The sequence below is a fragment of the Haloarcula sp. K1 genome (assembly GCF_001647155.1).
GTDB classification, from domain to species: domain Archaea; phylum Halobacteriota; class Halobacteria; order Halobacteriales; family Haloarculaceae; genus Haloarcula; species Haloarcula hispanica.
Genome location: NZ_LRHL01000021.1, coordinates 1 through 51,347 on the forward strand (window position 1 = coordinate 1; position 51,347 = coordinate 51,347).

Genomic DNA, 51,347 nt, shown 5'->3' on the forward strand with positions numbered 1-51,347 from the left:
TGCTACTGTCTTCGGAGAAGGGTACGGCATATCAGTCACGCACTAGTGTTCTTTGTACCTATGGGGGGTACCTATAGTAACAATTGAAACGATGTTCACACTGATCGCACTGCCGTCGTGCGATCAGGTGTGCATTGATTTTCAATGGCTACTATAACCGGTAGTAACTCTCACACACAGAACCGCTTGTGTTCGACTTTTGACCAATACACAAAACACTTAATGACCAGAAATCATAACTGATTGTGAATTTATCCAGACGGTCAGTGCTTCAGCTAGCTGGTGTTGCACTCGGTGGCCTCGTCACAGGATGCTCGTCAATGGATACAGCGACACCCACAACGCAGTCACCGAAAACTGCGGCTCAGCCAGCATTGGAACTCACGGGAGAGGTTCTGCGCCAATCAGCAGCCGCGGCCCCCGCGCGAGTGGCAGCGACGCTGACAAACGTCGGGAGCGAAACTGTCCGTCTCGGGTACGGCCCGACGCTGCTGTTCACCGATACAGGTCCAAGTGAGGGCGTGACCCGGACCGACACCCTCGTGTTTGATCCGAAGAGTCGGGGCGTACTGCGGGCCGACCCCGTACAGACATCAGCAGGGTGCTGGCGGTACCAAGCGGACGGGAGAGAAGGGATCCAGAGTTCGATACAATACCGGGAGCTGACGCCAAACGGCGAAGTCACCGGGGAGTACGATATTTACACGGCTGCCGAGGCCGAGGCGTGTCTCCCTGCGGGGACGTATCGACATCAAGACATCGTCGAAACGCCCGAGCCAGTTCGGTCGGCGACGCTGATGCTCCAGCTGGACATCGACGAGCAACAGCGGATCGCCGTCTCCGGCGAGGTGTCGGCATTCAGGAGCGCGGCGTCCACCCAATAGGCACGCAGCTACTGCGGGATCGATGTCGCTCGAAAAACACACTCCGGGAAACGCTTTTGGTGATACGTCCCCCCGTCAGTTCCGGGGTGGGGCTATCGGAGTGGTTTGTCGGCTCAATGTGTCTGGCAGCTGTCCGGGTCGCTACAGAACGAAGGTAGCAGGGTTGTTATACGTCAGAACAGCACCCGCTACGTTTCGTCGCCCTGGTCGTCGTCTTCCAGTCGGACGCCCGGTTCGATGACGGCGTCGCTCTGGCGCTCGCGGTTGCGCTCCGCGACCCGCTCCCACTCTGCCAGGCCCTTTCGGAGGGTATCAGCGTCGAAGCCGATGGTCTCCCCGACCGCGATGAGATCCCGCGGTGCGCGAATCTGGAGATGGTTACTCGGCGATGCCGAGACGACGAACGGTGCGCCGGCGTCCTCGACCAGTTCCCTGAGCTTCCGGAGTTCCTTGATAGCCCGGACGCGAGTGCCGCCGGAGGCCCGGAGCACCGGGCCGAAGTCGAACTCGACGCGGACGCCGTTGTCGGCCGCCGCGTTCGCCAAAACGTGGTTGAAATCGCCGTCCTCGCGCATCGGGTGGGCGAGCACGTCGACGGTCGGTTGCTCGACCGCGAACCGGTTGATGCGGCGGTCGCCGCCGTGGACGACGACGACCGTCCGGTCGCTCCGGTAGTTCCCGACGAAACCGCTCGCTCGCGAGGGGTCGTCCGCCCGGACCTCGACGCCGGCGGCGACGTCGATGTCGTACGCATCGCTGATAGCGTCGGCGTCGTAGTCCGCCTGCGCGTCGCCGTGGTTCCTGACGACGATGCCGTCGTAGCCCGAGTCAGCGGCCGTCAGCGCGTGCCGGGCGACGGTGCTGTCGCCGTCGGGATGGGCGTAGACGGCCTCGTACATCACAACTCCTCTAGGAGTTCGCGGGCGTTAGCGACGGCCTTCTCCCGCTTTGCGGGGTAGGCCTCGACTTTCGCCCGGAGCGTGATACCGTCGCCGCGTTCGACATCGCCACCGAACGCAGCCTGTTTGTCGAAGGTGAGAAAGAACGAACAGTTGTCGTCGACCCGGTCGTCCAGTTCCGCACGCACTGCCGCGATATCCGGCGCTGACGCGACCTGCGTGAGTACGTGCCGGATGTCGTCGGCGTTCTCGACGCGAGCCGAGAGGACGACGATCCGGTCGCCGTAGTGCCCCTCGCTTTGTGCGCGCTCGATAGGGTAGTCCTCAGGCAGGAACGTTCGGAGCGCTCCCTCGACACGCTTGTCGTCCTCTGTCGCATAACAGAATGTCCGGAGGTCGACGTAGTGGAACGGAACCGACGACATTGAAGCCCTACTCGTCCTCGGCGGCTTCGAGGTTGTCTTCGGGGACGCCCTGCTCCTGTCCGTCCTCGAAGGAGACCGTGTAGTTGGCGTCGCCGAACATCGTCTCGACGACCTGCGTGATGGTGCCTTCCTCGCCGTCGTAGTCGCTGTGCTCGTCGTGGAGAATAACGCTGTCGTCCTCTTCGAATGCCATACTGGGCGGTACTCGGTGGCTCGTCAAAAAGGGACTGATTCAGGTTTGCTCGGCCCAGTCGCGGACGTGGTGGGAAAATGTCCCTGTGACACGGCCCAGATCTGACAATCAGGACCGCGACAAACCTCGATCAGCCCAAAGCCAGGGGTACGCTGATCAGGGCTGACCGATCTTGGTGTTCCCTGTCGCTTCCGTTGCGAAAGGCATGGCCATGATTAGACTTGTCTAAATATTTTCTTAGATAGATAGAATTAAGTGTCAGATCATTCTACAGTCACATGCGTTCCATCAACCACGGAACGCAAAGGCGTACAGATCGAGTGGGTAGAACAATCCGTCAGGTCGTCGAAACAGCCAATGAGTTCCTGCTACACGGGAGCGTGGCTATCCTTGTTCGGGCCTCTTCCCGTGTTTCGCTTCGAATGAGCCGGACCAGACATGTATCCGCGTTTGCAAGCTCTCCACCAGTGTCAGTGGCACAACGGATTCGGTTTCGAAACCCCCCTGAGATACGCCACGGCAGCCGATACGTCACAACAACTGTTATGGGACTCTCTCGACTAACCATCGACATGATCAGTCCACCGCTCTCCCCCGTCAAGACGGTTGTTTCGTCGAGGTGTCAGACACAGATAGGACACAGATGACGAGCGTCGACGACCTGTGGTACCTCTCCGACGGGGCGTGTCAGACCGCCGAGCAGACGTATCACCAGCTCCGGGAGCAGTACAGCGGCTACATCGAGTTCACGCGCCACCGTAACGTCCCGCGGAATCGGTTCCGGGACGTGGCCGCTGTCGCTCGGGACCACGGCGCACCGTACGGGGCGCACACGCTCGCCTACCGGCCCACCGGTGAACTCCTGCTCGTCCGCCACGAGGGCGTCGACATGTGGGTACTGCCCGGCGGCGAACTCGATGCCGGTGAATCCCTGCAGGAGGCCGCACTGCGGGAGTTAGGCGAGGAAAGCGGCATCGAAGCGGCCATCGAGGGACTGGGGCTGCTCGGACGGGTCGAGTTCTACTGTGACGGGAACATGGCCTGGGGCGTGCTGCCGGTGTACGAGGCGCGAGCGGAGACGACCGACATCGCAGTCAATGACCCAGATCATGAAATCAGTGAAGCCCGGTGGTTCGACGAACTGCCGGCCGATACGCGCGACCGCGAAGAGATTCTGCAGTGGCGCGGGCGGCGGTTCGGCGGCGGGGCGTAATCCGCTGAAACTGCACGGGTTACTCCGGGCCGAACGACTGGCCTTCGCGAGCGTCGGCGTTCATCCGCCGGATGGTCGCGCGAGCGTTGCTGGCGTCGTAGCCGAACAGCACGGTTTCGGCGTACTCTTCGGCCACTTCGACGGCCTTCGAGAGGTCGTCGACGTCCACGTCGACGGCGTACAGTTCGATGCTGAACGGGGTCGAGAGACGGTCCTGCCAGCCCTTTGCGAGAATCTCCAGCCAGTAGGTCGTCGAGTACGCCATGTCGTAGATGGGGACGACGAACTCGTCGACGAACTCGGCGATGTCGTCGACGGCGACGCCGGAGCGGGCTTCGAGGTGGCCGGGATAAGGGTCGGGATACAGCGTGAGGTACATCTCGCCGGGCACGCGCTCGCGAGCCTCGGCGACGAACTCCGTGATGACGTTACTGCGCCAGGCCGACCAGTCCTCGAACTCGCTGTCGGCAAAGCGTTGCTCACAGCGATCACAGTGGCAGTACTCGTCCCGTGGAAAGCCCACGTCATCGAGGCGGACGTCCTCGTTGACGGCGGCGGCCTCCTCGATGATGTCGAGCAGGCCCTCGCGGTAGCGGTCGTGGGTCGGGCAGACGTACGTCCAGTCGAAGTACGGCTGGTTCCGGGTCGCCGGTGTCCCCTCGTCGTCGAACGCGAGCAGGTCCTCCTCGCTCTCGACTGCGTTGTCGCCGAAACAAGACACCATGTTCACCGCGCCGGCAATCGGTTCGACAGCGCGGCCGGTCACGTCCTTGACCTCGTAGAACGCCCGGTCGAACTCGGACCACTCCGTCTCCTCCTCGTTACGGGTGACGACGCCGTACATACACGCTGGTACGGCGGTTCGCCGGGTAAGAGTTCGGAAAGCGACGGCGCTGTCGCTGACAGCGCAGAGACCGAGAGAATACTGCCGGCCATCGGGATACCCCACCCCATACGACGCCGTTGAGGACCAGTAGGCAGGGCGGCCGACAGTAGATTCAGAGGGCGATACAGTCGATTCGCGCAGCCTTACCGCTTGACGTAGTACGCGAGGGCAAGTGCCATGACCGCGACGAGGGCGATGACTTTCTTTGACATCGTTTCAATAAACGAACACCGATTATAAAGAACTACCGCCGTGCTAATCGTCAGCACTCCCCTCTGTATCAGCGGGCATATCGGCGTCAGAGCCGGGGATATCGGCCCCGTCGTGGGTACCGACCGGCGGTCGGTTTACCGCTGCCGCTGACGAGTCTTCGAGGGGAGTCCGGTCGTCAGCGTCGGCCTCGATCGATTCCATGTCGCCGTCTTCTCGCGCGTCCTGGTCGATCCGCATCGAACAGAACTCAACGCCGCACATCGAGCAAAAGCGCGCCTCTTTGTAGTTGTCACCGGGGAGCGTCTGGTCGTGGTACTCGCGGGCGCGGTCGGGGTCTAACGCCAGGTCGAACTGTTCGCGCCAGTCGAAGGCGTACCGGGCTTCAGAGAGCGCGTCGTCCCAGTCTCGCGCCCCCTCGCGCCCGTTTGCCACGTCGGCGGCGTGGGCGGCGATGCGATAGGCCGCAAGCCCGTCCCGCACGTCGGACTGCTCCGGGAGGCCGAGATGCTCTTTGGGCGTGACGTAGCAGAGCATCGCCGCACCAGCACGGCCCGCCTCCGTCGCGCCGATGGCGCTCGTGATGTGGTCGTATCCCGGCGCAACGTCGGTCACGAGCGGGCCGAGGACGTAGAAGGGCGCGCCGTCACAGACCTCCTGCTGACGTTCGACTTGCTCGGCGACCTGATCCATCGGGACGTGGCCCGGCCCTTCGACCATCACCTGCACGTCGTGCTCCCAGGCGGTCCGCGTGAGTTCCCCGAGCGTGTCCAGTTCGGCGAACTGCGCGTCGTCGCCGGCGTCGGCGAGACAGCCCGGCCGGAGGCCATCGCCGAGGCTGAAGGTCACGTCGTGCTCGCGGAATATCTCGCAGATGGCCTCGAATTTCGTGTACAGCGGGTTCTCCATGCCGTTCTCCTCGATCCACTGGGCGAGGATAGAGCCACCCCGGGAGACGATGCCCGTCTTCCGGCCGTCGGTCAGCGGCAGGTGTTCCATCCGGACGCCGGCGTGGATGGTCATGTAGTCGACGCCCTGCTTCGCCTGCTTCTCGATGACGTCGAGCAGCAGTTCGTGGGTAATCTCGCTCGGGTCGCTGGCGCGCTTGACCGCCTCGTAGATGGGAACTGTTCCGATGGGGACCGGCGAATGTCGGACGTTGGCCGACCGTATCTCGTCAAGGTTATTCCCTGTCGAGAGGTCCATCACCGTGTCCGCGCCATAGTGGACAGCGGTGTGGAGCTTCTCCAGTTCGCCCTCGATGTCGCTCGTCTCCTCGCTGTTGCCGATGTTTGCGTTGACCTTCGTCGCAAACTCCCGGCCGATAATCATCGGGTCCAGTGAGTCGTGACCGACGTTTGCGGGAATCACCGCCTGTCCGTCGGCGACTTGCTGCCGGACGAACTCCGGTTCGACACCTTCGCGCTCTGCGACTCGCGCCATCGCCTCGGTGACGGTTCCGTTCCGGGCCGCTGCTAGCTGCGTCATAATCACTAGGTTATACTACTTGGTTATAAAGCTGCGGTGATCGGTCGCGGTAAAGAGACCCTGTCAATACTGGGACCGACCCCAACACCGATGTACGCGAACAGGAAATAGACGAACAATGGCCCGCCGGACCCGCCGCGCAGTACTCACGGCGCTGGGGAGTGGTATCGCCGCGACGGCAGGCTGTGGGTCGTTCGGTCGGGAGCGGGTGGACGTGCTGGTCGCGGGGAGTTTACAAAAGGCGGCCAGTGAGACGCTACAAACCCAAACAGACGTGGAGGTCGCTGTCGAAGCCCGCGGCTCTGTTCAGGCCGCGCGTCTGGTCGCCGACGGGAAGCGCGACCCGGCTATCGTCGCGCTGGCGGATCCGACCCTGTTCGACCGGGTCATGGACACCGCCTGGCACGCTGTGGTCGCCAGCAACGAGATGGTGTTGGCGTACAACCCTCAGACGGGCGGCGGGACGCGCGTCGCGGAGGCGAACCCGTGGTACGCCCCGCTCCGGGGGGACAGTGTCTCACTGGGCCGCACCGACCCGACGCTCGACCCGCTTGGCTACCGGACCCTGTTCGTGCTGGCCCTCGCAGCCAACTACTACGACGAACCCGGCCTAGCTGAGGCGGTTCTCTCGCCGGACCAGACCTATCCGGAAACGCAACTGCTCGCACAGTTCGAGACGGGAGCCGTCAACGCCGCGTTCGTCTACCGGAGCATGGCAATGGAGCGGGACTACCCGTTTCGGGAGTTCCCCCCGGAGATACACCTCGGCGACCCCGCACACGCGGAGCGGTATCGGACCACCAGCTACGAACTGCCAAACGGCACGGCAGTCGCCGGCAACCCAATCGAGTACGGAGCCGTCCGCCGTGACGAGCAAGAAGCGACGCGTACAGCCTTCGATACAGTCCTGTCCGGCGACTGGCTCGCACCACACGGATTTACCGTCCGTCAGGCGTATCCTCGACTAGTGGGAGATGTCCCGAGTACTGTCACGCGGTGAGACCAGAGCCGGCCACGCGGTCGGCGTGCGCGAACTCGTGCCCGTCCTGGGAGCGGTGCTGCTCCTGTATTTCGTCGTCCCGGTGATGGTGCTCGTGCTCACGTACTCCCCGACAGCGCTACTGACGAGTCTGACCGAGACGTACGTCATCAACGCCGCAATCACGTCGCTCGTCGCCGCGCTCGGCAGTACCACCATCGCCGTCGTGTTCGGCCTGCCGTTGGCCTACTGGCTCTCGAAGAACACTGGCATGCTGGCGACCGCCGCGATGGGGGTCGTCGTCCTGCCGCTCGTCCTCCCACCGATCGTCAGCGGGATGTTGCTGTTGACCGTCGTCGGCCCGAATGGACTCGGCGGCCTTACCGACCTGGCGCTGACCCGGTCGCTGCTGGGCGTCGTCGCCGCCCAGACGTTCGTCGCGTCGCCGTTCTTCGTCGTCACCGCCAAGGCCGCCTTCGACGGCATCGACGACCACCTCGAAGAAGCGTCACGGTCGCTGGGCCGTGACTGGGTCGGGACGATGCGCTCGGTGACGGTGCCGCTCGCAAAGCCCGGCCTGCTCGCCGGCCTCGTACTGACCTTCGCCCGCGCAATGGGCGAGTTCGGCGCGACGATGATGCTGGCGTACTACCCGCGGACGCTGCCGGTCCAGATCTGGGCCTCGTTCATCTCGGACGGACTGGACGCGGCGCTACCCGTGGCAGTGGTCCTGCTGAGCGTCGCGCTCGGGACGCTGCTGATAGTCCATGCGCTGCGGGCGACACCGTGGCGGTAGCAGTCGGTATCGTGAAAACAGCGCCGCTGACTTACCGCTCGTGCGCCCAGAACTCCTCGTCGACGGTGACCTCTTTCTTGAACAGCGGCACCTCCTCCTTGAGACGGTTGATGCCGTCTTCGACAGCACGGAACGCCTCGCCCCGGTGGCCGGCCAGGATGACGACGAAGACGATGTCCTCGCCAGCGTCGACTACCCCGGTCTTGTGGTGCAGGCGAACCGCGTAGACGCCGTCCCGCGCTTCGAGGTCCCGCCGGAGCGCGGCCATCTTCTCTGTGGCGACCTCGTCGTAGCGCTCGAACTCAAGCAGTTCCGTCGGCTGGTCCTCCGGTCCCTCCTGTGCGCGGACGCGCCCGGTGAAGGTCGCAATTGCGCCGGAGTAGACTTCGTCCGGATCCCGCTTTACGTCCGCTACGAGCGTCTCCAGCGTGATGTAGGGGTCCCGTTCCTCCATCGCCGCGACGATGTCGTCGAGATCGGCGTCCGCGCCGTGGGGTGCGCGATGCACGACGGGGTCGGCGACCTCGCGGTCGTCCAGAACGACCTTCGGGATGCTCGCGTCCGAATATCCCTCGACAAGTGCGTAGTCGTAATCGGGCGCGAGCGCGTCCAGCGTCTCATCGAGCGTTCGGGATTCGCCCGTCGCGTACCACTCGCCGTCGTCGGTGAGCGCGACCGTCTCGGCCGCGCCGGCGTCGCGGTGGCGAGCCGTGTCTTTTCCGTCCGTGTCGACGTCCGGGGCGTGCGTGCAGTGTTTGACCGTCGCGACGCGTCCGGACCCGGAGAGCCGCTGGGTCAGCCGCTCGACCAGCGTGGTCTTCCCCGACTCGGAGTGGCCGACGATACCGAGGACTTGCATGCACACCGGTAACGGGGCGACGTAGATAGACCTTTTTCATGGCAGCCCCGAATCCGTCGCCAGTAGCCGTGCTCACCGGTCGACGGTCTTCTCGACCACGCGGATGTCTTCGATGGCCGTCGCGGGGTACTCGCCGTCCTCGTCTTTCTCGTTTGCCTTCACCATGTCCCACACGACGTTGAGGCCGGTCGTCACGCCCTCCAGCGCCTCCATCTCGCAGCCGGTCTTGCCGACCGTCTCGACGGCAACGGTGATTTCGACGGCCGCGTCGCCGACGGTGAACTCGACTTCGACGTTCGTGATGGGAATCTGGTGGCACATCGGCACCGTCTCCCAGGTGTGCTTGACCGCCTGAATCGCACCGATGCGGGCCGTCGTCAGCACGTCGCCTTTCTCCACCTCGTCGGCGTCGATAGCCGCCAGCGTGGACTCGGTGAGCCGAATCTGTCCGCGTGCGACCGCGCGGCGCTGGCTCTCGGCCTTGTCTCCCACATCCACCATCTGTGCGTCCCCGTCCTCGTCGACGTGCGTGAACTCCTCGGGCATGCCTCCCTGTAGCCGACGCCGGCCCAAAACCGTGCGGGTGCGGGTCCGCGTACCGGCGGAACCGTGCGGGGCCGCGTTATCGACGGACGAGGCCGAGCAGGTGACCCACGGCTGGCGCGACGAGTTTCTCCGCGCCCGTTCGGGCAGCGTTCTCGCTCCCGGGCAGGCAAAACACCAGCCGGTCGTCGACGACGCCGGCGGTCGCCCGCGAGGCCATCGCCATCGCCCCGACTTCCTCGTATGAGAGCCAGCGGAACAGTTCGCCGAAACCGGGAACCGGCCGGTCGAACAACGGTTCGATGGTGTCGACGGTCACGTCGTCGGGCGTGAGGCCGGTCCCGCCGGTCGTCAGAACCACGTCGACGCCGTCATCTAGCAGATCGGCGACGGCGTCCTCGATAGCGTCCATCTCGTCCGCGACGAGGCGGCGCTCGGCGATTTCGTGGCCCGCGTCCTCGCAGGCCGCGGCGATGATGTTGCCGGCAGGGTCGTCGTCCAGCGTTCGCGAGGTCGAGACCGTGAGGACCCCTATTTCAACCCCTTCGGCGTCGTGGGCGTGATGGTCGTCGTGGGCGTCGTAGTCGTGCTCTCCATGACTGTGGTCGTGGTCACTGTCATGGCCGTGCTCTCCGTGTTCGTGGCCCGCCTCGCTGTCGCTGGCTGCCTCGTCATGGTCGTGTCCCATACCCGAAACGACAGTCGGCGGAGAAATATACCCTCGGCTGTTTGGCCGGTGACCGGCGGTCGGACGGCGGCCCCGGCACCGCGCCAAGCCAGGTCTGGGGCCGAGAGGTCAGCGGCTTACTCGTAGTACGGCAGGCGTTCGACGACCTCCGCGAAGGCCACGTTCTCGCGGACCTGATCCATCTCGACGCGGAGACGCTCCCCGACATCTGCGTCAGAGACGATGACGACGTACCCGCCGTCGATACGCGCGACCCCGTCGCCTTTGTCGCCGATGTTTTCGATCTCGACCACGCGCGTTTCACCCTCGGCAACTGGCGGGGACGACGGTGCGAACTCCGGTTCCCTGCTCCGCCCGTCGGACCGGGAATCGGACTGGGTCTCAGACTTGGATTGAGAATTGGACTGAGGCTCGGGCTCCGATTGAGAATTAGACCGAGGCTCGGGACTGGAATGAGACTGTGACTGGGGGGTGGGTGCCGAAGCCGCCGACTGGAACAGTGCAATCCGGTACAGCGTCCCGGGGGCCAGCGTTCCCAGTTCGACTTCTTGTTTCGGAATCTCGACCACGTACGAGTCGTTCTGCTCCTCGACGGAAGCCGTAAAGAGACAGTGAAGATCTGAATCGGTCGCCATTAGTATAATTGGTTCAGCTAGCACCGGAACTGCATTGATTCTGGTGTTTTCGATCCGTCGGGCCGAGCACTGCTGGAAGGGGTGACAGACAGGCTGTGCACGCCCGCTATCGAGCGATCCGTCGGGCAGAACTCGGGGTTACTCGAACTCGAACAGCCGACAGAGCTCGCGCTCGATGGCGTCGGTGAACGCCGACAGCACTGTGTCGAACGTCGCTTCGTCGCCCGGGAGAGACTGTGCACGCGCCGCAGTGTCGTCGGGCAGCCGGATGCTGAACGTCCCGTCCCCCTCGTACACCGGCTCGCTCTCGCTGAGAATCTGCCGGTCGATCCCGCGAAGGACCTCGGAATCGTACTGCCCGTGTAGCTCCTGGTACGCGTTCGAATACGCCGTTTCGAGCTCCTCGAAGTAGTGGACGTACTTCTCGTCGAACTTCTCGGCGTCGAACTCGGTCATAGATGCAGTGTCGCCGGGGCGAGGGTAAAGGGTTCCGTGCCTCAGAGATGGAGTTCCCAGCCGAAACCGCTGCAGCGTCAGTCGACATCAATGCGGTCGGATTCGGGCTCCGCCGGTCGAGGGTCTATCGGCCACGACCGGACGCCGCTTACCACTCCCGCGTACCCCCGATTTCACCGTCGAATCGAGTGAAAAACTCGTCCATGAATTCCCGACGAGTCCGACCGAGACGGCGGCCGGGGTGGGTGTACAGCATATCTAGACGTTCTCGGGCCCATTCCCGAAGCAGCGTGATATCCGGATGATCCGACGATTCGAGGTCAGTATCTGACGTGTCATCGATGACAGCGTATTTCTTACCCGTCCGCCCAGATCGCTCGCCGACGATACAGGCCAGTCGGACGAGTCCGCGTGCCCCGGCAGCGTCCAGTTTGTCCGCATCGAAGAGGAGTTTCGCCTCCAGCGTTCTCGGCTCCGGAGAACTCGCGCGGATACTGTGTGCTCGGATACAGTGTTTGACACGGTCGATTCGGTCGGGCTTCACGTCTTCGGCCGCGAGTAGTTGCGCGGCTTCCGCCGTGGCCCATTCGTCGTGGTCATCGATTTCACCGGCCCGCTCCCGGGGCCGACCGATATCGTGGAGCCACGCCGACGCGGCAAGGACATCCCGGTCGACCGAGCCGTCGCAGTGCCCCGCGAGCCGAAGCGCGACGTCTCGGACTCGCTTGGCGTGAAACTGGTCGTGCGCTGGGAGGGCGTCTTCGTAGTACGGGACCGACAGTGTTCGAGCGAGGGGACCAAGTTCCTGTGTCATTGGCGGCGGTGGCACCTCGCGTGCCGGCTGGAATAACTGCTGTGAAATGCCTCTGTATCGCTGACATGAAGCGGAGCGGTCCCACTCAGCGGGAGTCAAGCAGGTCGTCGAGGAGTTTCCGCTGGGCGGCGGCGAGATGTTCGGTGAACGTCGAGGTGGAGATGTCAAGCGCTTCGGCCACGTCGCCGGCAGTCGCATCGCGCGGATGCTCGAAGTACCCCATCTGGTGGGCCTGGCCCAGCACCTCGCGCTGGCGATTGGTCAGTTTCGCGCGGTCGAGCACGACCGGCTGATCCGTCTCCGTGGACGTGTCTTCGAGTAGCCGCCGTAGTTTGACGGTCTCGCCTTCCGACTGGAGGTCGGCAACGATATCCCGCAGAGTCGGCATATCGTCGACGAGAAACGTGACAACGATGGATTCGGTATCCGCCGTGAACTTCTGGACGACACAGCCGGCCGCTTCGATACGTTCACAGACACAACCCTGTTCGGCCGCCCGGGACAACTGGAAGACGTGTCGCTGGTCGTAAGCGAAGACATGGTCCACATTCGGGAGTTCGCTCTGTAGCGCTCCCGGGTGGTCATCACCGCCCTTGAGCGTGAACTCTTCGAGAACGCGGTCGGCATCGCCACTCGTTGCGCTCCGAGAGACCGACGACACTGACCACTCCTCGTCAGCGTGTGGCTGTACTTGACAGGACCGAGGACCGAACACTTCGACCTCGGCGAGCATTCGGCCCGACATACACGGTAGATGGGCCGGCCTCCATAAGAAAGGGCAGGCGAACATGTTCGTATAAAAAACCGCCATATAATGGGCCTAAGATGTCGGGCTGGCAGTTCATCCGGGTTCTGGGACAAACCCCGAACACAGCGACACAGCGCAGCCGTTCGAATCGCTGGCGAACCGAGATAACACAAGATTATGAGACGCAACACGATACTCATCGGTCTGTTGATAACAGCGGTGTTGCTGCCGATGTGGTACGTCGCTTTACACGGCGAGCCACCGTCGGAAGAAATCGCTATCGACGAGAGCGTCAGCGACATCCGGCCGCTCGAAAGCCCAGTAGAGACGCCGAACAAGCTGTCACCGAGCCAGGTCGGTGTCGTCGTCTGGGTCGCCCTGTTCGGTCTCGTGGGCGTGCTGACGGCCGCCCACCAGTTCATGAACAGGGCGGTCCGGCCGCCCGACGACGCCGAGCCGGTCACCGACGGCGGGATGGTCTCGTTACCGTGGCTCAACACGGAGCACCGCTGGGTCGTCGAGTACCACGACGCCTCGGACGCCATAGAGGGACTCGTCGCCATGAGCGGGCTGACGGTCCTGTCTATCGTCTTCGCGGCGCTGTTCACCGGCGAGTACCTCACGCTCGCCCGCACCCAGTACTTCGGGCTGTACGCGACCGGGATGTTCCTCTCGCTCGCGCTCTCGACGGTCGCGTACTACGCCTGGTTCATGCCACACGTCGAAGTCGCCGAGATCAGGGGGCACGAATGATAGACTATCCGAAACCCGATGACGACGACGAGGAACAGGGCGATGACTGCTCGTGTGAGGGGGCCACCGGTACGTCCCCGACGCTGTACGGGGACGCCCGCGCGGAACTCCGTCGCAGGGACTTCGCGAAGTTCCTCGCGACCGTCGGCGGCCTGACTGCCGTCGCCAGCCTCACCGCACCGCTTGCCAGCACCACGCAGGTGTTCGAGCGGGGGTACAAGGGACCGGTGTACTCCGACGGCATCCACCTCGTCGACAGCGAGGGCGAGCGCATCACCGAGGAGCGACTCTCCGAAGGCGAACACATAACGGTCTTCCCGGAGCCCCGGCCCGGCATCGAGGATGCCCCGACGCTACTGGTACGCTACGCCGAGTCCGACTACGGCAGCGACATCGCAGAAGGGTTCACCGTCAGCGGGTACGCTGCCTTCTCGAAAGTGTGTACCCACGCCGGCTGTATGGTGTCGGACCGGGAGGACGACCTGGTCGTCTGCCCCTGTCACTTCGGGAAGTTCAACGTCCTGGAAGGGGCGGCGGTCAGTGGCGGCCCGCCTGGACGACCGCTCCCACAGCTTCCGATTACGGTGACCAGCGACGGGTTCCTCGTCGCCACCGGGGACTTTGAGGGGCCAGTCGGCCCCGGAGGTGGATAATGTCCCGCGCCAAAGCCGTCTACGACTGGTTCGACACGCGCCTCGACCTGGAGAACGGCCAGACGTTCCTCGGCAAGGCGTTCCCGGCCGAGGACTCGTTCCTGCTGGGCGAGGTGGCGCTGTTCTGTTTCCTCCTCCTGATCCTGTCGGGGGTCTTCCTCGGGTTCTTTTTCGAGCCCTCGACCTCCGATGTGGAGTACGACGGCAGCGTCCAGAAGTTCCAGGGCGAGGAGATGCCCGAGGCGTTCGTCTCGGTGCTACATATCACCTACGATGTGCCGTTCGGGATGTTCATCCGCCGACTCCACCACTGGGCGGCCCACCTCTTCGTCGCCTCCATCGGATTGCACATGTTACGGGTGTTTTTCACCGGCGCGTACCGCAACCCCCGGGAGCCGAACTGGATCGTCGGCACCGGCCTGGCAGCGCTCTCGATGGGCGCGGCCTACACCGGCTACGCGCTGCCGTTCGACGAGTTCGCCGCCACAGCGACGAGTATCGGTTACAACCTCACGATATCCATACCCCTGTTAGGTGATTTCCTCGGCCAAGTGGTGTTCGGGGGTGAGTTCCCCAGCAGCGCCACCATCCCGCGGCTGTACTTCCTGCACGTTCTCGTGATACCGGCGGCTATCGCCGTGGGCTTAGCCGTCCACATGGCCATCCTCATCAGGCAGAAACACACCGAGGCCCCGCGGGACGGCGACGTGACCGGCGGCCGTCAGTCCGTCGACGAGGAGGACGACGACATCATCATCGGCCTGCCGGCGTTCCCGAACCAGGCCGCCGTCTCCGCGGTGGTGTTCTTCGTCACCGCGGCGACGCTGTCGGCACTTGCGGGCCTGCTCCCGGTCCACAACGTCGCTGAGTACGGCCCGAACGACCCCGCGGCCACGCCGGAACTCATCATGCCGGACTGGTTCCTGATGTGGGTGTACGGCTTCCTGAAGCTCCTGCCACAGATCAGCTTCAACGTCGGCCCGGCCCACATCAACGGGGAGTTCATCGGCGGCATCGTCCTCCCGGGGCTGGTGTTTGCCGCGGTCGCCCTCTGGCCGTTCATCGACCGGACGGAGCCGACCCACTTCACCGCGGACCCGCTGGACCGGGCCTGGCAGACCGGTGTTGGCGTGGCCGCCGTCGCGTTCATCATGATTGCCTCGATTGCGGGGATGAACAACATCCTCGCGGACCAGGTGCTCGGAACGACGACGAACGTGGTCAACCCCATCCTGACGGCGGCGCTGCTCGTCGTCCCACCCGTCTTCGGCGGCATCACGTACCTGCTGTTGCGGGACGGCGAGCCCACGCCGTCACAGGAGGGCGACGTAGCCGCTGACGGTGGTGCAGTAGACGAGAGAACGGCTAGCACCGAATCGGAGGAGAACGGATGACTGCGAGCATCAAACTGACTGAGCGGCAGTATCGCCTGCTGGATACGACGAGCAAGCTGGTCGGCCTCGTACTGGTCGCCGCCGGCCTCGAAGTCGGCGGCAGCACGCCGACCGGCATCGCGCTGGCTATCGTCGGGGCTGCCTGCGCGACTGCGACAGTGTTCATCACCAATGAGTAGAAACGACCTGACTGACGACGAAACGGACAGTGCGGGAATCAGTCGCCGCGACTTCGTGCGCGGTCTCGGAGCCGCGTCGCTGCTTGGCGCGACGGGGCTGTCCTTCGCCGACGACGGCATGGACGGCCTCGAAGCGGTCGACGACCCCATCGGGTCGTATCCGTATCGGGACTGGGAGGACCTCTACCGCGACGAGTGGGACTGGGACTCCGTCGCCCGCTCGACCCACAGCGTCAACTGCACCGGCTCCTGTTCGTGGAACGTCTACGTCAAGGACGGCCAGGTCTGGCGCGAGGAACAGGCCGGCGACTACCCGACGTTCGACGAAAGCCTCCCCGACCCGAACCCGCGCGGGTGCCAGAAAGGGGCCTGTTACACGGACTACGTCAACGCCGACCAGCGCGTGCTCCACCCCTTGCGCCGCACCGGCGAGCGCGGCGAGGGCCAGTGGGAGCGGATTAGCTGGGACGAGGCGCTGACCGAAATCGCCGACCACGTCATCGACGAGGTGCAGGCGGGCCGGTACGACGCCATCTCCGGGTTCACGCCGATTCCGGCGATGAGCCCGGTGTCGTTCGCCTCCGGCTCCCGCCTCGTCAATCTGCTGGGCGGCGTCTCGCATAGCTTCTACGACTGGTACTCGGACCTCCCCCCGGGACAGCCGATCACCTGGGGCACCCAGACGGACAACGCCGAATCCGCCGACTGGCACAACTCTGACTACATCATCGCCTGGGGGTCGAACATCAACGTCACGCGCATCCCCGACGCGAAGTACTTCCTCGACGCCGGCTACGAGGGCGCAAAGCGGGTCGGTATCTTCACCGACTACTCCCAGACGGCCATCCACACCGACGAGTGGCTCTCGCCCCACGGCGGCAGCGACACCGCGCTCGCGCTGGGCATGGCCCAGACCATCGTCGACGAGGGGCTGCACGACGAGGAACACCTCAAAGAGCAGACCGACATGCCGCTGCTCGTCCGGGAGGACACCGGCAAGTTCCTCCGGGCGAGCGAGGTCGGCCTCGCCGAGGACGCCGACGACCCGGACAAGGTGTTCGTCATGGTCGACGCCGACGGCAACCTCCGTCGTGCACCCGGTTCGCTCGGCGAGCGGGACGGCCAGAAGGACTACTCGTTAAGTATCGAACTCGACTTCGACCCGCAGCTCTCGGTCGAGCGTAGTGTCGACACCGACGAGGGCAGCGTCGCGGTCCGGTCGGTCTGGGAGAACCTCACTGACGAACTCAGTCAGTACACGCCGGACGTTGTCCACGAAGAGACCGGCGTTGGGACGAACACCTACCAGCGGGTCGCCCGCGAGTTCGCCGAGGCCGACGCCGCGAAAATCATCCACGGCAAGGGCGTCAACGATTGGTACCACAACGACCTGGGCAACCGCGCCATCCAGTTGCTCGTGACGCTGACGGGCAATCTCGGCGACCCCGGCACCGGACTGGACCACTACGTGGGCCAGGAGAAGATCTGGTCGTTCCACGGCTGGAAGGTGCTCTCGTTCCCGACCGGAAACGTCCGCGGCGTGCCGACGACGCTGTGGACCTACTTCCACGCGGGCATCCTCGACAACACTGATCCGGACACCGCAGAGAAGATACGCGAGTCCATCGACAAGGGATGGATGCCGGTCTACCCCGAGGAACGGGACGACGGGAACCGACCGGACCCGTCCACGATGTTCGTCTGGCGCGGGAACTACTTCAACCAGGCCAAGGGCAACGTCGCCCTCGAAGAACAGCTCTGGCCCAAACTCGATCTCGTCGTCGACATCAACTTCCGGATGGACTCGACGGCGATGTACTCCGACATCGTCCTGCCGGCGGCCAGCCACTACGAGAAGTACGATCTCTCGGAGACGGACATGCACACCTACGTGCACCCGTTCACGCCGGCCGTCGAACCGCTCGGCGAGGCCAAGACCGACTGGGAGATATTCCGCCTGCTCGCCGAGAAGATACAAGAGCGCGCCCAGGAACGCGGTGTCGAGCCGATCGAGGACCGCAAGTTCGACCGGACCATCGATCTCACGACCATCTACGACGACTACGTCCGCGACTGGGAGACCGGCGAGGAAGAAGGGCTCGTCGAAGACAAAGCCGCGGCGGAGTTCATCCTCGAACACTCCGAGGAGACCAACCCCGAGGACAGCGACGAGCAGATAACCTTCGACGACATCGACGAGCAGCCACAGCGGTTCCTCGAGGCTGGCGACCACTGGAGTTCGGACATCAAGGATGGCGAGGCCTACGTCCCGTGGCAGGACTACGTCCACGACAAGAACCCCTGGCCGACCTTCACCGGCCGCCAGCAGTACTACATCGACCACGACTGGTATCTCGAACTCGGCGAGGAACTCCCGACCCACAAGGAGGGGCCGGAGAACACTGGCGGGGACTACCCGCTGTCGTACAACACGCCTCACGGTCGCTGGTCCATCCACTCGACGTGGCGCGACGACCCCAAGATGCTCAGGCTCCAGCGGGGGGAGCCGGTGGTGTACATCAACCCCGAGGACGCCGAAGAGCGGGGCATCGAGGACGGCGACACCGTGGAGGTGTACAACGACCTTGGCGCGGTAGAGGTGCAAGCGAAGATCTACCCCTCCAGCGAACCGGGGACCGTCCGGCACTTCTTCTCCTGGGAGAAGTTCCAGTACCCCGACCGGGACAACTTCAACACGCTCGTCCCGATGTACATGAAGCCGACGCAGTTGGTCCAGTACCCGGAAGACACCGGGGAACACCTGCACTTCTTCCCGAACTACTGGGGGCCGACCGGGGTCAACAGCGACGTGCGTGTCGATGTCCGACCGAGCGGAGGTGACACCGAATGAGTACCGACCAACAGGACGACCAAGGCGAAGAGGACACGCTGGTCAACGTCGCTGACGGCGTCGACCACCAGGTCGCAATGGTGATGGACCTGAACAAGTGCATCGGCTGCCAGACGTGTACCATCGCCTGCAAGAACCTCTGGACGGAGGACGGCGGCAGCGAGTACATGTACTGGAACAACGTCGAGACCAAGCCCGGCGAGGGCTACCCCCGCGGCTGGGAGGACTCCGGCGGCGGATGGAAATCCGGCGAGCACAAGGAACGCCAGCCCGGCGAGATTCCCGACGAAGAGGACTACGGCCGCGCCTGGGAATTCAACCACGAGGAGATCATGTACGAGGGCAGCGACGAGCCGCTGCGGCCCCGCGACGGCGCGGAGTGGGGACCGAACTGGGACGAGGACCAGGGGGCCGGCGAGTACCCCAACAGCTACTACTTCTACCTCCCGCGCATCTGCAACCACTGCACCCACCCCTCCTGTGTCGAGGCCTGCCCGCGCTCGGCGCTGTACAAGCGCCAGGAAGACGGCATCGTTCTCGTCGACCAGGACCGCTGTCGGGGCTACCGCTACTGCGTCGAGGGGTGTCCGTACAAGAAGGTGTACTACAACACTGTCTCGAAGAAATCCGAGAAGTGCATCTTCTGTTACCCCCGCATCGAAGGGGAAGGCCCCGACGGGGAGACGTTCGCCCCGGCCTGTGCCGAGGAGTGCCCGCCCCAGCTCCGGCTGGTCGGCTTCCTCGACGACGAGGAGGGTCCGATCCACAAGCTCGTCAATGAGTACGAAGTGGCCCTGCCGCTCCATCCGGAGTTCCGCACGCAGCCGAACGTCTACTACATCCCGCCCTTTGCCCCCGGGCAGCACACGGAGGACGGGGAGACGGTCGACATCGACCGGATTCCCCGGCAGTACCTCCGGGACCTGTTCGGCGACGGCGTCGACCAAGCCCTCGACACCATCGAGCGCGAGCGCCAGCGGGCCCGACAGGGCGAAGACAGCGAACTGATGGAACTGCTCCAGGACAAGAACCCGGCCAAACAGTACCGATTGGAGGTCTTTGACGATGACTGACCACCGACACACGCTCACACTCACGGCGGTGCTGGCGGGGCTCATCGTCGTTTCGACGGTGGCCGCGCCGATGGCCAGCGCCCGGCCAGCACACGAGATCCCGGTTTCGGAGGTATCGACGGCCGACCTCGCACAGCCGGACGCCGACGGGTGGACGGGGGTGCCGGCCTCTGACGTGCCGCTTTCGAGCGCCCCGAGTAGCGTCCCGAACGCCGACGACACGTCCGTCGAGACGGTCGACGTGCAGGCGGCCCGGACTGACGAGCGCCTGTACGTCCGTCTGCAGTGGCACGACGCGACACGGGATACAAACGCCAGCGGCACACGGGCGTTCGCCGACGCGGTCGCGGTCCAGTTCCCGGTCAACACGAGTTCTCGGCCGCCGATAGCGATGGGCGGCCCGGACAACCGCGTCAACGTCTGGTACTGGAGCGGGTCGACCGGGACGCAGGAACTGCTGGCCGGCGGAGTCGGTTCGACAACCGCCTTCGAGAACCCGACCGTCTCGGCCAACGCGAGTCACAGCGGCACCGGCGGCAACGCCACCTGGACGGTGGTCTACTCGCGGCCGCTGGACGTCTCCGGCGAGAACCGGACCGACCTGCGGACCGACGGCGACCTCGACGTGGCCTTCGCCGTCTGGAACGGCTCCAACGGCGAGCGGTCCGGCCAGAAAGCGGTCAGCGAGTGGCACTACTACCCGTTCAGCGGCGGCCCGCAGGGCCCGCCCTACGAGACACTGCTGTGGACCGTCGCCGGTATCGCCATCGTCGCTGTCGTCGGCGTCACCGGCTTCGGCATCTATCGGACACGGGGGGTCGAGTGATGGCGAGCACGCCAGCCGACTCGATAGATGACCTCGATGAGACTGCCGCTGCCCGCGGCGCGGTGTACGCGACGCTCGCCAAGGCGTTCGAGTACCCCGAGGAGTCGTTCCACAGCGCGGCGGCCGACGGGACGCTGGAAGCGGATTTGCAAGCGTGTCTCGACCGGACAGGCCTCGACGTGACCGTCCCGTCGCTCACCACCGGTGATGACTACGAGACGCTCGCGGCCCGCTACAACGACATCTTCGAACTCGGCTACAGCGAGTACACCGACCGCACCGACGGCTCGCTGGAGACCGAGGGGCCGCCAGTCCCGCTGTACGAGTCCAAATACCGGCCGGACCACTCCTGGAACGACGTGAATCTCGACCTCTCGCGGGCCTACAGCCACTACGGCCTCGAAATCGACCAGGAGACCCGGGACAACCACGACGCCGTGACCTACGAACTGGAGTTCGCGGGCTACCTGGCCCGCCGGGAAGCCGCCATCGGAGACGACGCCGCAAGTGCCAGGCTTGACTTCCACGACCGCCACCTCGGCCACGCCGCGGCCGGCGTCGCCGACCGGCTGGCCGACGAGCCGGGGACCGACATCTACGGCGGCTTCGGCGAACTGCTGGAGGCGTTCGTCCGGGCCGACCGAAACGACCTCGCGGACCGACTGGAGGGGAAGCGATGACAGCCACCTTCCAGCAGCGAGTCCGGCCGCTACTGCTCGGCGGGGACCGCTCGCTCGCGGACCTCGCGGTCGGCACGGCGGCCGTCGCGGTGGCCGCCCGCTACCTCGCGGTTCTGTTCGTCAACGCGCCGGGATACGGGGTCCCGGTCGCGCCCGGCCCGTTGACGGTCGCGTCCACGGCCGTCGTCGCCGCCGCGGCGGTCACCGTCGCCGTCACCGACGCCGACCCGGCCGCCGGCGTCGGCCTGCTGTTCGTCGGCGTGTTCGGCCTGCTGTCGCTCGTCAGTAGCGCTGTGGCGCTCCCGGCGGCCGCCGCCGTCGTCCTCGGGACGGCGACGGTCGCGGCGGTCTCGGGCCGACGGCTGGACCCCGTCTCGGCGGCCGCGACCGCCCTGCTCGTCGCGGCGCTGAGCGTCGGGCTGGCGAGCGGCGTCGGCGGCTGGACGGGGCTCCGACCGGCGGCCTCGACCGCGGCGCTGCTCGGGGTCGCGGCGACGCCGGCGTTCGCCGCGACGGACTGGCGATCGCTGTCGACGGCGGACTGGGGCGCGATACTCGGCGGCGTCGCCGCCTTCGCCGTCGTCCTCGCGGTCGGCCGCGCCGTCCCGTTCGTCACCGGCGCGGTCACGCTCACAGGAACCGGCGTCGTCGGCACGAGCCTGCCGGTCGTTGCACTGGCCGCTGCCGGTGCGGTGACGGCGGCCAGCGCGGCTAGCCGAACGCGGCGATGGCCGCTGCTCGCCGGCGTCGCGCTGGTCGCGTTCGCGGGCGTCCCGGCGTCGCTCCCGCGTGCGCTCCCGTTCGCGCTCGGCATCGCCGTCCTCACCGCACAGGAGGGCCAGCGATGACGGGCTGTCACGACGACGACGAGTTCGAGAAGCACCTCGAAGAGGACCCGGACCCCCAACTCGACCCCGAGCGCAGTCCGGGCCTGCACACCGACATCGAAGCGCTCGAAGACATCGAAGTATCCCGCGAGGACGTGACCATCGGCGAGGCGACACCCGAAGAGTTGGCCGCCAGCGACACCGAACCCGTCGAGGACGACGCGGTGGCGTCGCTGCTGTCCGACATCGAACACGGCGCGAAGACCGACCGCCGGCGCGCCGCCCTCGAACTCAAAGACCGCGCGTCCACTGACGAAATCGTGGCGGCACTGGCCCGCGCCGCAACGACCGACGACGACAGCGACGTACGCCAGTTCGCCGTCGAGGCGCTGACGGCCCACGGCGGCGAGCGGGCCGCAGCGGTGGCGGTGGAACTGCTCGACGACCCCGACCCGTGGGTCCGGGCCGAAGCCGTCGTCACGCTCGACAACGTCGACCGCGAGGCTCACGAGGACGATATCGCGGCCGCAATCGACGACGACCACCACGCGATCCGGCGCAACGCGGCTATCTCGCTGTTCAAGCTCCGCGGCGAGGCGATGGCCGACCTGCTGCTGGAGCAGAGCCGCGACGACAGCGAGCGGGTCCGCGAGTGGGCCGCCCACATGCTCGGCGGCGTCGACGAGGACCGCGCCCGCGAGCGACTGCAGGAACTCACCGACGACCCGGCCACCGTGGTCCGCCAGACCGCCGAGCGGTCGCTCGACGTGGACCCCGGACGGTTCCGGCGGCAGTTCGGTGGTGCGCTGGAGAACGACGCCCGACTCCTGCCCGGCGAAGACAGACTCAATCGGATGCCCGACCTCTGACGATGACTGACGGAACGCCCACCACACTGACCGACCGTATCGAAGCCGCACTGCGAGACGTGCGCGACCCGAACGCCGACCTCTCCGTGTTCGACGCGGGCTTCGTCGAGAACATCGACGCGGCCGACGGCGACGTGACAATCGAAGCCGACCTGACCGCGCTGGACGGCCAGACGAGCACGCAGGTCGTCCAAGCGATGCTCCACGCGGTCGACGACGTGGACGGCGTCGACAGCGTCCACGTCGAACGGACGACGCCATCGAGCGAGGGGCAGGCCGGTGTCGAGTCGTTCGACCACGTTATCGCCGTCGCCAGCGCGAAGGGCGGCGTCGGCAAGTCGACGGTCGCCACGCATCTGGCCTGCGCGCTGGCCGCCGACAGCGAGGTGGCGCTGTTCGACGCCGACATCCACGGCCCGAATGTGCCCGAGCTGCTGGAGGTGAGCGGCCCAGTCCACTCCAGCGAGGAGGGCGACCCGCTCCCGGTCCGGGCGGGCGACATGGACGTGATGAGCGTCGGCCTGATGGAAAGCGGCGCGCCGCTGGCCTGGCGCGGGGCAATGGCCCACGACGCGCTTGAGGACCTCTTCGAGAACACCGCCTGGCGAAACGACGAGATACTGGTGCTGGACCTGCCGCCGGGGACGGGCGACGTGGTGCTGACGACGCTACAGGAGGTCCCGGTTGACGGCGTGGTCGTCGTGACGACGCCGTTTCACGCCAGCGTCAGCGACACCAGCCGGACGGTCGAACTGTTCCGCGACAACGACGTGCCGGTCCTGGGAACCGTCGTCAACATGGCAGAGTACGTCTGTGACTGCTGTGGCGAGCCGAACGACCTGTTTACGGGCGACGCGCTTTCGGACCTCGATGCCGAGGTGCTGGCCGAACTCCCGTTCTCGCACGACCTGCAGGGGACGCCAGCGCCCGGCGACGTGCCCAGCGCGGTCAGCGATTTGGGGGATGCCGTGGAATCGGCCCTCGACACCGCCGGCGAGGTGGGCGTCGATCCGACCGCCGATATCCGGGGCCTGCCGCCACAGGAACGCAAGGATCTGGTTCGAGAGCAGTTCACCGCGCTGGACAGCGGCGAGTCGTTCGTCCTCGTCAGCGACCGCGACCCGACGCCGGTCGGGCAGTTCCTGGGCCGGCTCGCGGAGGCCCCGCGAGAAGCCTTCGACCCGTTCGAGGTCCGCCGAGCGACACCGTCCGACTGGGTACTGGAGACGGTCAAGCCGTGAGTACGGTCGCTGGCAGTCGACAGTGATAGCCGGGGACATACCTCGCGGGCAGGACTAAAGGCCTAATTGTCCGCACCCGTAGTAGTAGCATAATGACCGCGAAACTCGTGACAGCGGGTCGACTCGGTCGGGTTCGCTCATGCGCCGTGCCCCAGCGGGCCGGAGGGGGAGCGTGACCGACCCGTTTGCGGTGATGAACGCTATCGGGCTGGTCGGGTTCGCGTTCGTCGGCGCGGCGAAGGCTGTCGAGGAGCGCTACGACGTGTTCGGCGTCACGGTCGTCGGCGTGATGACGGCACTGGGTGGCGGGACGACGCGGGACCTGCTGTTGAACCGCGTTCCGAACTCCCTGCAGTCGCCCGGCGAGGTCGCCCTATCACTCCTTGGTGTCACCGCCGCTGTTCTGTTCGTGCATTTCCTCGACGACGGCCACCAGCATCCGGTCGTCCTGACGGCCGACGCCATCGGGCTGGCGGCGTTCACGACCACCGGAGCGCTGCTGGGCCATCAGGCCGGCCTTCCGGTGTTTGCCGTCGTCGCGCTGGCGACGGTCAACGCGGCCGGCGGCGGGGCGATATCGGACCTGCTGCTGGGCCGGACGCCGTTCATCCTCCGCGAGGACTTCTACGCGTCCTGTGCCGTCATCGGCGGCCTCGCCTTCTGGGCGCTGGCACAGCTGGGCGCGGCGGCCGGTGCGGCATCGGCCGGGTGCGCGCTCGCGGTGCTGTTGGCCCGAGGGCTGGGCATCGGTCGCGGGTGGTCGCTCCCGACGGTCCAGGCGTGGGAACGACGCGACACACAGTAGAACCACGCCGCAGCTCCGGGTTCCCGTCTGTCATGCCCCGCTCCCCTGCATCCGCTGGGCTTCGTCGCTGTGACCGACTGTGGGACCGCCTGTGAGAGCTGTCTCTCGTACTCGTCGCGATACTGGTCGCTGACGGCGCACACGACTCTGAACGCGTATTGACCGCGAAAATGGGTGAGGGGAAGTCGGCCGCCGCGACGAACCCGATCAGTGCCCCGCAGATCCCCTACTGACCGAGCACCTCCCGGGTCGTCGCCGCCAGTGACGCGTAGAACGCTTCGCGTGTCTCTGCCTCGACGTGCCCGAGGAACTCGTCAGCCCACGCATCGAGGTGCTCCGTACGGAACTGGGCAAGCCGTTCGTCGAAGCCCGCTTCTGCCAGATAGGCGGCGAACTCCAGTTCGGTCGCAATGTGGTCCGGGAGGTCCGGATGGTCGGCCGCGGGCTGGACGCCGAACTCCCGGTACCAGCGTACGACAGCCATCGTGGCTGGCCCCTTGACCGGGCCGAGTTCGTCCGGGTCGTCCCCGTCGCGATAGACGCTCTCGTAGGGTGGACACGGTGGCCCGTCCGGCCCGATGAACAGCCGGGTGTACTCGGCGTTGAGACGGCGAAGGTCAACCGAGCCGACGTCGCCGACCACCGGGACCAGCTCTCCGGTCTCGACGGCTTCGACCAGCTGTTCGGTCGGTTCCCGCCAGCATTCAGCGAGGACGGCGTAGGTCGCCGCGACATCCGAGCGGAATCCGTCGCTGTCTGTGCCGCGCTCGGATGCCCGCTCACGCTTGGCGGGAGCGTCAGTCTGTCTGGTCATTGTCGCCCCTGTCGACCGCCGTCAGTCGCGTACGATTCGGGTCTCTCGACTCGCTGAATCGGCACGTATTTCAGGCCGAGCGTGACGATGAGTGCGCCGAAGGCGACGATACCGAGGGTGACAGCCACTTCGACCAGCGTCGGGGTGTAGGCCCCCGCAGTCGCCCAGATGTCCGTCGTGATGCCGGCATACTCACCACCGGTCGAGATACCCGGTGGGAGGGCGATGTTAGCGACTTCGTACCCCGTGAACACCAGCCGGATCCCTTCGAACATCGTGCCGAATACCGCGAGGAGGCTCGCGGTGAAGATGACCGACACGCGCTTCCGGAGCGATGGAATCATCAGCATGACAAGCGGGACCGCCCCGCCGACGACTGTCCAGAGCCAGAAGTAGACGGACTCGCCGATGAGGAAGCTACTGGTGATGGCCCAGAACTCGAAGTGGTTCGCCCAGGCGTGGGGCAGTCGCTCGGCCGCGAGCAAGTACACTACGTGAAGCGCGAGGAAGATGCCGAGTATCTTCCCGAGACTCGTGAGTTCCTCGCGGTCGACCTCGTAGTTCGTGAGTCGGTCTGCGAGTACCGACACGACCAGCAACAGCCCGAGCCCGGAGACGAGCGCCTTGGCGATGAACACCGGTGCGACGAGGGGGCTGAACCAGTCGCCCCGACCGATCTGCGTCGCGAAAATCCACCCGGTCACCGAGTGGAGTGCGACCGCGGTCGGGAGAGCGAGTGCTGCCGTCCAGAACATGAGCGTGCGGTCACGCTCGCGTCCAGCGTCGGTATCAGCAACACCCAGTGCGAGTCGCGACCCGCGAGCGGCCAGGTCGCGGCGGGTCAGCAGCCACAGATACCAGAGGTTTAGCACGCCATAGAGGATGACGATACCGAAGTCCCACACCATCGGCGAGCGGAAGTCCGGCGAGGTGAAAAACTGGTAGAGTCGCTCAGGCCGCCCGATGTCCGGGAGGATGAGCAGGCCTGCGACGGTGATACAGGCGAGGCTGACCAGCACGCCGAGCCGTGCGAACCCCTCGTAGCGGTGTGAATGGAAGAACTTCGGAGCACTGGAGATGATGAGTCCCCCGGCAGACAGCCCGACGAACAGGACGAACATCATGATGTACAGTCCCCACGAGAAGACGTTGCGCATCCCCGTGGCGACCAGCCCCGTGGTGAGTTGGTAGCCCCAGGCTGCCAGTCCAGCGACCATGAGGGCTGCGAGCAGACCGAGCCACAGCCGTCCTTTCGTCCCGAAGGCCGGGATTGCGATCCGTGACGAGTCAGCGGCCATCAGTCATCACCTCCGGACCCCACTGCCGGGACGTGTGGAGCGGCATCACCCTCGATGGAGTGGGGGCTCCCACCCGAGTCGCTACTGTCGCTTCCGTCGGCGTCAGACGGCACGTCCTCGGCTCCATCGGACCACGGAGAAACATCGTCGAGTTCGCTCTCCATTTTATCCGACGTTTGCGGCCGACCGGGACTCATCTCGCCGCTGATGTAGTGCGTCTTCGGGTCCGTCCCGCGGTCTTCGAGGAGCTGGTCCGTCTCGTACTCGTTGATGTACTTCGAGACGGTACTCCCCTCGTCGTCGAGGTCGCCGAAGATGCGTGCGTCGGCCGGACAGTTGACGACACAGGCCGGGTCGAGTCCCTCGTCGACGCGGTGGCTACAGAACGTACACTTCTCGACGACGCCCTGTGGCCGGGCGGCAACGTCGCCCGTCCCCTCCTCGGGCATCTGCTCGGGTTCGTCCCAGTTGAACACCCGTGCGTTGTACGGGCAGGCCGCCATGCAGTAGCGACAGCCGATGCACTTGTCGTAGTCGATCTCGACGATCCCGTCGTCCCGGGTGTACGTCGCGTTGACCGGACAGACCTTCACACAGGGCGCGTTTTCGCAGTGTTGGCACGCCGTCGGCTGGTACTCCATGTCCAGCGAGCCACTGCCGCCGTCTTCGGGATAGCCACCGGACGGGGTGTCAATCTTGTCGCCGCCCTCCGTCAGGACGCGGTTCCAGAACTGCCCCATCGGGACGTTGTTCTCCTGTTTACACGACACTGCGCATGCCTGACAGCCGATACACCGCTCCTGGTCGATTACTAGGCCGTAGTTCGTCATTGTTAGTCACCTCCTGCGCGCGGTGCGTCGGCACCGGCCCCGCGCGGGTTATCGGCTTCGTACTTGTCCGTATCGACGTCATCGGGGACCGGTTCGACTTCGACACGGACGTCGTAGAACGCCATCGTCTGGCCGACCTCGCTGACCTCGTTGTGCGTGAGGTCGTTGTGGTGGCCCGCGACGTAGTCGCGTGACCACCATCCCTGGTCAGTGTTTACCAGCCCCGGCTGGAACGCCTCGTTGTACTTCGCCTTCACGATCATCTCGCCGCGGTCGTTGTGCACCCGGACGTACTCGCCGTCCTCGATGCCGCGGGCCTTCGCATCCGACGGATGGATGTCCAGCTGTGGTTCGGGGTTGACCTCACGCACCCAGTTCAGCATCTCGTACTGCGAGTGGATGCGGAACCGACTGTGCTTCTGCATGAACATCAGCGGGTACTCGTCGGCCTTCTCGTAGTCGTCGGCTGTCCGGTCTTCGAGTGGCCGCGGGAGGTCGAACGTCACGCCCTCCTCGCTCGGGGCGTCATCGTCGTACATCTTGATTCGCCCCGTGTCGGTGGGGAACGCATCGGTGAACTTGACGATGGGAATGTTCTGCTTCTTCTGTGTGCCCTGCTCGGACAGCGTCTCGAAGTCGATGGCGTCGTCCCGGCTGGCGAGTTCCCGGAGCAGTTCACGTTTTGTCTCCGGGAAGTAATCACCAAATCCAAGTCGCTCCGCGAGCCCGCGGATCGCGTAGTAGTCATCTCTGGCCTCCCACATCGGCTCCTGGACCTTGTGTCGATAGCTGATGTGTGGATGGGACCCCCAGCTGGAAACGATGTCCTCCTGTTCGAACCAGTGTGGGACCGGGAAGATTATGTCTGCATGCTGGACCGTATCCGTGTGATGCATGTCCGCGACGACGAACATCTCGAGGCTCTTGATAGCCTCTCTGAACCGCTGTCGGTCCGGGAACTGGTTGCCCATCATGTTCGACTCGATTGAGTAAACGGCCCTGACCTTGTGCGGGTCACCGTCGATCATCGCGTCCGGGTAGTCGGAGAAGCGCACCGATGGTCCGGGATCAGCATCTTCGGGCGTACTCCAGCCGCCGGTACTGAGCGTTGCACCGCCGGAGTGGTGCGCGTGGATGTTTCCGTGCCGGCCGTAGTCACCGGTCAGCCCCATCAGCATCGCATAGGTCTGGCCGAAGATGTGCCCGTGTTTGTACCGCCCGAGCGCGTAGCTCGGGGCGATGCCACCGGGGCCACGAGTCGCCAGCCACCGGACTGCAGTGCGGATGTTCTCCGCGTCGACACCGGTCTGCTCGGCGACTTCCGACGGCGCGTAGTCAGCTACGTGGTCTCGGAGTCTGGTCAGTGCCGTCTCACACTCGATGCCGTCGACAGTGAACTCCCCGAACAGCGCATACGGGCCGTCGGTCTCGGGTTCGAGTTCGACTGCCGTGTTACTTCCCTGTTCGACAGCGACGACCTGATCATCACTGCCGTCGTCGAAGACAGTTCTCGACTTGAGCAGGTCGCCGGTATCTTTCCGGACTAGCGCAGGACCGGTCGTCCGCTGCCGAAGGAACTGTTCGTCGTACGTCCCGTCCTCGAAGACGGTGTGCATCATCGCAAGCGCGAGATGCACGTCTTTCCCGGGTTTGACCGGGAGCCACAGGTCGGCTTTCGATGCCGTCGTCGTGTACACTGGGTCGACCACGACGAGCTTCGCCCCGTTCTCGACGGCATCGAGCACCTCCGAGGCGTCCATCTGGAACTGGCTGGAGAAGAGGTCCGACCCCCAGACAATGATGGTGTTCGCGTTCTCCCAGTCTTCGGCTTCGTTCGTCGAGGGCAGGTAGAAGCCGGTCCCGGTAACACGGTTGAAGCCGCGGCCGACGTTCGTGTCAATTGTGGACGCAGGCTGGGTCGAGCCGAACAGAGAGGCCAGGCGGCTGAACGCCGTTCCGGACTGTCCGTAATTCCCGAATCCCACATGGAAGAGAACACTTTCTGGGCCGAAGTCTGCTTTCAACGACTGCATCTTGTCGGCGACGAGGTCGAGTGCCTCGTCCCAGGAGACGCGCTCGAACTCGGCATCCGGGCCGCGTCCGTCGGGGTTTGGCTCGTCGGGCGACCAGTCTGTGCGCTTCATCGGGTACTTCAGTCTCGTCGGGTCGTACACACGCTGGGTGTGTGAGAGGCCGAGCACACAGGCCCGCTTGTACTGCTCGTCTTCCGGCGGATGTGGCTCGACCTTCTTCACCTGGCCGTCGCGGACGTGGACGTCGATGGGGCACTTCCCGCGACAGTTCGGCGAGCAGACGGTCTGGATGACCTCGTTTTGCCCGACGTAGCTCTCGATACCGGAGTCACGGTTGGACGGCCCGGTTCCGTCTCCGCGTTCGACCAGCGTCTGGAAGAACTCGCCCCCGCCAAGACCGAGGGCAGCAGCCGCTCCGCTGGCTTTCAGTACGTCACGTCGGTAAACGCCGTCGTCGTCAGTCATCGTCGAATCCCTCAGGTTTGGTCGGCCGCTCGTCTTCACCGAACTCCGCCAGTACCTCCTCGTGGTACTTTTCATGGAATTCGGCGTCGCTCAGTTCCCCGTTCGAGACACGAATCGCATCCCGAGCCATCCGTAGCCCCAGATCAGTGTCGTACTCGACGCCGTCAAGCATCGCTGCTGCTTCGTCTTCCCACTCATCAATCGGCGTCAACCGCGGCTGCTGTGGGTCATTCATGGCTCTAGTTACCGATTACCCTCGAAGCTCGGTAGGGAGAGCGCTGTATTGTGAAGGGGTTTAAATACGGACGGGAGTGTCACCGGGAGTCTCTGCCAGTGCGTCCAGCCCGAAAAGGCGAGTCTACGGGTCGAAGGCGGCCGTCGCGAGTTTCGATTCGACGGCGTTCAGGCGTTGAGAGAGTGCAGATTTCGAGATGTCGAGCGTGGCCGCGAGTTCGTCGAGGGTCGTCTGTCGGGGTGTCTGATAGTACCCTTCGTCCACTGCGAGTATCGCCGCTTCCCGCTGTTTTGTCGTGAGACAGGCGAGGTCGACTGTAGTGGGCTCCGACTCGGTCGCGTCGTCCTGTCGGGATGTCAGCCGTCGCAGACGCACTCGTTTCGCGGCCGACTCCAACTGGTCGACTAGCTCGCTGATGACGCTTCGGTCTGAGACGTACGTCTCGATGAAAAGCGAGTCACCGTCTACGCGCCGGGTTCGTGGAACACACCCGACCTCGCTAAAGGCGAGACAGAGACAGGCGTCCCCGACCTGATTTGTCGAGTGGAGAACCCGCTCGGTACCGGCCTCGTCGGTGACAGTCACCTCGGCGTGACAGACGCCGTCGTCGATCTGGTTCTGAGCGTTCTCGATGTCTGCATCCGGATCCGAAAGGGGGCACGAACAGTCATCGGGCAGTTCAATTTCGAACAGAACCTTGAGGGTTCGTTCTTTCGCGGTCCCCGATGTCGCCCCTGTAGGCCCGCTCTCGGATTGTCCCATTCTGATTGTCACTCGACTATCTGCAGTTAAATGGGTTTTGTCATCGCCGCCGAAATCCGCAGACTGCGGGCGTATTCTACCTGTTCTTCTATGTGGAGAATGGAGCCTCCCGAAGCCGCGGCGGCGTCACTCATTGCGTCGGTGACAGCGTTCGTCTGCTATCGGAGGATCGAAAATAACCGCCTGTACTGCTGTGCTGGGCCATAGCCGGCGATGAGTCGGCCGAGAGACACCGCCGTCAGGTGCCCGAACGGTGGTGTCACTATATTCACAAGATAAATGCCGCCTCCGCCTGATACACAGACAATGGTCCTCTCGGACGTTTTGCTTGCCCCCCTGGGACTGGCGGCTCTCCTCCTGGCGGTGCCGATAGTGGTGCTGTATCTCATCCGACCGGACCCGCAAGAACTCACGCTGCCGACGTTCCAGTTTCTCGTCGCCGGAGAACGCCAGCAGTCAGCGACGCCGTTTCTCGAACGGATCTCGCGGAGCCTCCTCCTGCTGTTGCAGGTACTGGTCGTGCTGGTGCTCGCGGTCGGACTGGCGACGCCGTACGTCACCGTCTCCGAGCGGGCGACGGTCGAGGAGACGGTCATCGTCGTGGACACCAGCGCGTCCATGCAGACCGACGCCGACGGTCAGACACGCTTCCAGCGGGCCGTTGCGGCCGCCCAAGAAGAAGTAACAGGAACGACCTCCGTCGTCACGACGACCAACGGCGGCGAGGTCGTGCTCCAGCGTGGTACGCCGACGGCAGCGCAGGGGACGCTGGATGGGCTCAGCCCGACGGACGCGCCGGGAGCGCTCAGCGGCGCTATCTCGCAGGCGGCCTCGCTCGCCGGTGAGAACGCCAGAATCGTCGTCTTGAGCGACTTCGCGGGCGAGGAGTGGACCACTGCAGTCACCTCAGCGCGCGGGCGCGGCCTCTCCGTCGACCTCCAGCAGTTCGACAGTGGGGGCGACGCGAACGTCGGGTTCATCGACCGGCGGTTCTCCGGCTCCGAGGTAACGCTGTCGGTGAAAAACTACGGCGACTCGACCGTCACCCGGACCGTTCGGCTCGGCAACACCCAGCGAGAACTGCAGCTCGGACCCGACGACGTTGGCTCGGTGACGATGCCGGTCCCGGCCGGCGGGAGCGAGGCCCGGCTCAGCCCGGGCGACAGTTTCGCGACTGACGACAGCGTCTACGTCGCCGCACCGGCGGACGCGGCTGTCGACGTACTGGTGCTGACAAACGACCGGAACCGGTACCTGACCACCGCGCTGTCGGTCGTCGACCGGGTGAACGTGACGGTCAGCCAGCCGCCGACAACCATTCAGAAGAACTACGACGTCATCCTGTACAGCAACGTCGACCAGAGTTCACTGTTGCCCGGCAACGTCGAAAGCGGGCGCGAACTGGTCGAAGACGGTGGCGGCGTGGCGGTACTGGCACAGGACGACCTCCCACAGCGGTACCGGGACCTCCTCCTCATCGAGCCCGGCGAGACCCGGGCGGGCGCGACAGTGGGCCAGACGGCACAGACACAGCTCACCCGCGGCATCGACTTCCAGCCACCGGACGAGTACATCTCCGGGTCGCTGCGCTCCGGGTCGGCCCAGGTGCAACTGGGGGACGGGACGCCGCTCATCGCGACCGAGGATCGGAACGGCGGCCGCGTGATGTACTACGGCTACATCGAGGACCGGTCCAGCTTCAAGTTCAACTACCAGTACCCCGTGTTCTGGAAGCGGGCGGTGTATTATCTGGCGGACAGGGAACAACTCCCGGCGCTGAACCACGAGACCGGTGAGACCGTCCGGTTCGGTAACACCACCGTCGAGGGGCCGGCCGGCCCCGTCTCCGGGAACTCGGTCCCGCTCCAGCGAGCCGGGCTCTACCGAAGCGAGAGCCGGCAGGTGAGCGCCTCGCTGCTGGACGAGGGCGAGTCAAACACCAACGTCGGAGCGCTCGACCAGCGCTCCGGGACGGCTGGGAACCTCACCCGGACCGAACAGCGGTCGGTGCCACAGCCGCTGACCGAGTACTTCGCGCTGGGCGGGCTGATACTTGCGCTGGCCGAGGTCGGCTATCTGCGCCGACGGGGTGACCTCTGATGGCGGTGTCCTACACCCTCAGGGAGGGACTCACCGTCGGTGTCGAGCACCTGTGGCCGCTGCTCGTCTTGCCGGTCGCCGTCGGCCTCCTCGCGTATCTCGTCCGGCGTGGCGACGGTGGGCCGCGGTCGGCCTCGAACCGGAGCCGCCGGCTCCTGCTTGCCAGCCGCGTGCTCATCGTCTGCCTGCTCGTCCTCGGTGCGATGGAACCGTACACCGTTCAGACCCGCGAGACGCCGGGTGAACCGGGCGTGACACTGCTGACAGACGAATCCGCGAGCATGGGTATCTATCCGAACACGACCGACGAGCTGGTACAGGATATCGAGAGCGAGGGCGTCCCGGTGACACGGGCGACCATCGGCAGCGGGTCGAACTCGCGGATCGGCGACGGCGTGGCGGCAAATCTCCAAGCGAACGGGACGGTCGTCGTCGTCTCCGACGGCCGCGTCACGGAGGGCCGGAGTCTGGCAACAGCCGCCGAGGACGCAGCCGGGCTCAACGCGACCGTCCACAGCGTCACCCCGCAGTCGCCACGCACTGAGCGAGCCGTGGCGATAGCGGGGCCGTCGACGGTGAGCCGCGGCGTCCAGTCACAGTACACCGTCTCGATGCAGGGCGTGAGCGTCCTCGAACCCGTGCCCGTCGAAGTGACTATCGACGGTGAGAGCGTGACTGAAGGAGAACTCCGGCCGGACGGCACGCTCACCGTCGACCACACGTTCGAGGAAATCGGGTCACACCGCGTGACTGCGACGCTGTCCGGCGACGACGAGTACGCGCGAAACGACGTGTTCTACAAGAGCGTCCGCGTCGTCGAACAGCCCGACGTGCTGTACGTCTCACAGGGCGAGTATCCCCTGCGGAACTACCTCGACTCGCTGTACAACGTTTCGACGGCCTCGTCGGTCCCGGCGGACCTCGACGACTACGCCGCCGTCGTCATGCAAGACACACCGTCGGGAAATATCGGGAACGCCACCGCGCTGCAGGACTTCGTCATCAACGGCGGCGGGCTCGTCGTCGCGGGCGGTGACAACGCCTACGAGAACGGCGGCTACGAAACGTCGTCGGTGGCCTCGATGCTCCCGGTCCGCGTCGGGAACGCCACCGGCGGCGAGTCGAACATCGTCATCCTCGTCGACGTCTCCGGCAGCGCCGAGAGCGGCCTCGCGATACAGAAAGCCGTCGCGCTGGACGTGCTCGACCAGCTCGGCGACGAGAACCAGGTCGGCGTCGTCGCGTTCAACCACAACGCATATCGCGTCTCGGAGATACAAGCGCTCGGGCAGAACCGGGCGGAGACTGCCGACAAGATACGCCGGCTGGAAAGCGGTGGCGCGACGGACATCGCCGTCGGGCTTCAGGGGGCCGACGAACTCCTGGGTGACCGCGAAGGGACGATCATCCTGCTGAGTGACGGCCAAGACCGGCTCGGCCCGCCGGCGGCCGTCGCCAACCAACTGGGCCGCGAGGGGACGCGCGTCGTCTCGGTCGGTGTCGGCAAGCGAGTCGGCGTCGCGACGATGCGCCAGATCGCAAGCGAGTCGGGCGGCTCGTACTTCGCCGCCGACGAGACCGAGCGGTTGCGGCTCCTCTTTGGCGGCTCCTCGCGGCGCTACGAGGGGGAGAACCTCACAATCGTCACGGAGGACACGTTCATCACCGCCGGCGTCGAGCTGACTGCGAACCCCGGCCAGGCGAACAACGTCCAGGTCAAGCCCGGGGCCGACTACCAGGTCGCCACCGCGGACGGGAAGCCGGCCATCGCCTCCTGGCGGTTCGGGCTGGGCCGCGTCGTCTCGATCACCGCCTACGACTCGGACAACACGATGGGCGGCCTGCTCGACCGGCCGGACTCGCTGGTCGTCACGAAGTCGGTCAACTACGCGGTGGGTGACCCCATGCGCACGCAGACCGGCGTCACAGCGGTCAGCGATGCTCGTGTGGGGCGTCCAACGACGCTGACCTACCAGGGCGATAGCCGCCCGGACGCGGCGAACATCTCCTTCCGCCAGATCGGCGACGGCCGGTATCGCGGCGAGTTCACGCCTCGGGAGGCGGGGTATCAGACCGCACTCGACACCGAGTACGCGGCGAACTACCCCGTTGAGTACGGAGCCTTCGGTCCGAGTGACAGCCTCGATGCGCTCGTCGAAACGACGGGCGGGCAGACCTTCAGCCCGGCCCAGGGCGAACAGATAGCCAGAGAGGCGCGCCAGAAGTCCACCCGGGTCCGGACCGTTCGGAACACCTGGGACTGGCTCGCCTTGCTCGGCGCGCTCCTGCTGTTCACCGGCGAGGTGGTCGCCCGGCGTGTTCAAGTGTACCGCGGTCGCACCTCCCTGGAGAGTGGTCTCCCGTGAGCGCAATCGGCCGCCGGATCAACCTCGGGCTCGTGGTGTTCGTCGTCCTCTCGATGGTCGGCACCGGCGGAACGACGGTGCTGTACCAGGACTCCGCGAGCGAGCTTCGCTCGCAGAATCAGGAGCTCAGACAGGAAAACGCCGAACTTCGGGGGAACCTGGACGACACCAGAAATAAACTGGAATCCACACAGACCCGTGTCGAGGAACTCCAAGAGCGACTGGAGACGCGGTCGGAGGATGTCGATCAGGTCGCAACCAATCTGAATCAGACGGAGTCGCAGTTGAACGCCACGGAAAGCCAGTTGGCAGAGACCCGGCAGTCGCTCCGCCAGAGCGAGGGCCGCGTCGATGAACTGGAGGGGACAGTCGACGACCTTCGGGACGAGCGCGACACTCTCGAGGACGAAGTCGATGACCTCGAAACGACAATCGGCGATATGGAGGCCGAAAACGAGGAGTTAGAGGACGAACGCAACGAACTGAAGGGGCAGGTATCCGACCTGCAGGACGATATCGACAGCCTGGAATCGCGGATCGACACCCTCGAAAGCGAAATCAATGAACTCGAAAATCAGAACGAAGCGCTGAGAGACGATATCGAGACCATCTGTAACAGGATGGAGACACCGGACCCGACCTGCGAGGACTACTGATGGACGACCCCGACACAGATACCGGAGAAAACGGCGACGAAGAGCCGCCTGAAAACGGACGGGCACAGGCACGCGAACGCATGGCCGACGCCATCGCCGAGGTCAGACGCGAGGGCAAGAAGGCGGCGTTCATCTACGCCATCGTCGACGCGGTGTTGGTCTTTCTCCTGGTGAACATCTTCCTGACTGTCCTCTCGCCGACTGCACTCCCGACACAGCTGTCAGTTCCGACGGCGGTGACGGACCCGGTCGGGGCGGCTGTCGGCCGCTCGATACCTGCGCTATCGTTCCCGACGGGCGCAGTCGTCGGCATTGTCGTCGGCGCGCTCTGGTTCGTCGGCGAGTATCTGTCCCGGGTCCGACAGCCACTCGTCGAGCAGTTCGAGGCGGCGAACGCGAACGTCACCGACGCGCTCCGAACGGCGCGGGACGCGGTCGAGGACGGGGCTGAAACGCGGATGGCGACCCGGCTCTACGAGGACGTGCTTGCGGGCCTGAAACGGAGTTCGAGCGTCGCCCTCGTCGACAGCCGGCGGCTTATCGGGACGCTCATCGTCATCGTCCTGCTGAGCCTGGCGACGGTCCAAGTGGCTGTCGTCGACATCGGCCTACTCGACCGCGACCCGGTCGAGACGGAGTCGCCGAACGACCGGCCCAGCGAGTACGAGGGGCTCGAAGACGGCGACGCGATACTCGGCGACAGCGAGGACGTGCAGGCGGGCGACGAGAACCTCACCGCCGAGATTGATTCGACGGGCGGCGACGAGGAAATCGACCGGAGCCAGTCGTTCCCGTCGTCGTCGGACACCGGGGGGCCGGGAAGTGGAAGTGGCACAGTCGACAGCCAGCAGGCCGGGTTCGCCGGCCAGGAAGACGTCGAGGACGCGGACCTCATCCGCGAGTACAATCTCAGGATTCGAGAGCAAGACACGGACGACGAGGACACCGACCCATGAGCTCAGAGCACGACATCGACGAACTACAGCAGAAGATCGCGAACGCACGCGAACAGATCGGCACGCGGATCGTCGGTCAGGAGGAGGTACTGGAGCAACTGCTCATCTGTATCCTGGCCGACGGCAACGCCCTGCTCGAATCGAACCCGGGACTGGGGAAGACGACGATGGTCCGGACCGTCGCGGAGGTGACCGACCTCCAGTTCTCCCGGATTCAGAACACGCCCGACCTGATGCCCTCCGACATCACGGGGACCGAGATCATCCGCGAGACCGACAGCGGCCGCGAGTTCGTCTTCGAGAAAGGGCCGGTGTTCGCCAACGTCGTGCTGGCCGACGAGATCAACCGCGCGACGCCGAAGACACAGGCCGCCCTGTTGGAGGCGATGCAGGAGAAACAGGTGACCGCCGCGGGCGAGACCTACGAGCTGCCGCGCCCCTTTTTCATCCTGGCGACCCAGAACCCCATCGACCAGTCGGGGACCTACGCGCTCCCGGAGGCCCAGACCGACCGCTTCATGCTGAAACTGCTGGTCGACTACCCCGACTACGAGGAAGAGCGGACCATCGTCGACATGTACACCGCCGGCGCGGAGCAGGTCCCCGTCGAGCGCTCGCTCACCCGCCCGGAGATTCAGGAGATCCAGCAACTGGTCCGCGAGATGCCCATCGCCGACGACCTGCGCGACCGGGCAGTCCAGCTCGTGCGCCGGACGCGTGAAGCCGACGACATCGAGTTCGGGGCCAGCCCACGGGCGAGCATGGCGCTCGTCCAGACGGCGAAGACGCGGGCGTTCCTCCACGGCCGCTCGCACGTCACGGGCGAGGATATCGAGGCGCTGGCCGCGCCCGTCCTCCGGCACCGGATTATCGTGGACTTCCGGGCCGAGCGCGAGGGCCGGACGGCAGACGACCTCATCGCGGACTTGCTGGGATGACCCACCCGACGCACGCAATCTGGCGGGCGGACCCGTGGGAGGGCCAGCCGTGACTATCGAACCGGATTTTCTGGACGAACTCGGCCGGTTTACCGCCGCGCTGAACCGCCAGACGACCTCGATTCGGCAGGGCGACCAGCAGTCCCCGCGGGTCGGCGAGGGGCTCACGTTCAGCGACTATCGGCGGTACTCGCCGGGGGACGACACGCGACGAATCGACTGGAAGCTGTTCGCCCGGACGGAGGAGTACTTCATCAAGCAGTACGAGGAAGAGCGGAGCCTGACCGTCCACCTGCTCGTCGACACGAGCGCGTCGATGGACTACGGCGACGCGGCGAGTCACAAGTTCGAGTGCGCCGCCAAGCTCGGCCTCGGCTTCGCCTACCTTACAGCGGAGGAGAACAACGACTTCCGGTTCTGCACGTTTCGTGACCGGGTGAACCGCATCGACACCGGGCAGTCGAACCGCGGCGAACTCCTCTCGCTTATCGACCAATTGAACGAAATAACGCCCGACGGGACGGCCGATTTCGAATCCGCGCTGGAGGCGTACGCCGAACGCATTCGCTCGCGCTCGCTCGTCGTCGTGTTCAGCGACTGTCTGGCCGACCCCGAGGAGCTCGAGTCGGGCGTCGCCGCGCTCGCACGCAACGACGCCGACGTGTTGCTCGTCCGCGTGGTCGCCCCGGAGGAACGGGACCCCGGCGTCGTCGGTGACGTGCTGTTCGCCGACCCCGAGAGCGACGAGAAACGCCGGTCGTATTTCAGCGGCTCGCTGGCCGAAACGTACCAGTCGCGGCTCGACGCCCACATCGACTCGGTGTCAAACCGCGTTACGGCACTCGGCGCGGACCACGTACTGGTCGATACCGGCGAAGACTACTTCGACTCGTTTGCGAGCATCTGGTTACAGTAGCCAGACGGCGGCAGGGTCGGCTTACTCCGCGAGGATGTGTGCCGGCAGGTCGTCACGGATGATCGTATCGCAGTACTCACAGCGGACGCCGTCGTCGCCGACGGCGAAGCGCGAGTCGACGGGTTCGGCTTCGGTCGTGATGCAGTTGTGGTTCGGGCATTCGAGGACGCCCTCGACGACCGACGGCCGCTCGACGCGGCGCTTCTCGACGACATCGTAGTCACGGATGATGTTGATCGTCGCCGCGGGGGCGATGAGCGAGAGCACGTCGACCTCGTCCTGGGAGAGTTCGCGGCCCTCGACTTTGACGACATCTTTGTGCCCCAGACGGTCGGAAGGCATGTTCATCGCGACGGAGACGGAGTCACCGCTGGTCCCGTCGATACCCAAGATCGCGAGGACGTTCAGCGCCTGGCCGCCCGCGATGTGGTCGATGACGGTGCCGTTCTGGATCTTCGAGACGCGGAGTTGCTGGTCGTTGTCGCTCATTGGTCGCCTCCGAGCATCAGGTCGAGCAGCGCCATCCGTACGGGGACGCCGTTGTGGGCCTGTTGGAAGTACTGTGCGTGGGTGGTCTCGTCGACGTCGTGGGCGATCTCGTCGACGCGCGGGAGCGGGTGCATCACGGTCAGGTCGTCCTTGGCCGCGTCCAGCGTGTCGGCGTCGATCTGGTACTGGCCGGCGACTTCGCGATACTCGCTCTCGTCGGGGAACCGCTCGGCCTGAATGCGTGTCACGTAGAGCACGTCCAGGTCAGGGAGAATCTCGTCGAGGTCGGTGTGCTCGCGGACCTCCGCGCCGGCCTCGTGGAGGTCGTAGCGGACCGAGCGGGGGAGCTGGAGCGATTCGGGACTGATGAAGTGCTGTCGGGCGTCGACGGTCGTGAGTGCGTGGGCCAGCGAGTGGACCGTTCGTCCGTACTTCAGGTCGCCCATGATGCCGATAGTCAGGTCCTCAAAGCCCGCGTTCTCACGGATCGTGTAGAGGTCGAGTAGCGTCTGTGTCGGGTGCTGACCGGCCCCGTCGCCGGCGTTGACGAGCGGCACGTCGACGAACTCGCTCGCCATCTTCGCGGAGCCCTCCATGGGGTGCCGGAGCACGAGCGCGTCGGTGTACCCCTCGACGACGCGGACGGTATCTGCCAGTGACTCGCCTTTCTTCACGCTGGAGGACTCGACGGAGCCCATGTCGACGATGTCGCCGCCGAGGCGTTTCATCGCCGTTGTGAAGCTCATCTTCGTCCGGGTGCTCGGCTCGAAAAAGAGGAGGCCAAGCAGCGTGTCGCTGTGCCGGTCCGCGAACGCTCCCGGGTCAGCCGCGATGTCGGCCGCGTGGTCGAGCACCGTCTCGATGTCGCCCCGCGAGAGCTGTTTCGCGCTGATGATGTGGTCGTGCCGCATTTCACTCGATACCGCGCTCCGGACGGTCTTGAATCCCCCGACACGGGAATTGAACGGTCACTTACATCGTCAGGTTCGGCTTCGGGAGCATCGGCACTGGCTTCGAAAACGGGGTCTGAAAGATCCTAGCGGCCGAAATAGAAGGACAGGAAACTAGTCAGGGATTGCTCTGCCAGACGTCGACGCGGGGCTCGGTGTATGCCTTGCCGACGATGTCGGGGAGACCGTCGCCATCGAGGTCGACGACCTTCGCTTCGTGGGTGGGGATACCGGTTCCCAGTTCTTTCTGCTCGAAGTTCCCCGCCCCGTCGTTGTGGAACACGAACTGTCGCGGTTCGTGTCCGTCCTCTAGCCCCATTTCCGCGACGAAGATGTCGGGATTGCCGTCGCCGTCGAAGTCCGCTACGTCGAGGCTGTGCGGGTTCGAGAGGTCGTCGTGCAGCAGCGTCAGGTCCCACTCTGGCGGGTCAAACACGCCCAGCCTGGCCGGGCGGTCGTCGAGATACGGTTCGTCGCCCTCGACGAGAATTATTTCCAGGTCCCCATCGCCGTCGACGTCCTCGATAGCGACGCGGGTACACTGCCAGTTCTCGGCGATAGACTCCCGGTCCCATCCGTCGGCCGTCCGATGGAAGACGTTGGGGCCGGCGACGATTTCGACCTCGCCATCGCCGTCGACGTCCTCGACAGCGACGCCCTCGACGTCGATATCCTCGGCGACAACGTGTCGGTTCGCCACCGGCCACGGTTCACGCGTCGGGTCCTCAGGGATATCGTAGTAGAACACCGTTTCGGACTCCTGAGACAGCCCGACGACCTCGTTCTGTCCGTCGCCGTCCACGTCCGCCACGGCGGTGTCGTGATACTTCTCGAAGTCGTCGGTGATGAGCCGGCGCGTCCACTGCTTTCGCGGGTCGTCCGGTATTTCGAACCACCACAGCTTGTGCTGGTGAATGTTCTGGCCGGCGACCATGTCCGGGCGGCCGTTCCCCGTTATATCGCCAAGCGAGCCACCGACGGAGAGTTCGGGTGCGCTGGCGACATCGTGGCGCTCCCAGCCGGGGTTTTCGTACCAGAACACGTTCGTCTGGAGCCAGCGGGCCAGCGGCCCCATGCCGAACACGGACAGCAAGTCGACTGACGTATCGACCAGCGGGAACTGGACCTCGTGCTCGTCGCCGAGCGCCCCGACGATGACGTCCGGTCGGCCGTTCCCAGTGAGGTCGGTCGTGAGACAGAAGCTCATCGTGCTCGCCGGCGGCGAGGCTTCGATGCGCTCGTGATGTAGATTCATGTCCCAGCCGTTCGGGTGTATCGCTATTGTTATGGCTGGGCTAACATCGACCGATAGCGAGTGGCTCGGGCGGGGTACGAATGCTGTATCGCTGAAGGGCCGTGTTCGGTTTACTACCCATGTCCCCAGTAGTGGTGTCCCAGTTATTGTTACACACCAGTTATCAAGACCCATGCAGGCCAGGCTCGAACGGGTCGACTGTCGGGACCATCGCCACCGAAAGCGTAGACTTGCTACGGCCAGGGGAGTGCAGGATATAACGACCGATTAAAAGTAGGCAACGGCCAACCGACGTAAGCCAGTCCCTTCGGCCCAGTTCGGTTGTCAATGTTCTCGACTCCAACACAAGGGTTCAAAACCGATAGGCGGACCATCCGCAGTATGCTCGCAATCGCTGGCGGCAAGGGTGGCTGTGGCAAAACGACCATCGCCCTCGGAGTCGGTCAGGCACTGGGGACGCCGACCAGACGGTCGCTAGTCGTGGACACCGACCGCGACATGCCGAACCTCCACCGCCGCGCTGGCGTCGATCCGACGCCCGGAATCGCTGATATCACGGTCTCGGCTGAGCCGACCACGGTTGCCAAGCGCGCCACGGCCGTCGAGAACGTCGACGTACTCCCCTGTCAGGACGCAACCGAAGCCGCTGTCGACAATGCCATCGGCACACTGCCCCAACGTGATCGCCCGGTGGTACTCGACTGTCCGGCTGGCGCTGGCCCGGACGCCGCCCGGCCACTGCGGGCGGCTGACAGGACGGTGCTCGTGAGCGCACCAACCCGCCAGAGCCTCACCGATACAGCCAAAACCGCGGCGATGGCCCGTGCGCTCGATGCACCGCCCGTGCTCACGGTCCTCGTCGGCAGCGACGGGTCCGTAGACCCATCCCGACTGCTGTCCTGCCCAGAGACGGTTCACGTTCCGTCGGTGTCGAAGCCGCTGGAATCGGACCGGGCAGCGGCAAAATACGTCGAGATAGCGAACGTTCTCGCCAAGCGGAATACTTAATCTCGTGGCTAAATAACTTATCAGTGGTATGGCCAACCGGCTGCGAACGGGCATCGATGTCCTCGACAGAAAGCTCGATGGTGGCATCCCTGCGGGGAGTATCGTCGTGCTCTCTGCCCAGCCGGCTAGCCAGGCGGAGCTGTTCCTCTATGAACTCACCGCCACGCGCGGAACGCTGTGGCTGTCGCTCGACCGGACCGCCGAGTCGGTCATCGCGAGCATCGAGCAGACGCCGGCCAACACCGGGGACCCGACGGTGCGGCACATCTCCGGCGAAGCACCCCTCGACAACGCCGGCAAGCTCGTCTCGGCGCTGCCGGAGACCTCGAACCTCATCGTCGACCCGCTCGATGTGCTGGAAGCCCAGGAGCCACACTCGCGCTTTCGCGCGTTCATGAACGACTTGCAGAACCACATCGTCAACACCGGGAGCCTCGCTATCGTCCACTGTCTCGATGGCCGTGACGTGCCACCGCTTCGGGATACGACCGAGCACTTCGCGGACGTGGTGTTCCAGCTCAACACCACGACGACCGGTGACGAGGTGGAAAACCGCCTCGCGATTCCGAAGTTCCGCGGCGGGCGCGCCCCCACCGACATCATCAAACTCAATCTCGTCGAAGAGGTCAGCATCGACACCAGCCGCGACATCGCCTGAGACGGATTCTATTCGCGGCCGGGCTGTAGTTCTCTGTCCGTCGAGCCGAACTCCGTACCCACGAGTATCAACAGGAACAGTCCGAGACCGACGCCGACGCCGGCTGCCAGTCCAAGCCCGGCGCTGCCAGTCAGCACAACCGTGCCGACACCGAAGGCGATTCCGGGCGGGAGCGCGAGCAGTAGCGGGTACATCAGCGATACTCGCATGGGTAGTGATGACGTGTCGTGGATATAACCGTTCTCCCGTCTGTGCCGTCAGAAAGTGGCAGTCGCTACCGCTCGGAACCGCAAAAGCGCTCGCTGGCGCTTATCACTCGAGAATCGCTCGGCGTGCTCGCGGCGCAGTTACTCTTCGGCGCCCTCGATCTCTTCGACGATCTCTTCGGCGTCCACGTCAGCGTCTTCCAGCGCGTCTTCGATGTCAGCGCCGCCGGCACCGCCCATGCCACCCATCATGCCGGGCATGCCCATGCCGCCGCCACCGATTTCCTCCTGCACGATGATGCGGTCGATGTCGAGCAGCTGGGTGAGCTGCTGGGCGATCTGCTGTTTGCCCATCATCCACTGCTGGTTCATCGTCAGCTGCGGCGTCGCCTCGATGTAGAGCGTCTCCTTCTCGACTTCGACGGTTTCGTACTCGGGCTCGTCCGAGGTGTCTTCCGACTCCTCGCTGTCCTCGTCTTCGTCGTCTTCGCTTTCGACGAGCTGTTCTTCCTCGACGGTGTCGGTCTCGAACCACACGTCGAGCTCCATGTCGAGCATCATCTGGATGATGCCCTGGGCCTTCTCCTCGCGGTCCGTGACCTCTTCGAGGATTTCGTAGTCGTACTCGACGTCCTCGCCGGCCAGCGGGTGGTTGAAGTCCACTCGCGCGCGGCCGCCGATGATGGTCTCGATGTGGCCGTGCTCGCCCTCGATGTCGACGTGCGCACCGGGGTAGCGGTCGTCCTCCGGAATCTTGTCCTTCGAGACCGTCCGGACCTCTTCCTCGTCGTACTCGCCGAAAGCGTCGGCGGCCGCAACGGTCACGTTGCCCTCGTCGCCGACCTCCTTCCCGTAGATGTCCTGCTCGACGTCCGGGAAGATGTGGTTCTCGCCCAGCACGATGGTTCGCGGGCCGAACTCCTGCTGTTCGGTGTCGATGCCGTCGTCCTCGGCGACTTCCTCGTCAGTCGTGTCGACAAGCTGGCCGCCGTCGACGGTGCGGGCGGTGTAGGCGAGCTTGACGACATCACCTTTCTGGAGTCCCTCCGCTTGCTCTTCTTCGTCTGCGGTTTCCTCATCGACTTCAGTCTCAGACTCGTTGCTCATACCCTGTTCGTCAGTCGTGGCACTCTTAAGGACAACGTTTCCCGGTCAGTAGCAGTCGAGCAACTTCGGAAGTGGCCGACTAGTACTCGCTTTCAGCCAACAGTCGGTCGAACTTCTCGCGGTCGATGTTCCGCCCTGAAACGGGGAGGACAACCGTCTCACCCCGTACTTCGTCACCAGCCTGGAGCGCTGCAGCGACAGCCGTCGCGCAGGCCCCCTCCATGACGATGCGGTCCGTCTCGAACAGGCGTGCCACGGCGTCCGCGATGGCGTCCTCAGATACGAGACGGAAATCCGAGAGCCCCTTCTGGAGTATGCCGGTCGGGAGTGCGAACGGCACCCGGGTCGCGACGCCCTCAGCGATGGTGTCGACGCTGTCGAGGGCCTCCAACGTCTCCTCCTGCCAAGCGCGGTACACCGCGGGCGCGCCCGCGGCCTGCACACCGACGACAGCGGCGTCGGTCATCGCCCCGAGCGTGATGCAGTACCCGGCCGCGGCGGTGCCGCCGCCGACGGGACAGAACACGCGGTCGACATCGGGCCGTTCGTCGAGGATTTCGAGGCCTGCCGTGCCGACGCCGGCGAGCAACTTCGGTTCGTTGCCGGAGTGGACGTAACGCGCCTCGCGCTGGGTCGCAAGCTCCTCGATGTGTTCGCGGGCCTCGTCGTAGTCCTCGCCATACTGGATGACCTCCGCGCCGAGTTGCTCCAGCGCGTCGACCTTTCCGGCGTTGGCTTCCTCCGGGACGCCGATAGTGACGGGCACGTCGAACTCGCGGCCTGCCCAGGCGATAGACTGGCCGTGGTTCCCCGTGCTCGCGGCGAGTAGCCCGGCGTCGTGGAACTCCTCGTCGAGGGACGCGACGAGGTTCACCCCGCCGCGGACTTTGAACGCGCCGGTCGGAAGTGTGTCCTCACGCTTGAGCAGGACATCCGCGTCGAGGGCTTCGGAGAGGGCTTCGCTGCGGACTAGGGGCGTCTCCGGGAGGTGTTGTCGGATGCGTTGCCGGGCGCGCGCGACCGTTGCAACTGTCGGCGGCGTCAGGTCGTGATACGGAAAGAGGGTCGTTTCGTCCGGGGAATCGATCGGTTCGTAGCGACCGGCCATACTACTACCCGAGAGAGCGGACACAGTAAATGGCGCGGTCGACGGGAGCGTTTTTCAGCGACCCGGTCCAGCCCCACAGTATGTACGAAGTCGAGGTGAAAGTGCCAGCGGACATCGAGGCTGTCGCGGAGCGACTCGACGAACTCGGGGCCGAGCAGGTCGACACGGTGATACAGACGGACACGTACTACGACGCCCCCCATCGGGATTTCGCCGAGACGGACGAGGCGTTCCGGGTCCGTCGCGAGACCAGAAAGGGGGAGACGAACGCGAAAGTCACCTACAAGGGGCCGCTCCTCGAAGCGGAGTCGAAGAGCCGAGAGGAATTCGAAACAGGCGTCGAAGACGGCGACGACATCGACGCTATCGTCCAGCACCTCGGCTTCGAGCCCGCGGCGACCGTCCGGAAGAACCGCCGGGTGTACGAGGTCCGAGAATACGACGTCACGCTCGACGCTGTCGACGACGTCGGCGAGTTCGTCGAAGTCGAACGGGAGACCGACGGCGACATCGAACCCGTGCGAGAGGGGGCCTACGAGGTGCTTCAGGACCTCAGTCTGGACCCCAGTGACCAGCAGCGGACCTCCTATCTCGGTATGCTACTTAGCGATGCGAACGAGTAATCATTCCGCTATTATCTGTTCCCGTAAGTTATAGAACCCGGCCAGACGAAGTCGAGGCAATGACCGAGCGGAACATCCACGTCCAACCTGCAAGCGGGCTCGCCGTCGAAGATCAGGACATCGAAGTCGTAGAGCGCAAGGGTATCGGCCATCCGGACTCCATCTGCGACGGCATCGCGGAGACAGTGTCGCGTGCGCTGGCACAGACGTACATCGACCGGTTCGGCACAGTCTTGCACTACAACACCGACGAGACACAACTCGTCGCCGGCACTGCCGCCCCCGCGTACGGCGGCGGCGAAGTGCTTGAGCCGATCTACATTCTGGTCGTCGGCCGAGCGACGAAGAAGTTCGACGGCGAGCGCATCCCGGCCGAGAGTATTGCCCTCCAGGCCGCACGCGACTACCTCGACGAGCAGTTCCCCCACCTCGACCTCGGTTCCGACGTCATCGTCGACGTCCAGTTCGGCGAAGGGTCGGGCGACCTCCAGACCGTGTTCGGCGAGGAAGCAGCAATTCCGATGGCGAACGATACCAGCTACGGCGTCGGCCATGCTCCCCTGACAGAGACTGAGAAGATCGTTCTCAACACCGAGGAGACATTGACCGGCGAGTACGCCGAGTCCAACCCGGTCGTCGGCCAGGACGTGAAGGTAATGGGCAAGCGCGAGGGCGATCACATCGACGTGACCGTGGCCGTTGCGATGGTCGACGAACACGTTCCGGACCTCGACGCGTACAAAGCCGCTGTTTCGGACGTTCAAGCGTTCGTCACCGACCTCGCCGAGGAGTACACCGACCGGGACGTAACGGTTCACGTCAACACGGCTGACGACTACGACGCCGAGTCGATCTATCTCACGACGACCGGCACCAGCGCCGAGCAGGGCGATGACGGCTCCGTTGGCCGCGGGAACCGCGCGAACGGCCTCATCACGCCCAACCGCCCGATGAGCATGGAAGCGACGTCCGGGAAGAACCCCGTCAACCACATCGGGAAGATATACAATCTCCTCTCGACGGAGATCGCACAGTCCGTCGCGAGCGAGGTCGACGGCATCCGACAGGTTCAGATGCGCCTGCTCTCACAGATCGGATCACCGATCGACGAACCCCACGTCGCTGACGCGACGGTTATCACTGAGGACGGTGTCGCAGTCGGCGACGTCGAAGCGGACATCCAGGCCACAATCGACGACGAACTCGCCGACGTGACCGATATCACGCGACAGGTCATCGACGGCAACCTCTCGACGTTCTGAGGCGGCGAGGCGACACCCCTTTACTCGCCGGTAGTCAACTCGCGGGCATGCATCCACCGGACGCCGATAGCGTGCTCGTCCGCCACGGCGAACTCGGCGTCAAGAGCGATCAGGTCCGCCGGAAGATGGAGGGGCAACTGGCGGACAACCTCCGAGCGATGCTCGACGCGCGCGGCTTGTCAGGAGACATCGAACAGCGCCGGAACCGGCTGTTCGTCCACACTGACCACCCGGAGGGCGTGACCGCAGCCGCGGCCGACACGTTCGGCGTCACCTCCGCCTCGGCGGTCACGACCGTCGATCCGACGTTGTCTGCAATCAAAACGGCACTGGCCGCGACCGCACGAGAACAGCACGACGGCGGCGCTTTCGCCGTCAACGCCCGCCGGGCGGGACCAGCAGAGGCACACCCCTTTTCGAGTACAGACATCGAGTCCGACGGTGGCACCGCCGTCTGGGAGGCAATCGAAAGACTGGGCGGCGAGCCTGCTGTCGACCTCGACAACCCCGATTTCGAGCTGTTCGTCGAGTGCCGGACTGACGAGGCCTACGTCTTCTGTGAGAAACGTGCGGGACCCGGTGGCCTCCCGCTCGGGACCCAGCGCCCCGTCGTCGCCCTCGTCAGCGGCGGCATCGACTCGCCCGTCGCCGCCTGGCAGGTGATGAAACGCGGCGCACCCGTGATCCCCGTTTACGTCGACCTCGGTGACTACGGCGGCCCCGACCACCGGGCGCGAGCCGTTTCGACTGTCGAGACGCTCGCTTCGTATGCACCTGGACACGACCTGTCGCTGTCCGTAATCGACGCCGGTGACGTCGTCACCGACATCTCTCAAAACCTCGGGGCGCTCCGAATGCTCGTGCTCCGCCGGTTCATGCTCGCGGCCGCCGACGCTATCGGGCAGGACCGGGACGCCGTCGGCATCGTCACCGGCGAAGCTATCGGGCAGAAATCCAGCCAGACGAGCGCGAACATCGCGGTCACGGACGCCGCGACTACGCTCCCGGTGCACCGACCGAACCTCACCGTCGACAAGTCCGAGATAACCAATCACGCGCGGACAATCGGGACCTTCGAGGACTCGACAATCGACACCGGTTGCAACCGCGTCGCCCCATCGCATCCGGAAACCAATGCATCGCTCGAAGCAGTTCGGACAGCCGAACCAGACGACCTGTTCGAGCGTGCCGAGGCCTGTGCCCGGGACCGCGTCATCGTCCCCATCGAAAGCTAAATTTCCGGGGCGGGCCAGGGTTGAGCCATGACGCAGGTCTGTCTCGTCGGGAGCGAGGACGTGAATCTCCGGTACGAACTCCTCTCTCGCGAGACCGCACGGAACGCACTCGCCACCTACGACCTGCAGGAACCGTTCGCGAATACCGTCGCCGTCGACACCGTGAGTCTCGGGGCGGCGGTGGCGCTTCTCAACGACTTGAACTGGTATCTCGTCCGCTTCGCTGACGCCGCGTTCGTTCGTGATCCATCGATCAGCGAAACGGAGTGGCTCTCCCGGGATCTCGCCGCGGCGATCCGGGACGACGACGTTGCGCCCGAAGATACCGGTCGCTTTCTCAAGGTGTACGGTATTGTCGAACCGGACGTGACCGGCGAATCTAATGCCGAAGGCTCGTCGGAAGGAGAGTCGGAGCCAACGCCGGACACACAGGCGATGGAGACCGAGCGCCCACCCGAACTTGTCGAGCCGATGCTCCTGACACGGACTGGAGACACGATTCCCGAGTACGACCTTCGAGACGTGGACGACACGCTCATCGTCAGGGTGACCGAATCGGAGTTCGGGGCCTGACTCGGGCCACACCGCGCGCGCAGAACAGACCGGGCTCAGTCGAACATCCCGGTCGACATATACCGCTCCCCGCTGTCCCAGTAGACTGTGACCACGAGCGGGTCGTCGACGCCGTCTGCGACGAGTTGTTCGGCTACCTCTCGCGCGGCGAGGTTCGACGCGCCCGAGGACTGGCCGACGAGGATGCCCTCCTCGTGGGCGAGTCGACGGCACTCGTCTTCAGCATCCGGGAGTTCGACCGTCAGCACGTCGTCCAACAGGTCGGTATCGAGGTTGTCGCTGACAAACCCCGGCCCCATCCCCTGGAAGCTGTCCTCGCCAGTGCCCGGTTCCATACCCGAAAGGACAGCGTTGTCCGCCGGCTCGACCGCGACGATATCCATCTCGGGGAACGCCTCACGCAGTCGACGGCCGGTCCCGGTGAGCGTCCCGCCGGTACCGACACCCGCCACCAGCGCGTCGACGGTCCGGTCACCCACCTGTTCGAGTATCTCCTCACCCGTCGTCTCGTAGTGTGCCTTCGGGTTCGCCGGGTTCTCGAACTGCCGCAACTGGACGTAGTCGTCGCGCTCGCACAGTTCATCCGCGCGCTCTTTCGCGTCGGAGATGTCACCCTCGACCAGTTCGATCTCCGCGCCGTAGGCCTTCATTATCTGGCGGCGCTCCGGTGACTTCGAGGACGGCATCACCAGCACCACGTCGTAGCCTTTGGTCGCGCCAACCATCGCCATTCCGATGCCAGTGTTGCCACTCGTCGGTTCGACCAGCGTATCACCCGGTTCGAGCGTGCCGTTTCGCTCGGCGTCGTCGATCATGTACTTCGCCGGCCGGTCCTTCGCGGACCCGCCCGGGTTGAACGACTCGATCTTCGCTGCAACGGTTGCCCCCTCCGGCGCGCGAACCGAGACCAGTGGGGACCCGATTGTATCGAGAATAGAGTCTTTCATCGCCGCCGGCTACGCGCGCCCGACTTAAACGCCTACTGAAGGTCCCAAACAGTTCGTGGACTCACGACACGCGGCAGCGCTTTCCGGCGTCGACACCCTCTCACGTAAACAGATTTATGTCGTCGACCGGCAGCACCGAGTAATCGACTGACAGCGTGTCTTTCGTGGCTCGGACTTTGCCGACGAACGCGGAAATGTCCTCTAGCTGTCCCTCCAACACGAATAGTTCCATACAGTACCGGTCGCCGACGTGGCTGTGGAAGTTCGACGCGACGATAGACTCGTGGTCGTGCCGGAGGTGCATCATTTTCTCCTCGACGGTCGTCGTCTCGTAATCGAACAGCACTGTGACGATGGCCATCAGTTCGCGGTCCTCCAGCCGCTTGTCCTCGAACTCCCCCATCAGATTCCGGACCGCTTCCCGAACGACCTCGCTGCGACCCGTGTATCCGTGTTCGTCGGCGAACGTGTCGATTCGCTCCTCCAGTTCGTCCGGCATCGAGATACTAACAACGCCCATGTATTAACTCGGCGCCGTTGGAGTATTAATAGTTCATATCTGCCCGCATAGACTGGAATCACTCTGGATAGCGCTGCCGCTAGCTCGTATCTTGTAAACGACGAACGACTGGCTTGGTGAGCTGACAGCTCTCGGTTTGTACAAATACAGAAAGCCCACTCGGGAGAGAT

General features: G+C 64.9%; 54 protein-coding genes. 28 read left to right on the top strand and 26 right to left on the bottom strand.

The window, feature by feature from the left end; translation table 11 throughout:
• The first annotated feature begins 320 nt into the window (after positions 1-320).
• Positions 321-884 (top strand): hypothetical protein, encoded by a 564-nt coding sequence (locus tag AV929_RS07270; protein ID WP_155120736.1) that lies wholly within the window; start codon positions 321-323, stop codon positions 882-884.
• A gap of 188 nt (positions 885-1,072) precedes the next feature.
• On the opposite strand, the gene AV929_RS07275 is transcribed toward AV929_RS07270, so the two are convergent.
• From AV929_RS07275 to AV929_RS07285, 3 genes are read right to left on the bottom strand one after another with little or no spacing between them, the layout of a single operon-like run.
• The gene (locus AV929_RS07275) at positions 1,073-1,783 is read right to left on the bottom strand and encodes an RNase P subunit p30 family protein (RefSeq protein ID WP_064287872.1); all 711 of its coding nucleotides are present in this window, start codon (positions 1,781-1,783) and stop codon (positions 1,073-1,075) included.
• Entirely contained in the window at positions 1,783-2,208 is a 426-nt protein-coding gene (locus AV929_RS07280; protein WP_064287873.1) for an RNA-binding protein, read from the bottom strand. Before AV929_RS07280 ends, AV929_RS07275 begins: the two co-directional genes overlap by 1 nt.
• Before the next feature lie 7 nt (positions 2,209-2,215).
• Complete coding sequence (locus AV929_RS07285; RefSeq protein WP_004515500.1) at positions 2,216-2,401, bottom strand: hypothetical protein; 186 nt, start codon at positions 2,399-2,401, stop codon at positions 2,216-2,218.
• A gap of 643 nt (positions 2,402-3,044) precedes the next feature.
• On the opposite strand from AV929_RS07285, the gene AV929_RS07290 reads away from it, so the two are divergent.
• Positions 3,045-3,614, top strand: a complete 570-nt coding sequence (locus AV929_RS07290; RefSeq protein WP_044951872.1) for an NUDIX hydrolase — start codon at positions 3,045-3,047, stop codon at positions 3,612-3,614.
• Positions 3,615-3,633: 19 nt separating this feature from the next.
• Here the strand turns inward: AV929_RS07290 and AV929_RS07295 are convergent, their stop codons facing one another.
• Positions 3,634-4,458 carry a hypothetical protein gene (locus AV929_RS07295; protein ID WP_014040585.1) on the bottom strand — a complete coding sequence of 275 codons (825 nt, stop codon included), beginning with the start codon at positions 4,456-4,458 and terminating at the stop codon, positions 3,634-3,636.
• Positions 4,459-4,755: 297 nt separating this feature from the next.
• On the bottom strand, positions 4,756-6,198 hold the full coding sequence (thiC, locus tag AV929_RS07300) for a phosphomethylpyrimidine synthase ThiC (protein WP_064287874.1): 1,443 nt from the start codon (positions 6,196-6,198) through the stop codon (positions 4,756-4,758).
• A gap of 118 nt (positions 6,199-6,316) precedes the next feature.
• Between thiC and AV929_RS07305 the strand changes: the two genes are divergently transcribed.
• Positions 6,317-7,198 carry an extracellular solute-binding protein gene (locus AV929_RS07305; protein ID WP_064287875.1) on the top strand — a complete coding sequence of 294 codons (882 nt, stop codon included), beginning with the start codon at positions 6,317-6,319 and terminating at the stop codon, positions 7,196-7,198.
• On the top strand, positions 7,173-7,973 hold the full coding sequence (locus AV929_RS07310; protein WP_014040588.1) for an ABC transporter permease: 801 nt from the start codon (positions 7,173-7,175) through the stop codon (positions 7,971-7,973). Before AV929_RS07305 ends, AV929_RS07310 begins: the two co-directional genes overlap by 26 nt.
• 31 nt (positions 7,974-8,004) lie before the next feature.
• On the opposite strand, the gene AV929_RS07315 is transcribed toward AV929_RS07310, so the two are convergent.
• From AV929_RS07315 to AV929_RS07345, 7 genes are all read right to left on the bottom strand, one after another.
• Entirely contained in the window at positions 8,005-8,832 is an 828-nt protein-coding gene (locus AV929_RS07315) for a molybdopterin synthase (protein WP_014040589.1), read from the bottom strand.
• 72 nt (positions 8,833-8,904) lie between these two features.
• A complete protein-coding gene (gene moaC, locus AV929_RS07320) occupies positions 8,905-9,378 on the bottom strand; it encodes a cyclic pyranopterin monophosphate synthase MoaC (protein ID WP_014040590.1) in 474 nt (157 codons plus the stop codon).
• A 76-nt stretch (positions 9,379-9,454) separates the two neighbouring features.
• Positions 9,455-10,063 (bottom strand): molybdenum cofactor biosynthesis protein B, encoded by a 609-nt coding sequence (locus AV929_RS07325; RefSeq protein ID WP_064287876.1) that lies wholly within the window; start codon positions 10,061-10,063, stop codon positions 9,455-9,457.
• 116 nt (positions 10,064-10,179) lie between these two features.
• Positions 10,180-10,698 carry a TRAM domain-containing protein gene (locus AV929_RS07330; protein WP_064287877.1) on the bottom strand — a complete coding sequence of 173 codons (519 nt, stop codon included), beginning with the start codon at positions 10,696-10,698 and terminating at the stop codon, positions 10,180-10,182.
• Positions 10,699-10,836: 138 nt separating this feature from the next.
• The gene (locus AV929_RS07335) at positions 10,837-11,154 is read right to left on the bottom strand and encodes a DUF5783 family protein (protein ID WP_014040593.1); all 318 of its coding nucleotides are present in this window, start codon (positions 11,152-11,154) and stop codon (positions 10,837-10,839) included.
• A gap of 148 nt (positions 11,155-11,302) precedes the next feature.
• On the bottom strand, positions 11,303-11,968 hold the full coding sequence (locus AV929_RS07340) for an HD domain-containing protein (RefSeq protein WP_014040594.1): 666 nt from the start codon (positions 11,966-11,968) through the stop codon (positions 11,303-11,305).
• Between the two features lie 85 nt (positions 11,969-12,053).
• Positions 12,054-12,713: a helix-turn-helix domain-containing protein gene (locus AV929_RS07345; protein WP_064287878.1), complete on the bottom strand. Its 660-nt coding sequence runs from the start codon at positions 12,711-12,713 to the stop codon at positions 12,054-12,056.
• A gap of 180 nt (positions 12,714-12,893) precedes the next feature.
• On the opposite strand from AV929_RS07345, the gene AV929_RS07350 reads away from it, so the two are divergent.
• From AV929_RS07350 to AV929_RS07405, 12 genes are all read left to right on the top strand, one after another.
• The gene (locus AV929_RS07350; protein ID WP_064287879.1) at positions 12,894-13,469 is read left to right on the top strand and encodes a hypothetical protein; all 576 of its coding nucleotides are present in this window, start codon (positions 12,894-12,896) and stop codon (positions 13,467-13,469) included.
• Entirely contained in the window at positions 13,466-14,122 is a 657-nt protein-coding gene (locus AV929_RS07355) for a ubiquinol-cytochrome c reductase iron-sulfur subunit (protein WP_014040596.1), read from the top strand. The genes AV929_RS07350 and AV929_RS07355 overlap by 4 nt, the downstream gene beginning before the upstream one ends.
• Positions 14,122-15,516: a cytochrome bc complex cytochrome b subunit gene (locus tag AV929_RS07360; protein ID WP_050038196.1), complete on the top strand. Its 1,395-nt coding sequence runs from the start codon at positions 14,122-14,124 to the stop codon at positions 15,514-15,516. Before AV929_RS07355 ends, AV929_RS07360 begins: the two co-directional genes overlap by 1 nt.
• Positions 15,513-15,695, top strand: coding sequence for a hypothetical protein (locus tag AV929_RS07365; RefSeq protein ID WP_050007409.1), 183 nt, complete (start codon positions 15,513-15,515; stop codon positions 15,693-15,695). Before AV929_RS07360 ends, AV929_RS07365 begins: the two co-directional genes overlap by 4 nt.
• Positions 15,688-18,546: a molybdopterin-dependent oxidoreductase gene (locus AV929_RS07370; RefSeq protein WP_064287880.1), complete on the top strand. Its 2,859-nt coding sequence runs from the start codon at positions 15,688-15,690 to the stop codon at positions 18,544-18,546. Before AV929_RS07365 ends, AV929_RS07370 begins: the two co-directional genes overlap by 8 nt.
• On the top strand, positions 18,543-19,619 hold the full coding sequence (locus tag AV929_RS07375; protein WP_064287881.1) for a 4Fe-4S dicluster domain-containing protein: 1,077 nt from the start codon (positions 18,543-18,545) through the stop codon (positions 19,617-19,619). The genes AV929_RS07370 and AV929_RS07375 overlap by 4 nt, the downstream gene beginning before the upstream one ends.
• Positions 19,612-20,445, top strand: a complete 834-nt coding sequence (locus AV929_RS07380; RefSeq protein ID WP_064287882.1) for an ethylbenzene dehydrogenase-related protein — start codon at positions 19,612-19,614, stop codon at positions 20,443-20,445. Before AV929_RS07375 ends, AV929_RS07380 begins: the two co-directional genes overlap by 8 nt.
• Complete coding sequence (locus tag AV929_RS07385) at positions 20,445-21,125, top strand: molecular chaperone TorD family protein (RefSeq protein WP_064287883.1); 681 nt, start codon at positions 20,445-20,447, stop codon at positions 21,123-21,125. Before AV929_RS07380 ends, AV929_RS07385 begins: the two co-directional genes overlap by 1 nt.
• Complete coding sequence (locus AV929_RS07390) at positions 21,122-21,973, top strand: hypothetical protein (protein ID WP_064287884.1); 852 nt, start codon at positions 21,122-21,124, stop codon at positions 21,971-21,973. The genes AV929_RS07385 and AV929_RS07390 overlap by 4 nt, the downstream gene beginning before the upstream one ends.
• On the top strand, positions 21,970-22,821 hold the full coding sequence (locus tag AV929_RS07395) for a HEAT repeat domain-containing protein (RefSeq protein WP_064287885.1): 852 nt from the start codon (positions 21,970-21,972) through the stop codon (positions 22,819-22,821). The genes AV929_RS07390 and AV929_RS07395 overlap by 4 nt, the downstream gene beginning before the upstream one ends.
• 2 nt (positions 22,822-22,823) lie before the next feature.
• Positions 22,824-24,062, top strand: a complete 1,239-nt coding sequence (locus tag AV929_RS07400) for a P-loop NTPase (RefSeq protein WP_064287886.1) — start codon at positions 22,824-22,826, stop codon at positions 24,060-24,062.
• A 172-nt stretch (positions 24,063-24,234) separates the two neighbouring features.
• Positions 24,235-24,867, top strand: coding sequence for a trimeric intracellular cation channel family protein (locus tag AV929_RS07405; RefSeq protein ID WP_014040606.1), 633 nt, complete (start codon positions 24,235-24,237; stop codon positions 24,865-24,867).
• 226 nt (positions 24,868-25,093) lie between these two features.
• Here the strand turns inward: AV929_RS07405 and AV929_RS07410 are convergent, their stop codons facing one another.
• From AV929_RS07410 to AV929_RS07435, 6 genes are all read right to left on the bottom strand, one after another.
• The gene (locus tag AV929_RS07410; RefSeq protein WP_014040607.1) at positions 25,094-25,681 is read right to left on the bottom strand and encodes a molecular chaperone; all 588 of its coding nucleotides are present in this window, start codon (positions 25,679-25,681) and stop codon (positions 25,094-25,096) included.
• The gene (gene nrfD / locus AV929_RS07415) at positions 25,678-26,979 is read right to left on the bottom strand and encodes an NrfD/PsrC family molybdoenzyme membrane anchor subunit (protein ID WP_064287887.1); all 1,302 of its coding nucleotides are present in this window, start codon (positions 26,977-26,979) and stop codon (positions 25,678-25,680) included. The genes AV929_RS07410 and nrfD overlap by 4 nt, the downstream gene beginning before the upstream one ends.
• Entirely contained in the window at positions 26,979-27,809 is an 831-nt protein-coding gene (gene dsrO / locus AV929_RS07420) for a sulfate reduction electron transfer complex DsrMKJOP subunit DsrO (protein ID WP_064287888.1), read from the bottom strand. The genes nrfD and dsrO overlap by 1 nt, the downstream gene beginning before the upstream one ends.
• A gap of 2 nt (positions 27,810-27,811) precedes the next feature.
• Complete coding sequence (locus AV929_RS07425; RefSeq protein WP_064287889.1) at positions 27,812-30,307, bottom strand: molybdopterin-dependent oxidoreductase; 2,496 nt, start codon at positions 30,305-30,307, stop codon at positions 27,812-27,814.
• On the bottom strand, positions 30,300-30,542 hold the full coding sequence (locus tag AV929_RS07430; protein WP_064287890.1) for a 4Fe-4S ferredoxin N-terminal domain-containing protein: 243 nt from the start codon (positions 30,540-30,542) through the stop codon (positions 30,300-30,302). The genes AV929_RS07425 and AV929_RS07430 overlap by 8 nt, the downstream gene beginning before the upstream one ends.
• A gap of 123 nt (positions 30,543-30,665) precedes the next feature.
• Positions 30,666-31,304, bottom strand: coding sequence for a helix-turn-helix domain-containing protein (locus tag AV929_RS07435; RefSeq protein WP_064287891.1), 639 nt, complete (start codon positions 31,302-31,304; stop codon positions 30,666-30,668).
• 306 nt (positions 31,305-31,610) lie between these two features.
• Here AV929_RS07435 and AV929_RS07440 point away from each other — a divergent pair, with 306 nt between their 5' ends.
• From AV929_RS07440 to AV929_RS07465, 6 genes are read left to right on the top strand one after another with little or no spacing between them, the layout of a single operon-like run.
• Positions 31,611-33,404, top strand: a complete 1,794-nt coding sequence (locus tag AV929_RS07440; protein WP_064287892.1) for a VWA domain-containing protein — start codon at positions 31,611-31,613, stop codon at positions 33,402-33,404.
• Positions 33,404-35,770, top strand: coding sequence for a VWA domain-containing protein (locus tag AV929_RS07445; RefSeq protein ID WP_064287893.1), 2,367 nt, complete (start codon positions 33,404-33,406; stop codon positions 35,768-35,770). The genes AV929_RS07440 and AV929_RS07445 overlap by 1 nt, the downstream gene beginning before the upstream one ends.
• Entirely contained in the window at positions 35,767-36,426 is a 660-nt protein-coding gene (locus AV929_RS07450) for a DUF1664 domain-containing protein (protein ID WP_064287894.1), read from the top strand. Before AV929_RS07445 ends, AV929_RS07450 begins: the two co-directional genes overlap by 4 nt.
• A complete protein-coding gene (locus AV929_RS07455; protein ID WP_064287895.1) occupies positions 36,426-37,382 on the top strand; it encodes a hypothetical protein in 957 nt (318 codons plus the stop codon). Before AV929_RS07450 ends, AV929_RS07455 begins: the two co-directional genes overlap by 1 nt.
• Positions 37,379-38,320, top strand: coding sequence for a MoxR family ATPase (locus tag AV929_RS07460; RefSeq protein WP_064287896.1), 942 nt, complete (start codon positions 37,379-37,381; stop codon positions 38,318-38,320). Before AV929_RS07455 ends, AV929_RS07460 begins: the two co-directional genes overlap by 4 nt.
• Positions 38,321-38,369: 49 nt before the next feature.
• A complete protein-coding gene (locus tag AV929_RS07465; RefSeq protein WP_014040617.1) occupies positions 38,370-39,236 on the top strand; it encodes a DUF58 domain-containing protein in 867 nt (288 codons plus the stop codon).
• 21 nt (positions 39,237-39,257) lie between these two features.
• Here AV929_RS07465 and pyrI read toward each other — a convergent pair whose 3' ends face one another.
• The 3 genes from pyrI to AV929_RS07480 all read right to left on the bottom strand — a co-directional run bounded on the left by pyrI (position 39,258) and on the right by AV929_RS07480 (position 41,930).
• Entirely contained in the window at positions 39,258-39,725 is a 468-nt protein-coding gene (gene pyrI / locus AV929_RS07470; protein ID WP_008308747.1) for an aspartate carbamoyltransferase regulatory subunit, read from the bottom strand.
• Positions 39,722-40,636: an aspartate carbamoyltransferase gene (gene pyrB, locus AV929_RS07475; RefSeq protein WP_064287897.1), complete on the bottom strand. Its 915-nt coding sequence runs from the start codon at positions 40,634-40,636 to the stop codon at positions 39,722-39,724. The genes pyrI and pyrB overlap by 4 nt, the downstream gene beginning before the upstream one ends.
• Positions 40,637-40,793: 157 nt before the next feature.
• Positions 40,794-41,930: a VCBS repeat-containing protein gene (locus AV929_RS07480; protein WP_230458868.1), complete on the bottom strand. Its 1,137-nt coding sequence runs from the start codon at positions 41,928-41,930 to the stop codon at positions 40,794-40,796.
• A gap of 381 nt (positions 41,931-42,311) precedes the next feature.
• On the opposite strand from AV929_RS07480, the gene AV929_RS07485 reads away from it, so the two are divergent.
• Positions 42,312-42,938: an AAA family ATPase gene (locus AV929_RS07485; protein ID WP_014040619.1), complete on the top strand. Its 627-nt coding sequence runs from the start codon at positions 42,312-42,314 to the stop codon at positions 42,936-42,938.
• Positions 42,939-42,966: 28 nt separating this feature from the next.
• Positions 42,967-43,596, top strand: a complete 630-nt coding sequence (locus tag AV929_RS07490; protein WP_004515458.1) for a transcriptional regulator — start codon at positions 42,967-42,969, stop codon at positions 43,594-43,596.
• Positions 43,597-43,604: 8 nt separating this feature from the next.
• On the opposite strand, the gene AV929_RS07495 is transcribed toward AV929_RS07490, so the two are convergent.
• The 3 genes from AV929_RS07495 to AV929_RS07505 all read right to left on the bottom strand — a co-directional run bounded on the left by AV929_RS07495 (position 43,605) and on the right by AV929_RS07505 (position 46,017).
• Positions 43,605-43,805 carry a hypothetical protein gene (locus AV929_RS07495; RefSeq protein ID WP_008308737.1) on the bottom strand — a complete coding sequence of 67 codons (201 nt, stop codon included), beginning with the start codon at positions 43,803-43,805 and terminating at the stop codon, positions 43,605-43,607.
• Positions 43,806-43,943: 138 nt separating this feature from the next.
• A complete protein-coding gene (locus tag AV929_RS07500; RefSeq protein ID WP_014040620.1) occupies positions 43,944-44,909 on the bottom strand; it encodes a peptidylprolyl isomerase in 966 nt (321 codons plus the stop codon).
• Between the two features lie 79 nt (positions 44,910-44,988).
• A complete protein-coding gene (locus tag AV929_RS07505) occupies positions 44,989-46,017 on the bottom strand; it encodes a threonine/serine dehydratase (RefSeq protein ID WP_050038210.1) in 1,029 nt (342 codons plus the stop codon).
• Positions 46,018-46,097: 80 nt separating this feature from the next.
• Here AV929_RS07505 and cyaB point away from each other — a divergent pair, with 80 nt between their 5' ends.
• Genes cyaB through AV929_RS07525 form a run of 4 tightly spaced genes read left to right on the top strand, consistent with a single transcriptional unit; the run spans position 46,098 to position 49,710 of the window.
• Positions 46,098-46,640, top strand: coding sequence for a class IV adenylate cyclase (gene cyaB / locus AV929_RS07510; RefSeq protein WP_008308731.1), 543 nt, complete (start codon positions 46,098-46,100; stop codon positions 46,638-46,640).
• Positions 46,641-46,699: 59 nt separating this feature from the next.
• Positions 46,700-47,902 carry a methionine adenosyltransferase gene (locus tag AV929_RS07515; protein ID WP_014040623.1) on the top strand — a complete coding sequence of 401 codons (1,203 nt, stop codon included), beginning with the start codon at positions 46,700-46,702 and terminating at the stop codon, positions 47,900-47,902.
• A gap of 47 nt (positions 47,903-47,949) precedes the next feature.
• Positions 47,950-49,137: a tRNA sulfurtransferase gene (locus AV929_RS07520; RefSeq protein WP_064287898.1), complete on the top strand. Its 1,188-nt coding sequence runs from the start codon at positions 47,950-47,952 to the stop codon at positions 49,135-49,137.
• Positions 49,138-49,164: 27 nt separating this feature from the next.
• Positions 49,165-49,710 carry a DUF5804 family protein gene (locus tag AV929_RS07525; RefSeq protein ID WP_014040625.1) on the top strand — a complete coding sequence of 182 codons (546 nt, stop codon included), beginning with the start codon at positions 49,165-49,167 and terminating at the stop codon, positions 49,708-49,710.
• Positions 49,711-49,745: 35 nt separating this feature from the next.
• Here the strand turns inward: AV929_RS07525 and AV929_RS07530 are convergent, their stop codons facing one another.
• Both AV929_RS07530 and AV929_RS07535 read right to left on the bottom strand, forming a co-directional pair.
• On the bottom strand, positions 49,746-50,657 hold the full coding sequence (locus AV929_RS07530) for a PLP-dependent cysteine synthase family protein (protein ID WP_014040626.1): 912 nt from the start codon (positions 50,655-50,657) through the stop codon (positions 49,746-49,748).
• 100 nt (positions 50,658-50,757) lie between these two features.
• The gene (locus AV929_RS07535; RefSeq protein WP_014040627.1) at positions 50,758-51,177 is read right to left on the bottom strand and encodes a CopG family ribbon-helix-helix protein; all 420 of its coding nucleotides are present in this window, start codon (positions 51,175-51,177) and stop codon (positions 50,758-50,760) included.
• Positions 51,178-51,347 lie beyond the last annotated feature (170 nt).

Excerpts from the sequence above, each read along its gene's own strand:
- AV929_RS07270 (WP_155120736.1), top strand. The coding sequence starts at position 321 with ATGGATACAGCGACACCCACAACGCAGTCACCGAAAACTGCGGCTCAG.
- AV929_RS07275 (WP_064287872.1), bottom strand. The coding sequence starts at position 1,783 with ATGTACGAGGCCGTCTACGCCCATCCCGACGGCGACAGCACCGTCGCC.
- AV929_RS07280 (WP_064287873.1), bottom strand. The coding sequence starts at position 2,208 with ATGTCGTCGGTTCCGTTCCACTACGTCGACCTCCGGACATTCTGTTAT.
- AV929_RS07285 (WP_004515500.1), bottom strand. The coding sequence starts at position 2,401 with ATGGCATTCGAAGAGGACGACAGCGTTATTCTCCACGACGAGCACAGC.
- AV929_RS07290 (WP_044951872.1), top strand. The coding sequence starts at position 3,045 with ATGACGAGCGTCGACGACCTGTGGTACCTCTCCGACGGGGCGTGTCAG.
- AV929_RS07295 (WP_014040585.1), bottom strand. The coding sequence starts at position 4,458 with ATGTACGGCGTCGTCACCCGTAACGAGGAGGAGACGGAGTGGTCCGAG.
- thiC (WP_064287874.1), bottom strand. The coding sequence starts at position 6,198 with ATGACGCAGCTAGCAGCGGCCCGGAACGGAACCGTCACCGAGGCGATG.
- AV929_RS07305 (WP_064287875.1), top strand. The coding sequence starts at position 6,317 with ATGGCCCGCCGGACCCGCCGCGCAGTACTCACGGCGCTGGGGAGTGGT.
- AV929_RS07310 (WP_014040588.1), top strand. The coding sequence starts at position 7,173 with ATGTCCCGAGTACTGTCACGCGGTGAGACCAGAGCCGGCCACGCGGTC.
- AV929_RS07315 (WP_014040589.1), bottom strand. The coding sequence starts at position 8,832 with ATGCAAGTCCTCGGTATCGTCGGCCACTCCGAGTCGGGGAAGACCACG.
- moaC (WP_014040590.1), bottom strand. The coding sequence starts at position 9,378 with ATGCCCGAGGAGTTCACGCACGTCGACGAGGACGGGGACGCACAGATG.
- AV929_RS07325 (WP_064287876.1), bottom strand. The coding sequence starts at position 10,063 with ATGGGACACGACCATGACGAGGCAGCCAGCGACAGCGAGGCGGGCCAC.
- AV929_RS07330 (WP_064287877.1), bottom strand. The coding sequence starts at position 10,698 with ATGGCGACCGATTCAGATCTTCACTGTCTCTTTACGGCTTCCGTCGAG.
- AV929_RS07335 (WP_014040593.1), bottom strand. The coding sequence starts at position 11,154 with ATGACCGAGTTCGACGCCGAGAAGTTCGACGAGAAGTACGTCCACTAC.
- AV929_RS07340 (WP_014040594.1), bottom strand. The coding sequence starts at position 11,968 with ATGACACAGGAACTTGGTCCCCTCGCTCGAACACTGTCGGTCCCGTAC.
- AV929_RS07345 (WP_064287878.1), bottom strand. The coding sequence starts at position 12,713 with ATGTCGGGCCGAATGCTCGCCGAGGTCGAAGTGTTCGGTCCTCGGTCC.
- AV929_RS07350 (WP_064287879.1), top strand. The coding sequence starts at position 12,894 with ATGAGACGCAACACGATACTCATCGGTCTGTTGATAACAGCGGTGTTG.
- AV929_RS07355 (WP_014040596.1), top strand. The coding sequence starts at position 13,466 with ATGATAGACTATCCGAAACCCGATGACGACGACGAGGAACAGGGCGAT.
- AV929_RS07360 (WP_050038196.1), top strand. The coding sequence starts at position 14,122 with ATGTCCCGCGCCAAAGCCGTCTACGACTGGTTCGACACGCGCCTCGAC.
- AV929_RS07365 (WP_050007409.1), top strand. The coding sequence starts at position 15,513 with ATGACTGCGAGCATCAAACTGACTGAGCGGCAGTATCGCCTGCTGGAT.
- AV929_RS07370 (WP_064287880.1), top strand. The coding sequence starts at position 15,688 with ATGAGTAGAAACGACCTGACTGACGACGAAACGGACAGTGCGGGAATC.
- AV929_RS07375 (WP_064287881.1), top strand. The coding sequence starts at position 18,543 with ATGAGTACCGACCAACAGGACGACCAAGGCGAAGAGGACACGCTGGTC.
- AV929_RS07380 (WP_064287882.1), top strand. The coding sequence starts at position 19,612 with ATGACTGACCACCGACACACGCTCACACTCACGGCGGTGCTGGCGGGG.
- AV929_RS07385 (WP_064287883.1), top strand. The coding sequence starts at position 20,445 with ATGGCGAGCACGCCAGCCGACTCGATAGATGACCTCGATGAGACTGCC.
- AV929_RS07390 (WP_064287884.1), top strand. The coding sequence starts at position 21,122 with ATGACAGCCACCTTCCAGCAGCGAGTCCGGCCGCTACTGCTCGGCGGG.
- AV929_RS07395 (WP_064287885.1), top strand. The coding sequence starts at position 21,970 with ATGACGGGCTGTCACGACGACGACGAGTTCGAGAAGCACCTCGAAGAG.
- AV929_RS07400 (WP_064287886.1), top strand. The coding sequence starts at position 22,824 with ATGACTGACGGAACGCCCACCACACTGACCGACCGTATCGAAGCCGCA.
- AV929_RS07410 (WP_014040607.1), bottom strand. The coding sequence starts at position 25,681 with ATGACCAGACAGACTGACGCTCCCGCCAAGCGTGAGCGGGCATCCGAG.
- nrfD (WP_064287887.1), bottom strand. The coding sequence starts at position 26,979 with ATGGCCGCTGACTCGTCACGGATCGCAATCCCGGCCTTCGGGACGAAA.
- dsrO (WP_064287888.1), bottom strand. The coding sequence starts at position 27,809 with ATGACGAACTACGGCCTAGTAATCGACCAGGAGCGGTGTATCGGCTGT.
- AV929_RS07425 (WP_064287889.1), bottom strand. The coding sequence starts at position 30,307 with ATGACTGACGACGACGGCGTTTACCGACGTGACGTACTGAAAGCCAGC.
- AV929_RS07430 (WP_064287890.1), bottom strand. The coding sequence starts at position 30,542 with ATGAATGACCCACAGCAGCCGCGGTTGACGCCGATTGATGAGTGGGAA.
- AV929_RS07435 (WP_064287891.1), bottom strand. The coding sequence starts at position 31,304 with ATGGGACAATCCGAGAGCGGGCCTACAGGGGCGACATCGGGGACCGCG.
- AV929_RS07440 (WP_064287892.1), top strand. The coding sequence starts at position 31,611 with ATGGTCCTCTCGGACGTTTTGCTTGCCCCCCTGGGACTGGCGGCTCTC.
- AV929_RS07445 (WP_064287893.1), top strand. The coding sequence starts at position 33,404 with ATGGCGGTGTCCTACACCCTCAGGGAGGGACTCACCGTCGGTGTCGAG.
- AV929_RS07455 (WP_064287895.1), top strand. The coding sequence starts at position 36,426 with ATGGACGACCCCGACACAGATACCGGAGAAAACGGCGACGAAGAGCCG.
- AV929_RS07460 (WP_064287896.1), top strand. The coding sequence starts at position 37,379 with ATGAGCTCAGAGCACGACATCGACGAACTACAGCAGAAGATCGCGAAC.
- pyrI (WP_008308747.1), bottom strand. The coding sequence starts at position 39,725 with ATGAGCGACAACGACCAGCAACTCCGCGTCTCGAAGATCCAGAACGGC.
- pyrB (WP_064287897.1), bottom strand. The coding sequence starts at position 40,636 with ATGCGGCACGACCACATCATCAGCGCGAAACAGCTCTCGCGGGGCGAC.
- AV929_RS07480 (WP_230458868.1), bottom strand. The coding sequence starts at position 41,930 with ATGAATCTACATCACGAGCGCATCGAAGCCTCGCCGCCGGCGAGCACG.
- AV929_RS07485 (WP_014040619.1), top strand. The coding sequence starts at position 42,312 with ATGCTCGCAATCGCTGGCGGCAAGGGTGGCTGTGGCAAAACGACCATC.
- AV929_RS07490 (WP_004515458.1), top strand. The coding sequence starts at position 42,967 with ATGGCCAACCGGCTGCGAACGGGCATCGATGTCCTCGACAGAAAGCTC.
- AV929_RS07495 (WP_008308737.1), bottom strand. The coding sequence starts at position 43,805 with ATGCGAGTATCGCTGATGTACCCGCTACTGCTCGCGCTCCCGCCCGGA.
- AV929_RS07500 (WP_014040620.1), bottom strand. The coding sequence starts at position 44,909 with ATGAGCAACGAGTCTGAGACTGAAGTCGATGAGGAAACCGCAGACGAA.
- AV929_RS07505 (WP_050038210.1), bottom strand. The coding sequence starts at position 46,017 with ATGGCCGGTCGCTACGAACCGATCGATTCCCCGGACGAAACGACCCTC.
- cyaB (WP_008308731.1), top strand. The coding sequence starts at position 46,098 with ATGTACGAAGTCGAGGTGAAAGTGCCAGCGGACATCGAGGCTGTCGCG.
- AV929_RS07515 (WP_014040623.1), top strand. The coding sequence starts at position 46,700 with ATGACCGAGCGGAACATCCACGTCCAACCTGCAAGCGGGCTCGCCGTC.
- AV929_RS07520 (WP_064287898.1), top strand. The coding sequence starts at position 47,950 with ATGCATCCACCGGACGCCGATAGCGTGCTCGTCCGCCACGGCGAACTC.
- AV929_RS07525 (WP_014040625.1), top strand. The coding sequence starts at position 49,165 with ATGACGCAGGTCTGTCTCGTCGGGAGCGAGGACGTGAATCTCCGGTAC.
- AV929_RS07530 (WP_014040626.1), bottom strand. The coding sequence starts at position 50,657 with ATGAAAGACTCTATTCTCGATACAATCGGGTCCCCACTGGTCTCGGTT.
- AV929_RS07535 (WP_014040627.1), bottom strand. The coding sequence starts at position 51,177 with ATGGGCGTTGTTAGTATCTCGATGCCGGACGAACTGGAGGAGCGAATC.